We start from the raw sequence: 57,671 nt of genomic DNA, 5'->3' as shown, positions 1-57,671 counted from the left end.
GCATCCGTGCGGCATTTTTGGATCGGGCTCAATTCCGTTGCGAAATTCAGGAGGCCGACAGGCAAACCTGTAGAGTCCGTTAGATCGTGAACACCGCGTATACGCACGACTACCGGAGGATGTGGGGAGGCCGGGCAGTTGTTCAGGCAGGTGACCAGCGAGGGCCATCGCGACCGCTGCGATACGCCTGTCATCACAGCATGACGCGACTGCTGCAATGCCGAAGTGGCCGGCGTTGTTCAGGCAACTTCTTCACGTGCGGCAGCCAGATATCAGCCTCTATGCTGCGCCGATCCGCTGCAACTTCGCGTGCAGGGTCTGCTGATCGAAGGGCTTGATCACGTATTCATCGGCGCCGGCCTCAATGCCTTTTCGAATGTCAGCCGTGTCCGAATTCGTGGTGCAGAACATGATCTTGGGCCTGCGGTCACCTTGCATGCAGCGCAGCGATGTCACAAATTCCATTCCGCCCATGACCGGCATGTTCCAATCGACGATAATAAGGTCCGGCATGGCGGCCCGGCATTTGGCGAGGGCTTCTTCGCCGTTCTCGGCTTCGGTCACGGTATAGCCCAGGCCTTCCAGAATGCGGCGGGCCAGCTTGCGGATGACGCGCGAGTCATCGATAAGGAGGCAGCGACGGTCGTGCAGGGGTTCCGGCAACGCTGCAGGTATTTCGGCCGCGCTGCCGTCATTCCGGCCCTGCGCGCGAGAACGTTTGATCAGGCCCTCAAGCACGGCGCGTCTCCTCTCTTTCAGGAATTTTCATGATCGCTCAGGATGCGAGCGATCGTCTTGGTCTGATCTATCACGTCCTGATGGTCGTCGAGGCACGCGACGGGGGTCGCCTCGGGCTTTTCCGCCCGTTCCGACGGCGTCATGCGGACATGGATGTACGGCACCCAGATGTCCCCGAATTCGGCCTTCTGGTACCAGAGATCTATGATGTCGTATGAGGTCCAGAAGCCATCCGGTTCAAGCAGCCTGAGCCCTTCGCCGATGCGCGGCAGGGCAGAAAACCGGATGCACTGCTGGTTCTGGTGCGTCTCGTTCTGAACTTCAACTTCGATCAATGTGAAACGCCCCCCTCTCCGGCTTGCGTCAAGCTAGGGTGAAATACTTGCTGAAATGGAAACGCCGTTCACCAACGCCGATTCACCTTTCCGGCCATGGCCTTACAATCTTCGGACACTTCTAACGCTTGGTTAAAACATTCGCCTTCATAAGCCTGCCGATCCGGGGGGCATGGATGGACGACCTGTTTGCCGATTTTCTGGCGGAAACGCGCGAAATGCTCGAAGCGCTGGGCGGAGAGCTGGTTGCCTGGGAGGACGATCCCGGCGACCGCGCCAGGCTGGATGCAATCTTCCGCTTTTTCCACACGGTGAAGGGCAACTGCGGCTTTTTTGATTTCCCGCGCCTGGAATCCCTGAGCCACGCTGTCGAGGACGTGCTGGCGGATGTGCGCGCCGATCGGCGCAAACCCGACTTCGCCCTTGTGAGCGCAGTGCTGGCGATCGTCGACCGGATCGGAGACATGGTCGACACGATCGAAGGTGGCGGCGAGCTTCCTGATGGTGGCGATGACGCCCTTATCGTTGCGCTCAAACCACAGGCCGAATTGCCGGTCCAGACGCTCCAGTCCCTTCAGGCGGCAGACGGCACGGAGCCGCGCGATGCGTCGCAGGGGCGGCGTTCGATCCGGCTTCCGGTCGAACTGCTCGACCGGGTGATGAGCAGCGTCTCGGACATGGTTCTGGCGCGCAACGATCTGGCCCGCAGGCTGCGCGAAAGCTCTGCCGAAGCGGTCCTGCACGAACCATTCGAGCGCCTCTCGTCGATTATCGCCGATGTCCGCGACGCGATGACGCAGACGCGCATGCAGCCGCTCGAAGGTCTGTTTTCTATGCTACCCCGGCTTGCCCGCGACCTGTCCGCGGAACTCGGTAAGCAAGTGAAGATCGAGGTCGACGGCAGCGAGGTCGAACTCGACCGCGAAATGATCGAGATCATTCGCAACCCGCTGACCCACATCATCCGCAATGCGGTCGATCACGGCATCGAGAAGCCGGAGGACCGGCGGGCAAGCGGCAAGCGCGAAACCGGCCTGCTTTCGATATCGGCGCGCCAGTCGGGCAACCAGATCCTGATCGACATCGTGGACGACGGACGAGGCATCGACGATGGCCGGCTGGTGGAAAAGGCCATCGCCAACGGCGTGATCGATGCTGCTGCGGCGGCGGGCCTTTCCCGCGGCGAGCGGGTCGCCCTGATCTTCGAGCCGGGCATTTCCACGGCAGAGGCGGTTACCGCCATTTCCGGACGCGGCGTGGGCATGGACGTCGTGCGCGCGAACATCGAACGGGTGGGCGGGGCGCTGGAGGTAATGAGCGCACCGGGTCAGGGCACCCGGTTGTCGCTGCGCGTGCCTTTGACCCTGACGATCATTCCCGTACTGACCGTGAGCAGCGGTGGCCAGCGTTTCGCCATTCCGCGATCCTCGGTCGAGGAGATCGTGGAAATCGGCAGCCGTGCCGTGGAAGTCACGCGCCATGGCGGCGCAATGCTGGCGAAGATCCGGAACCGCCGTTTGCCCGGCCTGGAACTGTCAGACCTGCTCGATCTGGAAAGCGCCGTCGATAGCGACGAGCGGACGCTTGTCGTGCTGCGGCTCACCGACGGAAAGCTCTTCACGCTGGCCGTCGATCGCCTGCACAACCATGAGGAACTGGTGGTAAAGCCCGCGGCGCCCGCCATCATCGCAACGGGGCTCTATGCCGGCACCACCCTGACCGACGATGGCCATCCGACTCTCCTCCTCGAAGTGGCAGGTCTGGCGAAGGCCGGCGGTCTGAAACTGGATGCGCTGGAGCACAGCGACAGGCTGGCCGATACGGATGAGGCTGCCGCACCCGTACGCGAGACGCCCGTGCTGTTGTTCATTGGCCTAGACGGCAAGCGAAAGGCCATCCCGATGGCTGTCGTCGACCGTCTCGAGGAAGTCGGAATTGCAGCCCTGGAAATCCAAGACGACCTAACGCTGGTGGTCATTGGAGACCGGGTCCTGCCTCTGGCGGGAACGGCTGGGGGCTTGCTTCCGGACCATGCGCTGCGGCTGTTCCTGCTCACGGACGGGCAACGCGAAATCGGATATGGGATCCGAGAAGCTCTTGGGGTCCGGCATGTCGATGCGGCTCTTGTCGCAGCCAATGCCGCCAGCGAGACGGAGGGAGTTCTTCTGGTCGACGCAGAGGCAACGACGCTCATTTCTCCCTACAAGCTTTTTGCCCGCCACGCGTCCGCACCGGCAAGAGACAGGCGGCCAGCCTGTCATCTGGCCTCAGACGATCCCTGGCTGCAGAACTTCGTGAGGCCGATCGTTGAGGCGGCAGGGTATCGCATTGCCGGGGCCGGTGAAGCGGACATGGATCTCGCGATCCTCTCCATGCCGGATGCACTTCATCCTGCCGGTGCACGGCAGGTCATCCGGCTCCGTGCGACACCTGGCGAGCCACCGGACGAGCCTGGCAGCATCTATCGCTACGATCACGCCGGGCTGCTGTCAGCGCTGCGCGTTTCCACCGGTGGGAGCGGGCAATGAATCCGTTGCTTCTCATCGTGGAAATTGCCGGCGAGAAAGTGGCCTTGCGCGTCGACGATATCGAGTCGGTGGCCGAACTCGAATTGCTGACCCCGGTGCCGCGCAGCCCCGCCCACGTGGCGGGCCTTTCCACCCTGCGCAGCCGTGTTCTGACCGTGATCGACTGCCAATGTGCGCTGGGCCTGGGACATTCGGGCCAGCGGCAGGCCGGAGCTTCGGCCGCCATTGCCGTTCACGATGGGCACGCGTACGCGCTGCTGCTCGATAACGTCGAGGATGTTGCGCAGGCCCTGTCCGATCCCACTCCCGCAGGCGCACGGCATGGCGGTAACTGGGAAGGGATGTCGCACGGGATCGTCGAAACGAAAGAGGGGCCACTGCTGCTGCTGGATGTCGCCGCATTGATCGAAGGCATTCCTGAAACGCGCGCGGCTTAAGCGGTTGGTTACGTCTGCAGGCCTAGGCCATGAATTCTGGCATCCTGAGGAAGGGGGCGCACCGATGAAGACGTGTCTGATCGTCGACGATTCGCGAATGATCCGGAATTTTCTGCGCAGTTCGCTCGAATCCCTGGACTTCGATGTGCGAGAAGCTGCGAATGGCCGGGAAGCCATTGATCGCTGCGAAGAGGCGATGCCCGATCTCATCCTCCTCGACTGGAACATGCCGATCATGGACGGTCTCGAATTCATCAAGCTGCTGCGGCAGGGAGGCCATACCAGCCAGCCCAAGGTGGTTTTCTGCACGACCGAGAACGACAGTGAGCATATCCGAACCGCCATCGAGGCCGGGGCCGACGAATACGTGATGAAGCCTTTCGATCACGAAACGCTGCACATGAAGCTCCAGCTTGTCGGCGCTGCCTGAGTTCCTTGGCGATGGTGCGGGCGGCGGCCGGAAAAGTCTCTGGAAAAATACCGCCGGTCCTGCCGGTCAGGCTGATGATCGTCGACGACTCGCTGGTCGCCCGCACGGCGCTCAGGCGCATGGTGGAAAGTGCCGATGGGCTTGAAGTGGCCGCAGCCGCCAGCACGGCCGAAAATGCCCTCGAAATGCTGCGTGACTGCAGTGTCGATGTCATTCTGCTCGATCTCGACATGCCGGGCATGGGAGGGCTGGAGGCCCTGCCCCAAATTATCGAACGGGCCGGCGGCGCGCGCATTCTGGTGGTCTCGTCGTTTACAGTGGACGGCGCCGAACAAACTCTGGCGGCGCTTTCGTTGGGGGCTGCGGATACGCTGCCCAAGCCCGATGCCCGCAGTTCGCGCGACAGCTACCGCAGGATCCTGATTCAAAAGATTCGCGACCTGGGACCGGTAAGAAACGTCCGGCATGATCTGCCGCCGCCGGTCGGTGCGATACCCAGGACCCGCCCTGCCCTCAGACAGCCTGTCGGCGCCCTTGCGATCGGTGCATCTACAGGAGGCATTCATGCGCTGACGAGTCTGTTCAGGGCCCTGCCACGGCGACTGGGTATTCCCATTCTGGTCACGCAACATCTGCCTTCCGCTTTCATGCCGGCTTTTGTCCGGCAACTTGCCAGTGCATCGGGATGCGAGACACTGCTGGGCGGGGAAGGCATGGCAGTCGAACCTGATCGGATCATCATTGCACCGGGTGATGCGCATCTGGGGTTCCGAAGCAACGCCGGGCGGCTCGTCGTGCGCCTCGATCGCACGCCATCGCAAAGTGGATGCACACCGTCGCTGGATCCCATGTTCACATCGCTGGCAGAAGAAATCGGCCGCAGGGCACTTGGCGTCGTGCTGTCAGGCATGGGGCGCGACGGCGTGCACGGGGCCGCGCGGATCGTCGCCGCAGGCGGCGCGATGCTGGCGCAGGACGAAGAAAGCTCGGCGGTCTGGGGAATGCCGGGTGCCGTGGCAGAAGCCGGGCTGGCCTCGGCCATCCTACCGCCCGATGGCATTGCCAGTCGTATTGCTGCCAGCATCGGGTTGACCGCGTGCAAGTAAGCGAAGCATCCAAACGCATTCTCGCGGACTTGCTGAGGGCGGAGACTGGCCAGGATTTTCCCGCCAGCCGCCGTTGGCGTATCAGAACTGCCCTCTCCGGGCTTTCCCGAGAATTCGGCATTCCCGACCTTGATCACCTGATCGCCATGCTGGCTTCCTCACACCGGTCGCCACAGGCACACAGGCTGGTGGAAGCCCTTCTGAACAACGAGACTTACTTCTTTCGCGACCGTGCGATGTTCGATTTGCTGGCGGACCATGTCCTTCCCGAACTGTCCCGCACACGCGCCTCGACGCGCACTCTTGCGGTCTGGTCAGTGGGCTGTTCGACCGGGCAGGAGGCACTGTCGCTGGCGATGCTCTTCGCCGAGCAGGAGGCACGTTGGTCAGGCTGGACGATCAACATTCTCGGGACTGATGTGTCCGAACCCGTGATCGCCAATGCCCGCGCCGCCTGCTACACGCCCTTCCAGATTCAGCGCGGCCTTGCCGTGGGGCAGATGGTCAAGTGGTTCGATGAAACGCCGCAAGGCTGGCGTGCTCGCGAAAAGTTGCGGCGGATGGTGCGCTTCGAAAAGCACAACCTGCTCGACCCGCTGCCAAACCCATGTAGTTTTGACATCGTGCTGTGCAGGAATGTCCTGCTCTATTTCGATGATGCTACCCGCACGCGGGCCTTCGGCCGGGTGGCGTCGGCGCTGGCGCCGGATGGATGGCTGATGTTGGGAGCAGGCGAGACCACCATCGGGCAAACCGATCGCATCGCCCCTGATCGCACCTTGCGCGGTCTGTACCGGCACGCCTCGTTTGAACCCGCTGAGCAGCGCTCCTGCAGTAGTCGCAGAGCCGCCGGCTGACGCGTTCCGCACGGCAGCGAAAGGCGCCGCGGCGTTTAATTCTTGCTTAAGTGCCCGCGCATAAGGTGCCGGAAATAATTCGGACCAAAGGCGGTGGGTTGCCGGTCGGGGGATTCTTCAATGTCGGATATGATGCCTGCGCGAAAGCGCGATTGGTTCAGCCGCCAATCGATTGCCACGAAGATGCGCATCGTGATGTGCGTATTCCTCGGGCTCTCGGTGATAATTTCCATAGCCTGCTGGGCCGCTCTTTCGAAGATCGACAGCGCGACGCAGGCCTATACCGCACTGAACGGCGCAGCCCGTCTCGTGTCCCAGGCCGAAAGCGACATCGGTGCGGCCGCACAGCAGATCGAGCCCGCCCGAAGAAACGGCGATGCCGCGCAGTTCGGCTCTGTCCAGACCTTGCTGAACGGAGCGAACGACAAGCTGGATCAAGCTCGCCTTGGTGTGGGCGATGCCACCCCCGGCATCGCGTTGGCATTCAACCAACTCGACGAGGGACTGACAGAACTCTCCGCCAGAATGCATTCCGGCAGCCAGCCTTCGAGCAATGCAGAGCAAGCCGGCGAACTTTCGCGCAAGGCGGCCGAGCTTCGGAGCGTTCTCCTTTCTAATGCCGTAACCAGCCGGAAGAGCAGCCATGACATCGTCACTTGGGGCGAATGGGCTATGTTCGCTTTCGCCCTGACAGCGGCAGTCAACGGCGCACTTGCGCTCGGTCTGGCGCGTCGCGAGATTACCCGGCCGCTCCAGGATATCACCGCAGCCATGCTCAAGCTGGCCGATGGGGACAACGACATCGTGGTTCCCGGAACCGACGACACCAACGAGATCGGGGACATGGCGCGCTCGCTCGAGGTGTTCCGGCGCGGCTATCTTCGGCTTGAACGCATGCGTGCGGATACTGTTGAAGCGGCCAAGGCGGATGTCGAGCGGGAGAAGGAGGCACAGCGCGAGCGGCAGGAAATGCGGGAGCAGCAGAAAGCGTCCCTGCTCAAGCTAGCCGATCAGTTCGAACAGACCATCGGCGAGATCGTCAGCGGCGTCGCGGCGGCATCCACCCAGTTGCAGCTGACGGCCACCTCGATGGCATCTGCCGCCGAGCAATCGGCGATGCAGACCGGCGAAGTCTCGGCCGCGATGAACGAAGCCTCCACCGGGGTGACGGCCGCCGCTGCGGCGAGCGACGAATTTGCCATGTCGATCAACGAGATCAGCCGTCAGGCTGCGACCTCTGCGGAACTGGCCCGCAAGGCGACCCTGACCGCCGGCGACGCCGACGAGACGATTCTGGCGCTGTCGCTTTCCACCGAGCAGGCCGGCGAAATCGTGAAACTCATCTCGACCATCGCGCACAGGACCAACCTGCTGGCACTCAATGCGTCCATTGAAGCCGCCCGTGGTGGGGAAGCCGGGCGTGGGTTCGCCGTCGTCGCATCCGAGGTCAAGGAACTCGCCGACCGGACCAGCAAAGCCACCGAGGAAGTTGCACAGCAGATCCGCGACATTCAGGAATCGACAGCTTGCAGTGTCGCGGCCCTGCACGCGATCGGCAAGGACATCGAAGAACTGGAAGCGACATCGGTTTCGATCGCGGCTGCCGTAGACCAGCAATCGGTGGCAGGACAGGATCTCGCACGCAGCATTGACCTAGCCGCCCGCAGCGCCGACGACGTGACATCCAATATCGCGCATGTCCGCGAGACGTCATTGACGACCGGAGCGGCCGCATCGCAGGTTCTGACTTCCTCGACCGAACTCGAACAACAAGCCATCATTCTGCAAACGCAGGTTGACCAATTCCTTCGGCATGTGAGATCTTCTGATCTCGAAGGGGTACCGGGTTCCATCGATGTGGCCGTTCTGGAAAACATCTCTCCGACCATTGGCAGAATGGCAGGCTCGACCAGCACCGCAATCCCCAAGGTGGCGTGACCGCGCCGGACAAAACGAACGGAAAAGTGCCTAGATGTGGCCGCCAGGGACTCGTCCAGAGTGTCTGGCAAAGCTGGCCGCAGTTCTTGCGACGATGAGCGCTCGTCCTCGCCGCCCAGCCCTTATCGTTGTCCTGCGGGGCGGGCCATCAAGACTGAAGTCTGGAAGCCTGCAATTTTCAGACGACACCATTGCGCCACAAAAGACGGAATTCAATGGTTTGCTGCGATGGACTTCTGACGGCTGCAGTTTGCCTCTGAGCTGTGCGTATCCGTGTCTGTCAGTGGCACGGAAGTGCCAGCTGATGGCCCGACAGCTGGCACAACAAGATCGCGCCGCACCGGAAGCAACCTGACACTACCAGTCAACATGGACCACCAGGTAGCGGGAGCCATGCACGCACGACTGCTCAATAACGGCGCGGTTGCAGTAACTAGGTTGGATCTAACCGCCATAAATTGCTGTCGGCATGCCGGTGACGCCGCTCTCCACCTCGAACAATGCACCATCGAATTCGGACTCCGGCAAACCTATGGCGGCCGAGGTGACAAACATGCGATCCAGCGCCTCACCGGCGAAAGTGATGTTGGTAATACGGCGTGCCGGCAAGTCTATGGCGCGATCCAGTTCGCCGTCCGGATCGTAGCGGCTGATACGTCCGCCGTCCCAGTGCGCAACCCAGAGATAGCCTTCGCGATCGACGGTCATGCCGTCGGGGAAGCCATCGTCCTCGCCGAACTGGATGAAGGACTCCTTCCGCGCAATCCCTTTATCCGTGATCGCGAAACGGTAGACGGTGCGCTTTGCCGTATCCGAGTGATAGAGCCAGCGCCCACAGGCGGAGAACGCGGGGCCGTTGGGGACCATGTAGTCGCGGTCCATCACCTGCCAGGTACCATCCGGATCGAGCCGGTAGAGCGAACCACGGGCTTCTTCCTCGGCCATGTCCATCGTGCCGCACCAGATTGCGCCGTGGCGGTCCGCCTTTCCGTCGTTCATGCGGTTGCCCGGAAAATGCGGCTCCAGGACAGCGATGTGATGGACGGCGCAGCGATCAGCGGAAATCCGCCCAAAACCGCTCTGAAAACCACCGATCAGATCTCCAGCTGCATTTTCCACGACCCACCCGATCGGTTCGGGCATGTCCCACCGCTCCACGCTGCCATCGGCCAGTGACAGCCGGTTGAGCGCGGGGGCCAGGATGTCGACCCAATAGACCGCATTGTCCCGCGCGCTCCAGAGCGTGCCTTCGCCCAGCATGTCGCGCACGTCGCGCTCGATCTTGCGCCATTCGGCCACGACGCTCTCTCCCTTCAGTGCCCTGTCCGGCTCAGTGATTGTCGCGCGGCAGGCCCATGGTCTGGGCGATACGCTGATACTTCTCGGCGCCTTCGAGAATGGCACCCGTGTCCATCTGCCCAACAACCGAACGCTGAATTTCCTGCCAGGGCGTCTGGGACGCAGGATAGGCGTAACCGCCCTTCGCTTCCAGCGCAGCCCGGCGTGCGGCCAGTTCCTCATCGGAAACGAGGACGTTCACGGTGCCCTTTTTCAGGTCCATGCGCACACGGTCCCCGGTTTCAAGCAGTGCCAGACCGCCCATTGCCGCGGCCTCGGGGCTCGCATTGAGGATCGAGGGGCTGCCCGAGGTGCCGGACTGGCGGCCATCGCCGATGCACGGCAGCGCCGTGACGCCTTCAGTGATGAGGTAGGCCGGTGGGCGCATGTTCACGACTTCTGCCGCACCGGGATAGCCGATCGGACCGGCACCGCGCATGAACATCAGCGTTTCGGGCGTGATCCCCAGCGCCGGATCGTCGATGCGGTGGTGGTAGTCCTCAGGACCGTCGAACACGACGGCCGGGCCCTCGAAGGCGTCCGGATCGTCAGGGTTTGAAAGATAGCGCTGGCGGAACTCGTCCGAGATCACGCTGGTCTTCATGATCGCTGCGTCGAACAAGTTGCCTGACAGCACAAGGAAGCCCGCTTCTTCGACCAGAGGCTGGTCGAACGTCTTGATGACGCGCTCGTCCTCGATGGTGGCGTCGCGGCAGTTGTCGCCCATGGTCTGGCCGTTGACGGTCATCGCACCCTCAACGATCAGCCCCTGCTTGATCAGTTGGGCCACCACCGCCGGCACGCCGCCAGCACGGTAGTAGTCCTCGCCGAGGTATTCGCCGGCAGGCTGCAGGTTCACCAGCAGCGGTATCCTGTGGCCGTAAGTTTCCCAATCCTTGAGCGGCAAGTCGACACCGATATGGCGTGCGATGGCGGCAAGGTGGATCGGCGCATTGGTCGACCCCCCGATCGCGGCGTTGACGACGATCGCATTGTGGAAGGCATCGAGTGTCAGGATATCCGAGGGCTTCAGATCCTCATGCACCATGTCCACGATGCGCTTGCCGGTGTGGTAGGCGCATTCCTGGCGGTCACGGTACGGCGCGGGGATCGCCGCCGAGCCCGGCAGCATCATGCCCAGCGCCTCGGCCAGCGAGTTCATCGTCGTCGCCGTGCCCATGGTGTTGCAGTAGCCGGTGGAGGGCGCCGACGAGGCCACGAGCTTGACGAAGCCGTCGGCGTCGAGTTCTCCCCTGGCCATCATCTCACGGCCCTTCCACACGATCGTCCCCGAACCGGTGCGCTCGCCCTTGTGCCAGCCATTGAGCATCGGGCCAACCGACAATGCGATCGCAGGGATGTTCACCGTCGCAGCAGCCATGATCATGGCTGGCGTGGTCTTGTCGCAGCCCGTGGTCAGGACCACGCCGTCGAGCGGATAGCCGTAGAGCGCCTCGACAAGGCCGAGGTACGAGAGGTTGCGGTCGAGCCCGGCGGTCGGACGCTTGCCGGTTTCCTGAATTGGATGGACCGGGAATTCGATGGCGATGCCGCCCGCCTCGCGAATGCCCTCACGGATTCGCTCGGCCAGCACGAGGTGGTGGCGGTTGCAGGGCGAAAGGTCGCTGCCCGACTGGGCAATGCCGATGATCGGCTTGCCCGAGCGCAGTTCCTCGAGACTGAGACCAAAATTGAGATACCGCTCCAGATAGAGCGAGGTCATGTCGATGTTGTTAGGATTGTCGAACCAGGCGCGCGAGCGCAGCTTGGGCTTTTGCGTATCAGTCATATCAGTGGTCGTCTCGATCAACGGTCAACGGACACGCGGTAGATCATGACATGCCGGTAGGGCTTGCCCGGATCGACGCGCGCCGAGACGAAATTGGAATGATTGGGAGAATCCGGGAATTTCTGGGGTTCGAGCGCAATGCCGTCGCCCATGCGGTAAAGATGGCCCTGCTTGCCGATATAGGTTCCGTCCAGGAAGTTGCCGGAATAGACCTGCACGCCCGGCTCGGTGGTTAGCACTTCAAGCACGCGGCCCGAGGCGGGGTCCTCCAGACGAGCAGCAAGTTCAGGCTTTTTGGTCACGCCCTTGTCGAGCGCGAAGTTGTGATCGAAGCCGCGGCCATAGACGATCTGCTGGTCATTGCCGTCACGCAGCCCGTCTTGCAGCGCCTTGCCCTTGCGGAAATCGAACACCGTGCCTTCGACCGGCCGCAGTTCGCCGGTCGGGATGAGCTTTGAATCGATCGGAGTGTAGTGGCTCGCCGGGATCGTCAGCACGTTCTGCATGGCACCCTGCGGCGCGCCCTCGCCCGCCATGTTGAAGATGGCATGATTGGTCATGTTGATGACCGTCGGCTTGTCGGTCGACGCATCGAACGCGATGCACAGCGAACCCGATTCATCGAGGGTGTAGGTGACCCTGGCCTTGACCGTCCCCGGATAGCCGGAGTCCCCATCGGGGCTGATCAGCGAGAAGACGACGCTGGCGACCGGACCAGACTTGATCGAATCAATCTTCCAGTTCTGGACGTCCCAGCCCTTGCCACCGCCATGCAGCGAGTTCTCGCCGTCGTTCTGCGGGAGCTGGTAGCTCTTGCCGTCGAGTGTGAACTTGCCCCCGGCGATGCGGTTGGCATAGCGGCCGATGGTCGCGCCCCAGTAGTTCGGACGCGCTTCATAGTCGGCCAGCTTGTCGTAGCCGAGGGTGATGTCGGCCAGCTGGCCGTCGCGATCGGGAGCCATGAACTTTTCGAGCGTGGCACCGAACGTCAGGATCGTGGCGGAAACGCCGTTGTCCGCCTTGAGCGTCACTGCCGTGACTTCGCTTCCGTCGGAGAGCTTGCCCGCCGGGACCTGAGTCGCTTCGGCAGCCAGAGCCTGTACACTCAGCGTGGCGGACAGCGCCAGAACCGCCGTACCAGCCATGTTCCTGGAGAGATTCCTCATTCCCAAAGTGCTCCCAATCGTGCTTGGAATTATGCTGCCCCATTGACGGGCCGTCGCATCGCATATAGTCCGACAAATATAAAGAGCGCAAGCAGCTTCGCAATCGACGCGGCCGCGCCCTGATCGAGAGGATAGACATGCCATCAGTGGTCTCTTCAGCAGGCACGCCCGCCGCAGCTTCCCAAGACGAGGGAGTCCGCTACGGCCCGGCTCTGACGCTGCTTGCGAGCCTTTTTTTCATGTGGGGCTTCATCACCGTCATCAACAATACGCTGCTGCCGCACCTGCGCAGCGTGTTCGAACTGACCTACTTTCAGGCAGCCCTGATCGAATCGGTATGGTTCATCGCCTATTTCTTCGCCTCGATTCCATCGGCGCTGCTGATTGAGCGGATCGGCTACAAGAAATCGCTGGTCACCGGCCTCCTGATCATGGCCGCCGGCGCGCTGGGCATGATGCTGGCAGCCAGCATTCCTTCCTATGGCGTGACGCTGGTGATGCTCTTCGTGATCGCGTCGGGCATCACCCTGCTGCAGGTGGCGGCGAACCCTTATGTGGCCGTCGTCGGCAAGCCGGAAACCGCCTCCTCACGGCTCAATCTGGTGCAGGCGATGAACTCGGCGGGCACGATGCTCGCCCCAGCCTTCGGCGCCTACCTGATCCTTGGCCGGTCAAAGAGCGGCACGGCAGCAGCAGGCACGGTCCTGACCGAAGCCGAACGCCTTGCCGATGCCCACGCGGTTATCCTGCCGTACGGGCTTGTCGCGGTGGTCCTCGTGGTGCTCGCCGCAGTCATCGCGCGCTTCCCGCTACCTGTGATGACGAGCGGCAGGAACGGCGAAAAGAGGAAGTCCCGGCTGCTCAATCCTGAACTGCTCAAGCACCGCAACCTGGTCTTCGGCGTGCCCGCCATCTTCATCTACCTGATCGCGGAAATCGGCGTCGCCAACCTCTTCATCAACTTCGTCAGCCGTCCCGACATCGGCAACATGACGCATGAAATGGCAGGCAACTATCTCTCGTTCCTGTGGGGCGGAATGATGGTCGGCCGCTTTGCCGGCTCGGCGATCATGCAGCGTTTCGATGTCGCCAAGGTCCTGGCCCTTTTTTCGATCGGCGCCTTCGTAGTGATGATGATCACTGTCTTCGCGCACGGCCCGGTGGCGATGTGGTCGCTGATCCTGGTGGGCCTGTTCCACTCGATCATGTTCCCGACCATCTTCACCCTCGGCATCAAGGGCCTTGGACCGCTCACCGAAGAAGCCTCGGGCCTGCTCGTCATGGCGATCGCCGGCGGCGCGCTGGTCGCGGTGCAGGGCTGGATGGCGGATACCTACGGCCTGCAGACTTCGTTCCTGCTGACCGCCGTCTGCGAACTCTACGTGCTGTTCTACGCTTTGTGGGGCAGCAAGCCGACCCATATCGAGCCCGATCTGGTCGCAGTCGAACCTGATTGATTCCCCCAGCAATCCCTCAAACTAAAGAGGCCCCGGCAGCGATGCCGGGGCCGTTTTTCTGTCAATGGCCACTGCTTGCCGCGATGGCGCCCTAGGCGCCTGCTGGTTGCTCCATGGCGCTGCGGGTATCGTCGAGAGCCAGATCAACCAGCACGTTCATCGCCTCAGCCGCCGCATCGGCATTCCCTGCCGCGATGGCATCGTAGACGCGCGCATGATCGGGTATCGGATTGCGCGGCAACGCGCGGGAGCGCTGCTTGAACTGCGTGGTCCAGTTCACTGCCGCACCGATGCTGGCGCTCAGAACCATGAGCGCATCATTGCGCGTGGCGTGAAGAATCGCATTGTGGAAATCGCGGTCGGCCGCCCGGCCGGCCTCCGTTGTCAGCGTATGCTGGCGCATGGCCGCCAGCGCATCCTTCATGATCTTGAGATCGGCCTTGTCGCGCCGCAAGGCTGCGAGCCGCGCGGCAGCAGGCTCGACAATGGCGCGAAGCTCAAACAGGCTGCGCACGAATTCGACATCAGGTTCTCCGGCGAAAGCCCATCCCAGCACTTCCGGATCCAGCAGGTTCCAGCGGTCGCGCGGCAGAACACGAGTGCCGGCCTTCGGACGGCTGGCCACCAGCCCTTTCGCAGTAAGCACCTGAATTGCTTCACGATAAGCACTGCGTGAAACTTTGAGCTCTTCAGCAAAAGCCACTTCGCCGGACAAGATATCGCCTGGCGCATATTTGCCCGACAAGATGTCCGTACCCAGCTTGTGGGCGATGGCACCGTGCAGGCGCCGTCCCGGCCCACGTGCGGCCTTCGCCGCCTTGGCCCCCTCAACTTCTTTTGCAATGCCAGCGTCTGTCACGATTTCTGCCACCTCCATTCCCAAGCCTAACAGCCCTCGCACCGGGAAGGAACGACAAACATTGCGTTTATCCTCGTCACGGAATATGTCGGAGTAAATAGGGAGATCCCAGATGACCGAATTCCGTTCCATGGCTGCCGAGACCGGCGAACCGCAAGGCGCCGCTTTCGAGGTTCACGGCCCCGCAGATGTGGCGGCTGCCTGCGGCGAAGCCGATGCTGCGTTCGATATTTACCGCGCCACCAGCCGCGAGGAGCGCGCAGCATTCCTCGAGCGAATCGCCGACGAGATCATGGCGGTCGGCGAGCCGCTGCTTGAGGCCTACCTTTCCGAAAGCGGGTTGCCCCGTGCGCGCTCTGAAGGCGAGCGCGGCCGCACCTGCGGCCAGCTGCGCATGTTCGCCGATGTCGTGCGCAAGGGACAGTGGTTGCAGCTGCGCATCGACCCGGCCCTGCCCGAGCGCGCTCTGCCGCGCCCCGACCTACGCCTGCGAATGATCCCGGTGGGCCCGGTCGCCGTCTTCGGCGCCTCGAACTTCCCGCTCGCCTTTTCCACCGCTGGCGGTGACACCGCCTCGGCGCTGGCGGCCGGTTGCCCGGTCGTGGTCAAGGGTCATCCAGCCCACCCGATCACCGGCGCGCTCGTGGCGCAGGCGATCAGCAAGGCGGTTGCCGCCTGCGGGCTTCCCGCCGGCGTATTCCAGCACCTCACGGGGCCGTCGAACGAGCTCGGCGCGGCGCTGGTGCAGGATCCCCGCATCATGGCCGTGGGCTTCACAGGCTCGCGCGCGGGCGGCCTTGCGCTGGCCAAGCTGGCGCAGGAACGTGACGTGCCGATTCCGGTCTACGCCGAGATGTCGAGCATCAACCCCGTCCTACTGCTGCCCGAAGCGCTGAAGGCACGCGGCGAAGCACTGGGCACAGCATTCGTCGGCTCGCTGACCATGGGCGCCGGACAGTTCTGCACCAATCCCGGCCTCGTGCTGGCTATCGAAGGCGAAGGCCTCGACGCCTTCATTGCCGCCGCGTCTAGCGGTGTGTCGGCGGCCAAGCCGCAGACCATGCTGACCACCGGCATTGCCGCTGCTTACGCCAAAGGCGTCGAAGCGCTGGCCGGAACGGCGGGCGTCGAAACGCTGGCCAAGGGCGACGAAGGCAGCCGCACCTGCGGTGGCACCTTCCTGTTCCAGACCTCCGCTGAAAAGTTCCTCGCCGACAAGGCCATCGGCCATGAAGTTTTCGGTGCCTCCTCGGTGATCGTGCGCTGCAAGGACGAAGCCGAACTCAAGGCCGTTCTCGAGGGCCTGGAAGGCCAGCTTACCGCGACGCTGCACATGGATGAGGCAGACGAAGCCGTGGCTTCACACCTGCTGCCCGTGCTCGAACGCAAGGTTGGCCGCATCCTCGCCAATGGCTGGCCTACCGGTGTCGAAGTCTGCCATGCGATGGTTCACGGCGGCCCGTTCCCCTCGACCTCGGACCCGCGCACGACCTCGGTTGGCAGCCTTGCCATTGACCGGTTCCTGCGTCCGGTCAGCTACCAGAACCTCGCCCAGCCCGTGCTTCCGCCCGAACTGCGCGACGAAGCTTATGGCGACGGTGCACCGCGCCTGATCGACGGCAAGCTCACGCTGTCCTGATACGTTAGACAACTTCCGCGGCGCGCTCCCCAGAAACGGCGCGCCGCGGCTGGGAGAGACCCATGACCTATCTTTGCCTGCTTCAGCATCGCGCGCCTGATGGCTCGCGCTCCGTTATCCTCGCCGAGGGTGACGCCGCCCACATTCTTGAAGGCGTCACGAACGTTCGCGAACTCGCGCTGCGCGCCATTGCCGCTGGCGTAACGCTGGCGCAGGCCGCCAAGGCCTGCCCGGCTGGCGCCGCCGTGGACATCGCTGCGGAATTTGCCGCAGGCCATCTGCTGGCCCCGATCGACCATGAAGACCCCGCGCACCTGCTGATGACCGGCACGGGCCTGACGCACCTCGGTTCCGCTGAAGGCCGCAACAAGATGCACCAGGCCGCGGCATCGGGCGAACATCAGACCGACTCGATGCGGATGTTCCTCGAGGGGCTGGAAGGTGGAAAGCCCGCCGCTGGCGAAGTGGGCCAGCAGCCCGAGTGGTTTTACAAGGGCGACGGCTCGCAGCTCGTCGGCCCGACCGATCCGCTGACCATGCCGTCCTTCGCCAAGGACGGCGGCGAAGAACCCGAAGTGGCGGGCGTCTACCTGATCGGGGAAGACGGCACGCCCTACCGCCTCGGCCTCGCGATCGCCAACGAGTTCAGCGACCATGTGACCGAGCGCCATAACTACCTGTGGCTCGCACACTCCAAGCTGCGGCAGGCTGCGCTGGGCCCCGAACTGCTGATCGGAACACCTCCTGACAGCATCGAGGGCACCAGCAGAATTCTGCGAGAGGGCAAGGTACTTTGGGAAAAGCCGTTCCTGTCGGGCGAGGCAAACATGTCGCACACGCTGGGCAATCTGGAACAGCACCACTTCAAGTACGATCTCTTCTGCCGCCCCGGCGACGTTCACGTCCACTTCTACGGCACTGCTACCCTGTCGTTCGCGGATGGCGTGACGACGCAGGAAGGTGACGTATTCGAGATCTCGGCCTCGCCGTTCACGCTCCCGCTAGCCAATCCGCTGAGCCGCGCCGAAACGCGCAGCGTAGCGGTGAAGGTGCTCTGAACCATGGACCCGATCCGCATTGCCGTTGTCGGCGTGGGCAAGATCGCCCGAGACCAGCACTTGCCAGCGATTGCCGGAACGCCCGCGTTCAGCCTGGCGGCCACCGTCAGTCCGCACGATCCCGGTCAGGAAGGCATTCCGCACCTCGCCAGCCTGGAAGAGCTGCTGGAAAAGGGCCCGGCGATCGATGCGGTCGCACTCTGCACTCCGCCTCAGGTCCGCTACGGCCTTGCCGTTCAGGCTTTGAAGCGCGGCATCCACGTCTTCCTCGAGAAGCCCCCCGGCGCCACCTTGTCCGAGGTGGTCGCGCTGCGCGACCGCGCGGACAAGGTTGGCGTTACCCTGTTCGCCTCGTGGCACTCGCGCTTTGCGGCCGGCGTTGCGCCTGCCCGCGCCTGGCTCGCCGAGCGTCGGATCGAGAAAGTTTCGATCGTCTGGCGCGAGGACGTGCGCGTCTGGCATCCCGGCCAAGCGTGGATCTGGGAACCGGGCGGACTCGGCGTGTTCGACCCGGGCATCAACGCCCTTTCGATCCTGACGCATATCCTGCCGCGTCCGGTCTTCCTCAAGGCAGCAACGCTGAGCATTCCCGTGAACCGCGCGGCACCGATCGCGGCCGATCTCAATATGTGCGATAGCGGCGGCGCCGAGATACACATGGACCTCGACTGGCGACAGACCGGCCCGCAAAGCTGGGACATCATCGTCGAGACCGATGCAGGCACGCTCAAGCTCTCGCAAGGCGGCGCCGTGCTGACGACGCCGACAGGCACCGAGCACAACGAAGACCTGGAGTATCCCGGCCTCTATTCGCGCTTTGCCAACCTCATCCGCGGCGGGCGCAGCGATGTCGACATCGATCCGTTCCGCCTCGTTGCCGACGCCTTCCTGCGCGGCCGCCGCGAACCTGTTGAAGCCTTTCACGACTGATCCTCCGGGAGGGGATACGAGACCATGATCAAGACCCTGCGACACACTGCCGCTGCCGCGCTGCTCGGCGCCACAGCGCTGGTTAGTATTGGTGCCGGTGCCGCGCACGCGGACACCAACGGCCAGCCGACAACCGCCGAGATCCACGCCGGCAAGCCCGGCCCCGTCTACGACAAGAGGATCTTCACCCAGTTCGCCGAGCACCTCGGTAACGGCATCTACGGCGGCCTTTGGGTTGGCAAGGACAGCCCGATCCCGAACACCAACGGCTTCCGCAACGACGTCGTGTCCGCCCTGCGCGAACTCTCGGTTCCCGTGATCCGCTGGCCCGGCGGCTGCTTCGCCGACGAATACCACTGGCGCGAGGGCATTGGCCCGCAGAACGAGCGTCCGGTGAAGGTCAACACCCACTGGGGCGGCGTGACCGAGCCCAATACTGTGGGCACGCACGAATACTTCGAACTGCTGCGGCAGGTCGGCGCCGAGGCCTATATCTCGGGCAATGTCGGCGACGGTTCCCCACGCGAGATGGCCGAGTGGGTCGAATACATGACCGCCCCGGCCGGAACCCTCGCCGACGAGCGTGCGAAAAACGGCCACAAGGAACCCTGGAAAGTCCCCGCCTTCGGCATCGGTAACGAGCTCTGGGGCTGCGGCGGCAACATGCGCCCCGAATATGCCGCCGACGTCACCCGCCGCTATGCCACGTTCGTCAAGGCACCGGCGGGCACCCACATCCTGAAGATCGCCAGCGGCGCCAATGTCGATGACTACAACTGGACCGAGACCTTGATGAAGGTCGCCGGCCCGCTGCTCGACGGTCTCTCGCTCCATTACTACACGCTGCCCGAAGGCGGCTGGCCGCCCAAGGCCGATCCCGTCAATTTCGACGAGACCGCATGGGCCGACACGCTCCACGAAGCCTGGCGGATGGACGAGCTAATCACAAAGCACTCCGCGATCATGGACAAGTACGATCCGGAAAAGCGGGTCTTCCTGGCGGTCGATGAATGGGGTGCCTGGTACGCTCAGGATCCCGGTACGCATCCGGGCTTTCTGCGCCAGCAGAACACCCTGCGCGACGCTCTGATCGCCGCCATCAACCTCGACATCTTCGCCAAGCACGCGGACCGTGTGAAGATGACCGCCATCGCCCAGATGGTGAACGTCCTTCAGGCGATGATCCTAACCGAAGGCGCCAAAATGGTGCTCACGCCCACCTACTATGTCTTCGACATGTACAAGCCCTGGCAGGATGCCACGGTGCTGCCGATCGACATCGCAACGCCGACCTATACCAAGGACAAGTACACGGTTCCGGCCGTTAGCGGCTCGGCGGTGAAGGCGAAGGACGGCAAGATCCACGTCGGCCTGTCCAACGCCGATCCTGAAAAGCCGAACACCGTGACCATCAACCTCGACGGTGTGAAGGCATCGGGCGTGACCGGCACGATCCTGACGGCACCGGCGATCAATTCGCACAACACCTTCGACAAGCCCGGCGTGGTCAAGCCCGCCGCGTTCACGGGGGCACGGATTAAGGGCGGCAAACTGGTCGTCACCCTGCCCGCGAAGTCGGTCGTGACGCTCAAACTGCGATGAGCGGGGACATCGTCCAGGTAAGAAGGGAGTGGCCGGTACTGCCGGGCCGCTCCCTGTGGCTCGGCGTCTTGCTGGCAGCCGCTGCTCTCCCCCCTGCCGCAGCGGCCTCCACGCAAGCCGAAACGGCGCAAACCGGCACGCTCAATTCCCGGCTTTCGGGCGACCTTACGGTGCATGACCCGGTCATCGCCCGCGAGGGAGATACCTATTACGTGTTCAGCACCGTCGGGCGCTACATCGGCATCAAGACCTCGAAGGATCTGCAGCACTGGACTGACGCCGGTTCGGTCTTCGCCGAGATCCCCGAATGGGCGAAAAAGGCCATTCCCGGCACCGAAGGCATCTGGGCGCCGGACATCTCCTATGTGAACGGCGAATACCGGCTCTACTACTCGGTCTCCACCTTCGGCTCGAACCGGTCGGCGATCGGCCTTGCCACCAATGCGACACTCGATCCCAAGGCGAAGAACTACCGCTGGAAGGATCAGGGCCTCGTCGTCATGTCCACGCGCGACGATGACTTCAACGCCATCGACCCGAACTTCATTGCCGATGCAGAAGGACGGCAGTGGCTGGCGCTCGGCAGCTTCTGGACCGGCATCAAGCTGTTCCCGCTCGACACGGCCACCGGCAAGCCAAGGCCCGGCACCGAGCCTTATTCCATCGCCCGCCGCCTTGTCCCGGCCGGTGCGCCCGATCCTATCGAGGCCCCGTTTATTTTCCAGCACGATGGCTGGTACTACCTGCTCACCTCCTTCGACTATTGCTGCAAGGGCGTGAACAGCACCTACTTCACCGTCGTCTCGCGCTCGCGGAAGATCACCGGCCCTTATCTCGGCAAAGACGGCAGCGAGGCCATGATGGGCGGCGGCACGATCTTCCTGCGGGCCGACCTGCAGGAACAGCAACGTTTCCGCGGCCCCGGCCATGCAGGGGTCTTCACCGATACCGACGGGACGACCTATGTCGCCTACCACGCCTACGACAAACAGGCTGAGGGCAAGCCGACATTGCGCATCGCACCCGTCCGCTGGGGCGCGGACGGCTGGCCGGTCGCCGAATACTGATCCACCTGCTGACACCCCGGCTCCCCCGGGCCGGGGTGTCCTTTTTTGAAGGCCGGTTCGAACGGCCCACCCGGAGAGGACGACATGCAATTCAACCTATCGCGACGCGCTTTCGCTGCCGGTGCGGCCATGATGCCGATCGCCTGCACGCAGGCCGGCAAGACCATGATGGCAAGCACGCCCGCGACCGGCGCGCCTTCCGCTTCGGGCATCGTCAACCCGCTGGTGAAGCAGCGAGCCGACGCGCAGATCTTCCGCCACGATGACGGCTATTACTACATGACCGGATCGGTGCCGGAATACGACCGGCTGGTCCTGCGGCGCTCGCGTACGCTGGCCGGGCTTACCGATGCCGAGGAGCGCGTCCTGTGGCGCCACGAGGCCAGCGGGCCGATGTCCGGATTCATCTGGGCCCCGGAACTGCATCTCGTCGACGGGCGCTGGGTGATGTACTTCGCGGCGGGCCCCAGCGGCGGCGGCGAGGACGTGTTCCGCATCCGCACTTACGCGGTCGTCTGCGATGGGTCGGATCCGATGCGCGGCAACTGGTCGGTACTTGGTCAGTTCCAGGCACCGTGGGACAGCTTCAACCTCGATTCCACCATGTTCATGCACCGGGGCACCCGCTATTTCGCCTGGGCCCAACGTGAACCGGGGATCGAGACCAATTCGAACCTCTATATCGCCCCCATGGCGTCCGCACTCACGCTCGCGGCCAAGCCTGCGCGCCTTACTGTGCCGACGCTCGATTGGGAAATCCTCGGCTTCAAGGTCAACGAGGCCCCCGCCGTGCTGGAAAAGAACGGGAAGCTGTTCATCAGCTACTCGGCCAGCGCGACCGATGCCCGCTATTGCCTCGGCCTGCTGACCGCCGATGCGGATGCAGACATCATGGACCTGCGCAATTGGACCAAATCCCCCAGGCCGGTGTTCACTACCTGCGAGGCGACGTCGGTTTACGGCCCCGGCCACAACAGCTTCACGGTGGATGAGGAAGGCCGGGATATACTGGTCTATCACGGTCGCGACTACGCGCAGATCGAGGGCGATCCACTGTTCAACCCGGACCGCCACACCCGCGTGCAGCGGCTCTATTTCGATGCCGACGGCAATCCCGATTTCGGCGTTCCAGTCGGCAATGGCCCCCTGCCCGATCGCTTCGAAGCCGCAACGACCCCCAATACCTGGCTAGCTCATGACGGCACGCGCCTCTTCGCCGGCGCTGCCCCGTTGCCGCAGACACAGTTCCGCATGCTTCCCGCGGAAGGCGGCACACTACGCCTCTCCCCGATCCTGTTGCGCGACCAATGTCTGAATGCAGCGCCTGACGGCACCGTCTCTTTAGTCCCGACAAACGGCACCGCTACGGCAAGCCTGTTCAGGCGAATCCCAGGTCGGACAAAGGACAGCGTCCGGTTCGAATCGGCGGCCTTTCCGGGCAGGGCCATCGCTCCGGGCGGCGATGGTCTCAAACTCGCTCCTGCCAGCAATTCCGCCACCCTTTGGCGCGCTTCCTGATTGCAAACAACTCGGACAAAAAATGCCCAAAAACGCACTTCTGCGGCGAGAACGACACACCAACGAAAGGTTTCTTGTCTGAAGTGCGTTTTTTCCTTGCGCTAAATAACTCCGACAAATAACAGGGCGCCAAGGTTTGAAGAGGCATGGTACCGGCCAGCCTCATTGGGAGGGTAGATCATGGCATTCAAGCCAATCACATTCTGCACAACGTCCGTTCTTGCACTCACCCTGGCGGGCGCTGCCCATGGGCAGGACGCTGCCAACAGCGGGGTTTCCGACACCGACGCGCAAGAGATCATCGTCACCGGCGTCAAGGCGTCGATCATCGGTGCCCTGAACGTGCGCAAGGAATCGACCCAGATCGTCGACTCGATCGTCGCCGAGGACGTGGGCAAATTGCCGGACAACAACGTCGTCGAAGCACTCCAGCGCGTGACGGGCGTGCAGGTCACCGACCGCGCCGGCGGCGAAGCGGCGACCATCACCATCCGCGGCCTTGCCGATCCGCTGACCACGCTCAATGGTCGCAACGTCTTCACTGCGGCTAACCAGTCGTTTGCATTGCAGGACATCTCCGCCAACCTCGTCAAGCAGATCGACATCTACAAGACGCGCGCGGCAGACCAGATCGAGACCGGTCTTGCCGGCCAGATCGACGTCAAGACCCGCCGCCCGTTCGACTTCGACGGTTTTGCCATCTCGGGCCTTGCACGTGGCATCTACAACGAACAGGCTGACACCTATAACCCGAACGTCGCCCTGCTGGTCAGCGACCGCTGGGAAACTGGCATCGGTGACATCGGCCTCCTCGCCAACGTCAGCTGGAGCAAGACCAAATACCGCAACATGTCGACCACGGCCGGCGCGTTCGTTCCCTTCGCGACCGAAAACCCGCCGGCCGGTTCGGGCCTCGGCCCGCTCGAGCGCATGTTCTCAGGCTGGCAGCCTGGCCTCGATTACGGCCTGCCGACCGAGCCGGGATCGACGATCAACTACAACGGCGTGGACGTCCCATACTACCTGTCGCGCGACGCGGTCTTCTCGTCCGACCTCTACGGCGAGCGTGAGCGCCCGTCGGCCAACATCGCGCTGCAGTGGGCTCCGAACTCCAGCTCGGTCTACACCGCCGAAGTGTTCTATGCAGGCTTCCGAGGCCACACATTCAACTCGCTGCAATTCAGCTTCGTTGACTGGTGGGGCAATCCGGGACCGGTCGAGCTCTACGACGGCACGAACATCGTCAAGTCACGCACGGTTGACGACGTCTACGGCTTCAACAGCGGTGACTATGCCACCAACCGCACCGACAGCTACGTCTACGCCCTGAACGGGCAGTGGGATCTTGGCGACCGCGGCAAGATCGTCGGTGACGTCGCGTACCAGACCAGCACCAACAAGACCTCGTTCCTCGCCATGCGCACCGATCGCGTGGCCAGTCAGATCACTGCCGATTTCAACGCCGGCGGCGGCATCCCGTCGTACCACTTTGCCGACGACTCCCTGCTCGCCGATCCGAGCGTCTGGAACATCGCCCAGTTCTACGACAACGCCAACAAGAACAAGGGCAGCGCCATCACGGCCACGCTCGATGGTTATTACACCTGGGACGAAGGCTTCATCCGCCGCGTCAAGGCGGGCTTGCGCTACGACGACCGCAAGGCTTCGAGCTATGTCCGCTCCCAGGATGGCTATCTCGGCGCCTCGCTTTCGACCCTGCCTGAAGAAGCGCTGTTCACCAACTCCGGCTTCATGAAGGGCATTGCCGACGTGCCGCGCAGCTGGGTTCTCCCTAGCGGCAGCTGGCTTGCCGGCAACGCCGACTACGTGCGCGGGCTTTACGGCCTGCCCACCTCGGACGCCCTGTCGCTGGCCAAGACGTTCGACATCGACGAAGTGACGATGACCGCCTATGTCATGGCCGATGCGGAAGTGTCGATCTTCGGCCGCCCGCTGCAGCTCGAAGGCGGTGTGCGCTACGTCGCGGTGACTACGGATTCGAACTTCTTCGACCGCTACAACGCCGGCGCCCAGACACGTTCGGGTAGCCAGTCGGAGAAGTTCCTGCCGAGCTTCACGGCGAAGTACGAGATCACGCCAAACCTGCGCCTGCGCTTCAATTACGGTGAAACGCTGCGTCGCCCGAACTTCGGCGACATCAACCCGAACTATTCGCTCACGGGCGATCTTACCAATGTCGGCTACGGCAGCGGTTCGGCAGGCACCGCCGACCTGAAGCCGACGCACTCGAAGAACTACGACCTCGCACTCGAGTGGTACTTCGAACGCAACAGCGCGATCTACGTGACTGGCTTCCGGCGCGAGATCCAGGGGCTAGTGGTGCCGCTGACCGTGATGGAATACATCCCGAACAACGGTATCGTCGCCGGTGCGACGGACTACTTCGCCATCACCCGTCCGGTGAACGCATCGAACGGCGTGCTCAAGGGCGTGGAAGTCGGGATGACCTACTTCCCGAACTACCTGCCCAGCATCCTGAACGGCCTTGGCTTCCAGGGCAGCCTGACCGTGCTGGACTCGAAGCAGAACATCCCGATGACGGACTCTGCCGGCAACATCACCGGCGAGACCACGTCGCAGTTCTTCAACGTCTCGAAGTTCTCGTATAACGCGACGCTGGCCTATGATCGGGGCCCGTTCAACGCCCGCGTTTCCTACGTCTGGCGTCAGGGGTTCCTGCACAACAACGAAGCACGCCTGTTCGCCAACCCGATCGGCGTGTGGTTCAAGCCGGAGGAAAGCCTCGACGTCCAGCTCACCTGGAACGTGACCGACCGCATCGGCCTGACCTTCGATGCAACCAACCTGACCAAGTCGAAGCAGCAGAACTACTACAAGTTCGGCGACGTGGGTAATGCGCAGCAGTTCAACCTCGGCACGCTACAGCTGGCCCGCACCTTTGCCGTAGGCGCACGCTTCACCTTCGACTGACGGCATGACCGGCCGGAACGCCACTGCCATTCGCGCGTTCCGGCCGGCCTAAAGCGGCTGCTTCCCGGGCTCCTCTCCCAACACTCCCCGGGAAGCGGCCGCTTTTCCATTTCTTCCGCAAGGATAATCGGGAGAAGGGCATCAATGCTTGCGACATTTCGCCCAATGCTTGCCGCTGCGGCGGTTCTCGCGACGGTCGCCAGCCCTTCTGTTTCCGCTCCGGCGACGCCAGTCCATGCCCAGGCCGCTCGGCCGATGCTGGACCATGCTGCGATTGCCCGCGTGCATTTCGGCAATGACGCCCCCTGGTACGTCGACCGCATTCCCTTCTTCGAAAGCGCCGATCGCCGGATCGATGCGGTCTATTACTACCGCTGGTCGCTATTCCGCGCGCACCAGCGCGATCTCGGCGCGCTCGGCTACATCACCACCGAATTTGCCGACGACGTGGCCTGGCAGCGCCAACCTTATGCCAGCCTCAACGACGCCACCGGTTTCCATATTGCCGAGGGGCGCTGGCTGAACGACCGCCGCTTTACAGACGACTACGTCAATTTCATGTACGAGGGTGGCAACGACCGCCACTTTAGCGACTACATGGCCGATTCCGTCTGGGGCCGTTACCTTGTCGATGGAGACCGCGCCGCCGTGATCCGCCATCTGGCGGTGATGCGCCACATCTACGGACTATGGGACGATCATTTTGATTTCACCAAGGGCCTCTACTTCATAGAGCCCCTGCTCGACGCGACCGAATACACCGTGTCCTCAATAGATGCCTCGGGCGGTGAGGACGGATTTCGTGGCGGCGACGCCTTCCGCCCAACGATCAACAGTTACATGACCGCCAATGCCCGCGCGATTGCGAAGATAGCGGAACTGGCCGGAGACAAGGTACTCGCGCGGTTCTTCACAGACCGTGCCGATGAACTGCGAACCCGCATGCTGGCCGACCTGTGGAACCCCGCACTCGTTCATTTTACCGACCGCTACAAGACCACCAACGAACATGTAAAATACTGGGAACCGATCCGAGCGCGCGAACTGGCAGGATACCTGCCCTGGATGTTCGATCTCGTGCCCGACGATCCGCGGTACGCACAGGCGTGGGCGCATCTGCTCGATCCGGAATCGCTGGCCGGGAAAGCCGGGATGCGCACCGTCGAGAAGAGTTATCCGTACTACATGCGCCAGTACCGCTATCTGGGCACAGCGCGCGAGTGCCAGTGGAACGGCCCGGTCTGGCCTTACCAGACAACGCAGGTCCTCACCGCCATGGCCAACCTTCTCGACCACTACGGCGACACCGGCCCGGTCACTCGCAGCGACTACATGCGCCTGCTCCGGCAATATACCGCCCTGCACTATCAGGGAAGCAAGCTGGATCTGGAGGAAGACTACGATCCGGCCACCGGAAAACCGATCGTCGGGCTGGACCGCAGTCACCACTATTTCCATTCGGGTTATATCGACCTGATCCTGTCGGGCCTCGTGGGCATCCGTCCGCGCGCGGACGACGTGCTGGAAGTCAATCCGCTGCTTCCTGCAGCGGGCGATCCTCAGACCCTCGCCTGGTTCCGTGCCGAGGATGTGCCCTACCACGGCCACAAGATCGCCGTGACATGGGATGCAGATGGAACGCATTATGGCAGAGGGCCGGGTTTATCCGTCGAAATCGATGGCAAGGAAGTGGCCCGGCGGGCCGACCTCGACCGCCTTACGATACCGGTAGTGCGGACCCCCAACCCACCGATTGTGCGGCCCATAAACCACGCAGTGCAGCTCGTACGCGGCCAGTTCCCCATGGCCAGCGCGTCGAGCAATGCGGACCCGGAAATGCTGCACGATGCGATCGACGGGAGGCTCTGGTTCTTTCCCGAACTCCCGAACGGCTGGACTTCCGCGCCTTCAAACGATTCGCAATGGTTTGAGGTAAACTTCGGCAAACCGGTCGATGCTGACACTGCCGAGCTCGCCTTTTTCGACGATGGCCATAGCATTTCTGCACCTGTGTCGGTGACCATTGAAGGCTTGAGCGCTGACCGTTGGCATCCACTCGCACAGGCCAGGCCGCTGGCCAACGGGATAACGCGCCTGAGATGGTCAAAGCGCGCCGTTTCGCGCCTAAAGGTGCGCATGGATCCCGTTCGCGCGAGGTCTATCCGTCTCGTCGAATTCAGGGCCAGTTCAAGCGCCAGTCCTGTCCGGACCGGCGACAGTGGGGCATAAAATACGCCATTGTCGGAGCATTTCAGGCTATCCCAGTGTCAAGTTGCCGTTCTTGTCGAAGCCCACGGTCAATCCCACGGCCCTGAGATCGTTGAGAGTTACAAGCTCGTCGGCATTCGGGGAACTGCGAAGCCTTGCGTATGTCACGGGATCCATGTCGGGACGCAAGGCGTCGAGCACGCTTGCAAGACTTATTCTGAATTCCTTGTGCACGACATCGGCATGGCCAGCCGTAGCGCCTGCTATCAGGAGGGTCACCGAGCCCGCGCGGGCACCGTGGACCCGCAATGGCAATGTGACTTCTACACCCGCGGAAGTCTGCTTGTACGATGCAGCAACCGGTGCAACATCAACCGGGTCATCCGCCTGTAAAACCTCGTCGGACGCGTCGGTGGTCCGCCGCTCCGATCTGGTTTTGCCGTCTTGATGGGCGGACCGGGCCAGCGCATCCTGCGAGATGACGACAAGTTGGGACAGGGCCTGCTCTCGCGGTGCAACCGTGGCCGGTCGTTCCCTCACAAGTTCTTCGGAAGGATCGAGGTTCGCGTTGTCATAGCCGGGAGTCGGCGCCGTTCTGGCGGCCTCAACCATGCCGCCAAGTGGTTCACCGCGCTTATCCATCGCCAGATTTTCGGCCAATGCAACGGGGTCGTGGGTGGTGTCAGGTCCAGCACCCACTTTAGCATCGCGTTCCGTCCGTTTCGCTATGCCTTCTTCCACTCTGGCCCTGACCGCCTGAAGAGAGGCCGCCGGATTGGAATCAGTATCACCGGTCAATGAGGTATCGTTGTCAGCCAGTCTGGCATCTGAAGGCTGGCGGTTGAAAATGCGATCATCGTCTTCGACCGTGCCGGAGATGATCCACTGCAGCGCATCCGCGCTCACGGCAGGCACCTGACCATTCGGCATTCGTACCGATGCCACAAGGGGACGCTGCGCTGCCGTCACGACATCGACAGGCAATGGAGCGGGCATCACTGCCGTCACTGCCTGTTCGGAAAGGCTCGGCCGTTCGATGGTCGCTGCAGCTGCAGATGTATTCCCTGTCGGCGGCACCTCCCCCCCCAGCCCCGTTTCAGGTGCGGCATCCGGAGTTGACACAGCCAAGGCTGACGACGTCAGGGCCGGTGTCGGTACGCTATCTTTCAGCTCCGGGGGAGCCGCCGGAACCACAGTCAGCTCAAGCTGGGCCGGCCCGGATGGCGAGGATTCCTGCCTTTGGCGAACTGGAGATATGCGTTGCGCCGACTGTACCTCCTGCGGAGTCCGCGCATCCTGCACGGCGGCGGCAGGAACCGGTGCGACGAAGGTTGAAGCCGGATGGGCGAGGCCATGCTTCGACGCTGGCGGGTTCGGAAGGCCGCCATTGGACGGCGATTTCGCAACTGTCCGTGCGGCTGCGTGGACGCCTACGTCCCGGGGGCTGGAATCCTGCACTTTGGTGCGAAGTGCAGAAGAAGGACTGATGGCCAAGACCATGCCAGCCACGGCCACAACAGTGACTGCCGCGATGGCAGGTTGAAGGTTAGCACCCTGCCGACCGACCAATTTGCCTTTGAGCACAAATGGCATGTCAACCGCCCTCAACGTCGGTTTGCTGATCTTTCAGCAAACCGACATGTGAGCGATCAATTAACCATGAGTTGAGGCAAAATTCTACCGTCTGCGATACTTACCCACATCCGGAGTGCAGACTTCATGCTGGCTCATCGATACATACAACCACTGCCCTTTCGGCGTCACGGGCAAGTTGTGTGGTCGCGCCGCACGTTTCCCAGAAACGGCAGGGATTGTGCTTCAGACCAACGCGCCGTGGCAGTGCTTGTACTTGTTGCCAGAGCCACAGGGACAAGGGGCGTTCCGGCTGATCGGCAGGTCCGCATAGGGGTTTTCGCCGCTCGCCCCCGGGCCAACCGCTGCCTGCGGACTGCCCGCCAGCGAACCGAACAGCGCCGCCTGTCCGCCCGAACCGTCGGCATCATCCGAATTGTCGAATCCGGTCAGCGGATCGATATGACCGGTCAGGAAGTCCGGCAGTTCGGGCAGGTCCTGCGGTTCGGGCATGCGCAACTCGCTCACCGACAGGATGCGCGTCACGTCTTCGCGGATGGTATCGAGCATGCGCTCGAACAGTCCGAAGGCCTCCTGCTTGTATTCGTTGATCGGCGTGCGCTGAGCGTAAGCACGCAGGAAGACCACCTGACGCAAGGCGTCGAGCGTGGCGAGGTGTTCCTTCCAGTAATGATCGAGACGATCCAGAAGGATCGATTTTTCGACCTGCCGCCAGATTGCGGGATCGTCCTGGGCCATCTTGGCCGCCATGTGGGCGTCGGCCAGTTCGGTGATCCGCTCCTCGACCACTTCCGGTTCGATGCCCGCCTCGTCGAGCCACGCCTCGATGGGAATGTCGATGGCGAGGTTTTCCTTCACCTTTTCCTTCAGCCCTTCGATGTTCCAGTGCTCAGGGTAAGACCCTTGCGGGCAGGTGTCGGCGACCAGCGCATTGATGGTGTCGTGGCGCATGTCGACGACGACATCGTCCACCGCCTCGGCGTCCATGATGTCGGCGCGCTGTTCGTAGATCACCTTGCGCTGATCGTTCATCACGTCGTCGTATTCGACGACCTGCTTACGAACCTCGTAGTTGCGTGCCTCGACCTTCTTCTGCGCGGTCTCGATGGCCTTAGAGAGCCACTTGGAGCCAATCGCCTCGCCGTCGGCCAGGTTGCTGTTCATCATCTTGGCAAACAGGGTATCGGGCCCAAAGATGCGCAGCAGGTCGTCCTCGAGGCAGAGATAGAACTTGGACAGGCCCGGGTCGCCCTGACGGCCCGAACGGCCGCGCAGCTGGTTGTCGATACGGCGGCTCTCGTGGCGTTCGGTGCCGATCACGCAGAGGCCGCCCGCGTCGAGCACCTTCTGCTTTTCCTCGGCCACTTCCATCTTGATGCGGGCGATCGCCGCTTCGCGCTCGGGCCCCTCTGCCATGTCCTTTAGCTCGTCCTCGACGCGGAAATCGACATTGCCGCCAAGCTGGATGTCGGTGCCGCGGCCCGCCATGTTGGTGGCGACGGTCACGCCGCCAAGACGCCCCGCCTGCGCCACGATATGCGCTTCCATCTCGTGGAAGCGGGCGTTGAGGACCGAGTGTTTGACGCCTTCCTTGTTGAGGAAGTCCGAGAGCAGTTCCGACTTCTCGATCGAGACGGTGCCGACGAGGACCGGCTGCCCCTTTTCGTGCTTCTCACGGATCAGCTTTGCAATGGCACCGAACTTATCGAGCGTGTTCTTGTAGAACTCGTCTTCCTCGTCGACGCGCATGATCGGCAGGTTGGTCGGGATCGTGACCACGTTCATCTTGTAGATGTCGTAGAATTCCGCCGCTTCGGTTGCCGCCGTGCCGGTCATGCCCGAAAGCTTGGGGTACATGCGGAAGTAGTTCTGGAAGGTAATCGAGGCGAGCGTCTGGTTCTCGGGCTCGATCTTCACGCCTTCCTTGGCCTCGACTGCCTGATGCAGGCCGTTCGACCAGCGGCGCCCGTCCATCATGCGGCCGGTGAACTCGTCGATGATGACGACCTTGCCGTCCTTCACGACATAGTCGGTGTCGCGCTTGAACATGACCACCGCCTTGAGCGCCTGGTCGAGGTGATGGACGACCTGTGTGTTCTCGACGTCGTAAAGGTTGGAGCCGACAAGCAACCCGGCGTTCTCGAGGATACGCTCGGCCTTTTCCACGCCGTCCTCGGTCAGCGTGATGTTCTTGGTCTTCTCGTCTTTCTCGTAGTCCTCGTCGGCCAGCTGCTTCACGATCGCATCGACCGCGATGTAGAGCTCGGACTTGTCGTCCGTCGGGCCCGAAATGATCAGTGGCGTGCGCGCCTCGTCGATCAGGATCGAATCGACCTCGTCGACGATCGCGAAATTAAAGGGACGTTGCACCATCTGGCTGCGCTCGTGCTTCATGTTGTCGCGCAGGTAGTCGAAGCCGAACTCGTTGTTGGTGCCATAGGTGATGTCGGCGCCATAGGCCTCGCGGCGTTCGTACTCGTTGAGGTTCGGCACGATCACGCCGATCGTCAGGCCGAGGAAGTTGTGCAGCCTCCCCATGTGCTCGGCGTCGCGGCGGGCAAGGTAGTCGTTCACGGTGACGACGTGCACGCCCTTGCCCTCCAGCGCGTTGAGATAGGTCGCGGTGGTGGCGACGAGCGTCTTGCCCTCACCCGTGCGCATCTCGGCGATTTCGCCGCGATGAAGCACGATGCCGCCGATCATCTGCACGTCGAAGTGGCGCATGCCGAACACGCGCTTCGAGGCTTCGCGCACCGTTGCGAAAGCTTCGGGCATGATCTGATCGAGGGTGGAGCCGCCTGCCAGAAGTTCACGGAACTTGACCGTCTGGGCGCCCAGTTCCTCGTCGCTCATCGCTTCCAGTGAGGATTCGAAGGCATTGATCTGCTGGACAATCTTGTCGAGCGACTTGACGTAGCGGTCGTTGGACGAGCCGAAGATGGATTTGACGATGGCGCCGAGCATGGGCGGAATCCCTGTTCTTTAATGATTGTGTATGGGTTCGGTTGCGCGCCTGCCGAGAGCATGGGCGCGCCGAAAAACTCGCGAGAAACGCGAAAGCCGGTGTGCATGCAGCCGCTATTCGCGGGCGCGGTCTATTCCGGTAAAAACTGCCGCAACGGCACGGGCCACGGGCAATTGCGTGAGCGCAGGGGCATGACGCCGGGTGTTAAGGCGGCCCGGTTCGGGCAGACGGGCCAGCGCAACAGGTGCGCGCGGCGCCTTGGCCTGGGCAGTCTCTCCCAGCACCGCGACCTGCATGCTGGAAACCCGCGACGCACACGCCTCGGCCGGGCCGATTTGCGCGGCAAGGCCCGTCAGCAGGGCAAGCAGGGTCAGAAGCAGGCGGTTGGCCATGGGCGTCAGATAAGAGGGACAAGCTGAATAGTCCACTACCGACCGCAATTTGCGCACGATTGATCATCGCTTGACGTGCCACGGTCATGCGCTACGCGCTTGCGCCATGGCTTATCCTGTCTCTCCGCTCGCCACACCCTTCCCCGCCCTGCCGCAGATCGCGGGCGTCAACCCGCACGTGGTGCGCGCGGGATACAAGGACTGGGGACGCTGTGACCTTACCTATGTCACGCTTGAGGAAGGTACCTCTGTCGCCGGCGTGTTCACGAAGAACCTGTGTTGTTCGAGCGAAGTAGAGCTTGGCCGCGAGAACGTGAAACAGGGCCTGGCCCGGGCGCTCGTGGTGAACGCGGGCAATTCCAACGCCTTCACCGGCTATCGCGGGCGCGAAGCGGTGAAACAGATCATGGATCAGGTTGCCGGCCACCTTGGCTGTCCCAAGGAGCAAGTCTTCGTGTCCTCCACTGGAGTGATCGGCGTGCCGCTACCCAAGGACAAGGCGCGCGAGGGCGTCGCGAAGGCGCTGACCGCCGAGCCCTGCTCATGGGAAGAGGCGGCCAACACCATCGCCACCACCGACACGTTCGCCAAGGGCGCGACGGCCACGGCCATGGTGAGCGATACCAAGGTGACGATCAGCGCCATCATCAAGGGCTCGGGCATGATCGCGCCAGATATGGCGACGATGCTCGGCTACCTGTTCACCGATGCTGCCGTCGATCCGGCATTCCTGCAGGAATGCCTCTCGGCCGCTAACCTTGCCACCTTCTCATGCATCACGGTCGATTCTGACACCTCGACGAGCGACACCGTCCTCGCCTTCGCCACCGGCAAGGCCGGCAACGCGCCGCTCACCTCGTTCGAAAGCCCGGGCGCAGACGCCTTCTACGCCGCTATTCATGATGTATGCCGCCAACTTGCCCACCTCGTCGTGCGTGACGGTGAAGGCGCGCAGAAATTTATCGCCGTGACCGTCAGTGGCGCGGTCTCGGACGAGAGCGCGCGCAAGGTCGGCCTTGCCATCGCCAACTCGCCGCTGGTGAAGACTGCCATAGCGGGCGAGGATGCCAACTGGGGCCGCGTGGTCATGGCTGTCGGCAAGGCAGGCGAACCCGCCGACCGCGACAAGCTCTCGATCGGCTTCGGCGGCACCTGGGCCGCGCTCGAGGGCCTGCCGCTCGCCGATTACGACGAAGCGCCCGTCGCGGAACATCTCAAGGGTCACGACGTGACGATCGAAGTCGATCTCGGCCTTGGCGACGGCCTTGCCACCGTCTGGACCTGCGACCTCACGCACGGTTACATCTCGATCAACGCGGATTACCGCAGCTGATGCCCGCGCCCTTCTTTACCCTCTGGGGCCGGCTGAACTCGCACAACGTCAAGAAAGTGGCGTGGTTCGCGGAGGAACTCGGGCTGGCTTACGAACGCCGCGATATCGGCGGCCAGTTCGGCTATACCGACGACTACCTCGCCAAGAACCCCAACCGCCTGATCCCCATGATCGAGGACGGCAAGGTCGTACTGTGGGAATCGAACACCATCCTGCGCTACATGGCCGCCGAATATGGCGGTGAGCGCTGGTTCCCCGCCGATCCCATCGACCGCGCAATGGGCGACCGCTGGATGGACTGGCAGATAACCTATGCCGATGCCCAGCGCGTGCCGTTCCTGAGCTTTGCACGCACACCGCAGGATCAGTGGGACATGGCCGCCATCGAGCAAGGCGTGGCCGCCTGTGCGAAACATCTCGCGGTCATGGAGCGCTACCTCAGCGAAAAGCCCTGGCTGTCCGGCAGCACATTCGGCATCGGCGATATCCCGATGGGCGTCTATGCCTATACCTGGTTCAGCCTGCCGTTCGACAAGCCTGAATTTCCGGCTATTTCCGACTGGTACGGGCGCATCAGGACACGCCCCGGTTTCGCGCAGCAGGTGATGATCCCGCTCACATGATCACCCCCGCCCTTACGAAGGCCGTCGAGGCAATCATGCGCGAGGCGAGCGAACGCGCGATCCTGCCGCGCTACCAGTCACTCTCCAGCGCGGAGATCGACGCCAAGGCGCCCGACGACGTGGTGACGATCGGGGACAAGGAAAGCGAAGCCCTGCTGACAGCGCGGCTCTCCGCGCTGCTGCCCGAGGCTGCCGTGGTCGGCGAGGAAGCCACCTTTGCCGATGCCAGCGTGATGGACCGGCTCAAGGACCGGCTGTGCTGGATTGTCGATCCACTCGATGGCACCAACAACTTCGCTGCCGGAAATCCCCCGTTCGGTGTGCTCGTCGCACTGGCGGACAAGGGCGATACGCTGGGCGGCTGGATCCTCGACTGCCTGACCGGACGCTTCTGCCATGCGGGCAAGGGCACCGGCGCATGGATCGACGGCGAACGCGTTTCAGCCACGACCAGCGGCGAAACGCCCCCCGTTGCCGCGATTTCGATGGTGTTCCTCGAACAGGCACGCCGAGAACAGATCCGCGAACACATTGCCCCGCACTACCGCCTTGTCGACATTCCGCGCTGTGCCGCCGAACAGTACCCGCGGCTGGTGCTGGGCACCAACGACCTGTCAGTCTTCGAGCGCACCCTGCCCTGGGATCACGCTGCCGGCGCGCTGTTCCTCAACGAAGCGGGCGGTTTCTGCGCGCGGCCGGACGGCTCGCCCTACCGGGTAGATGAATTCGAACGTCGCGGAATGATCGGGGCTTCGTCGAAAGCACTGTTCGACGATCTGGCGGAGCGGCTCGCTGCGCTGGGTTGATAGAACCCGCAAACAAAAACCCCTCCCGCCATGTGGCGGGAGGGGCTCTTAACGGCCGGGATGGCCGCATGAATTCAGGCTGTCAGAGCGAACCTTCGATCCAGCCCTTGAGGGCGTTCTTGGGAGCCGCTCCGAGCTTGTCGGCCACCTTCTCGCCGTTCTTGAACAGCACGAGGTAGGGGATCGACTTCACGCCGAACTGCATCGGCGTGTCACTGTTGGCCATGATATCCATCTTGGCGATGGTCACCTGCTCGGCCAGTTCCTCGGAGATTTCCTCCAGAGCCGGGCCGATCATCTTGCACGGGCCGCACCAGTCCGCCCAGAAATCGACGAGCACGGGCTTGTCGGACTTGAGAACTTCCTCCTCGAAGTTGGCATCGGTGACGGCAATGGTGGGCATTGAGAGACTCCTGAGGATATCGCGTTGGTTGCAATCTAGAGACGAAACCGCCCGGCGCAACGGCTGAGCGCGAAAGCTTTACTCACCGGGGGCCAAATCCGGCTTGTGTGCGGCCAGCACATCTGCCGGAACCGTGATCAGGCGTGGCGCGGTAGTGTAGAGGAGCGCCACTTCCACCGTGCGCGCCGGAAAGGTGGTTTCGAGGGCAGCGGCATAGGCTCCCATCTGCCGCAGCACCCCGCGCGGTACCTGATCGAGCGTTTCGGGAGGACGGCGGGCGGTCTTGTAGTCGATCAGCCGCACACGGCCGGGCTCTACGACAAGCCGGTCGATCGTTCCCGCCACGACCTGACCGCCGACGACGGCGGCTACCGGCACTTCGGCGAGGCTTCCCGGCTCGAACAGATCAGCCCAGTCGGGATTGGTCAGCACGTCCATCGCCGTTTCCAGCAGCGCCTCGCGCGCGGCTTCGGCCAGATCTGCGGCATTGCGCGCCAGCCATGCCTTGCCGCTCTCGGCACGGCTGTCCGCAGGGACTTCGGGAAGACGTTCCAGCAGCTTGTGCACCAGCGTGCCGCGCCGGGCCGCTTCCCGGCCTGCACCGGGCGGGAATGGCGGATCGGGCGCATCGTCCTCACCCAGCGCTGATGGCGCCAGCGGACGCGGCGGGCGCGGTTCGGCGGGCGGACCACGCCGAAGCCACGAAGGCAGCGGCTCACCAAGCGGCAATTCGGGCGCGCCGGTCTCGGCCGCGACGGAAGCAGGCAGCGAACCATGTTCGCAGCGCGTGCCCCAGATGGCATCCTCGATCTCCGCTTCGGGCGGGAACAGTTCGCGCAGGCGCGCGTACCAGCTCTTGGGCGGCGGTCCGTCCTTGTCGCGGCGGCTAAGCGCACCGCCCACGAACAGCGCTTCCTCGGCGCGGGTCATGGCGACATAGAGCAGGCGCCAGTGCTCTTCCTCGTCGCCCTGACGGTTTGCTTCTATCTGTTCGGCAATCCGCCCCTGCTTTTCCTCCTTCGAGAGCGGCGGCAGCGGGATCGCGCGGGTCTCGTTGGCCGGATCGGGCAGGTCGAGCCCGCGCTCACGCGCGCTTTCGGGATTGCCCGTGGCATCGGCCAGGATGACGATCGGCGCCTGCAGGCCCTTGGAGCCGTGCACCGTCATCACCCGGACGAGCCCTGCGGCATTGTCGGCCTCGCGCTTCAGTTCGCCGTCGCCCGCATCGAACCAGGCGAGGAACCCGGCAAGGCTGGGCGTATCGGTGGCGACATAGGCCTTGGCGGCATTGATCAGTTCGTCGATCGGATCGTTCGCCTCGGTGCCGAGCCGGGCGACCAGCCTGCGCCGTCCCTGCCACGGCCCCACCAGCAGCCAGTGCAGCAATTCCTGCGGCGGCTCGTAGTCGGCCAGCGCCAGCAGGTCGCCCAGTTGCTGCATCGCGGCCGCCACATCGCCCTCGCGCGAGCGGCGCAAGTGATCCCACAAGCGGGTGTGTTTCGGGCGGTAGCCATGCTGCAGCAACTGCTCCTGGCTCCACCCGATCAGCGGCGAGACCAGCAGGCTGGCAAGATTGAGATCGTCGAGCGGCTGCACCGCAAAGCGCAGCGCGGCCACCAGATCCTTCACCGCCAAGGGCGCGCCCAGACGCAGGCGGTCGACGCCCGCCACCGGCACGCCCGCCGCATGAAGCCGCGCCACGATCAGCCCGGCCAGTTCCTTGCGCTGGCGCACCAGTACCATGACGTCGCCCGCCGTGGCCCGGCGCGGCTTGCCTTTGACCAGCGTAAATCCCGGCCCGAGCGGATCGAGCCAGGCCCTGACCTGCCGCGCGATATTGTCCGCCATGCGCCGGTCGGGACGCGAGAGCCAGGTCTGGGCCGTGCCCTCTTCCTGATCCTCGTCCTCTTCGGCGTCCTGCGCGGTTTCGCTGACCGGTTGCCAAAGGCCGACATAACCGGGACGATCCTGTCCCTCGTGCCGCTCGGGCGCATGGTCGAGGCCAAAGCTGGCCGGACCAATCCCGGCAATCGCGCGGTCAACGAAATCGAGCACGTGCTGCGCGGTGCGGAAGCTGCGGTCCAGCCCCAGCTCGATCAGCTTGCCCGCGCGATCGTTGCTGCGCAGCATTTCGGCATTCTCCGCCGCCATGAGCATTTCGCGGCGCACCCGGTCGGCGGCGCGGCGGAAGTTTTCCGGGCTGGTGCCCTGAAAGCGGAAGATCGCCTGCTTGTAATCGCCAACCACGAAGAGCGTGCGCATCACATCGCCGCGCTGGCCGAGGCCTGCCCAGAACTCCTCCGCCATGGCGAAGATGATGTCCCACTGCGCCGCGTTGGTGTCCTGCGCCTCGTCGACCAGGATATGGTCGAAACGGCGGTCCAGCTTGTAGCGGATCCAGTCGGCCTGATCCTTCCTGCCAAGCAGATCGGCGGCGCGGCGGATCTGGTCGTCGAAATCGATCAGCCCCTCGCGTTGCTTGGCTTCGTCCCACGCGAGGGCAAAGGCCCGGCCCAGACGCAGTGCCGGAACCAGACGCTCAGCCAGCGCCAGCAGCGCGGCGGCGGCCCGCACACGGGCGATGCATTCGACGACGCGGGCAGCATAGTCGGGATAGGCGGGATCGAGCTTGGTCTGCGAAGTACTGGCTTTCGGTTCTCCCTTTTGCGTCAGGAACACGCTCGCCAGCGCGGCGATGCCTTCCAGACGCTGCACCGGATCACCCAGCAGCCATTCGCTGATGGCATCGACCGCGCCAAGCCCGGTCTTGGTGCCCCATTCATGGTTCACTTCCATGCAGCGGCGCAGCGAGCGGGTATCGAACGCCTCATCCCCGCACATCGCCGCGAGCCAGTCCGCGCCGGCATCGCTGGGCAGACCCAGCAGGCGCAGCACGTTGAGGCGCATGTCGCTCGCCTGCCAGCTTCCGGGCCCGATCCATGCCTCGCGCGCCGAGGCGCAGCGCAGCAGGTAGCCTTCCACCGCATCAGGGCCATGCCGCAGCGACAGATCCTCCACGGCACGCAGCAATTGCGGATCGCCCAGCGGATCGCTTTCCGCATGGACCAGCAGGTCCGCCAGCACCTGCCGCGCCAGCAGCACGCGTTCGCGGTCTTCCATCGGGCGGCTGCCGGGGATCAGGTCCGCTTCCTGCGGGAATGTTGCCAGCAGCCATTGCGAGAAGGCGTGGATGGTATCGATCCGAAGCCCGCCGCCAGGGCAATCGAGCACGGCGGCAAACAGCGTGCGCGCATGGGCCAGTGTACCGGGATCGGCGGGGGCACCGATGGCTTCAAGCCGCACGAACAAGTCCGTATCGCTCAGCCGCACCCATTCGGCCAGCGTGCCGTTGATGCGCGCGGCCATTTCGGTGGCACCCGCCTTGGTAAAGGTGAGGCACAGGATCTGCGAGGGCTCCACCCCCGGCTGCAGCAGAAGGCGCAGCACGCGCGAGGAGAGCACCTGCGTCTTGCCGGTGCCCGCCGAGGCCGAGAGCCACACTGTCTCGCGCGGATCGACGGCAAGACGCTGGTTCCCATGCAGCGGGTGGACAGTGGCCGCGCCGCTCATGCCGTGTCCTCCGCGCCGGTGTCGCCCAGAGTCGTCAACCACTCATCAAGGCGCATGAGCTGGTCGTAGTCGGCATAGCTGCCGAGTTCGGGATTCAGCCGCGCGGTGAAGGGCTCGGTGCCCAGAATCCACCGGTCCAGCGCATCGTTCAGGAAGAATTCGCTCGCCGGAAGGAATTCGTCGCGCGGAAGGCCGGATTTCTTGCGGCCTTCCTGCACCGGCTCGAACTGATAGCCCATCGTGCCGTCCTTGGCCTTGGCCATGGACCAGTATTCAAAGCCGGTGACGTCTCCCTCGATACCCTTGAAGCCATTCGCCTCGGCGATCAGGCCGATCAGCCCCAGTTGCAGCGCGAAACCTTCCTCCACGCGCTTGCCGGAGGGCGGCTGGCCAGTCTTGTAGTCGACCACCGCCAGCGTGCCGTCGGCCTTGCGGTCGAGGCGGTCGGCGCGGCCATGGATGCGCACGTCGCGGTAGCGCATGTCGCCCCATTGCTCCACGCCGAGCACTTCGCGTCCTTCGGCCTTGGCACCCAGGATCATGCGCTCGAAGGTCTCCAGCGCAGCGGCGAGGCGCGGCCACCACAGCACGCGCATCAGCGGGTGGGCGTTCGCTTCGGTCAGAACCTGCTGCGCGATGGCGTGGAGGCCGCCCGGCGGCTCGCCCGCCTCATGCCAGCGCTGCATGATGAGGTGGGCGACTTCGCCCTTCCACGCCGCGCTGGGCTCAGCATCGAGCGGGTCGAGGCTGCGCAGGCCAAGAATGGCGCTGGCATAGAACTGGTAGGGATCGCCGCGCAGCCGGTCGAGCCCGGTGGCGGAGACATCCACCTTGCGCTCTTCTGCAGACGGCATCGGCTGGGGGCGTGGATGCGGCGGAATGCGCGCAGCATCGTCGAGCAGCCGGGCCAGCCGAAGCGCTTCCTTTTCGTCATGACGCCCGGCCTGATCGCCCAGCATTGCCTGCACACGCAGCACGAAGCGCGAGGGGATAACCGGTCCGCCCTCGTCGCGCTGCGCCCAGCTCAGCACCACTTCGGGCGCGCCCAGTGCGGCGGCAAGGTCATGCGCGGCAAGGCCGATCCGAAAATCGGCGCCGGGCACGCCGAGCGCGCGCAGCACGGCGGGCGGCAGCAGCGAATCCTGTGCAGGCGAGGCCGGCCAGACGCCTTCGGCCAGCCCCCCGCAGATCACGAGGTCGGCGCGGCTCATCCGCGCTTCAAGCAGGCCGTAGATCGCCACGCGCGGATGCCCGCCCCATGGCGGGCGCACCGATACGCGGTCCATCGCATCGCGCAGGACCGCATGCAGTTCGCGCGGATCGAGCAGGGTTCCGGCGGCATCCGCCGCTTCGCGCAACTCCTCGACAAAAGCGCCCAGCGCGCGGCCATCGGGCCCGGCCCAGACCGCCTCGCCGCACAGGGCCTCCGCCGCATCGGCCAGCGCGCCAAGCAGGCGGGTGAAAGGCTCGCTTTCTCCGAACGCAAACAGGGGCGACAGGACCGCCTCCACCGTGCACCACCATTCGCCGAGCTTGTGCTCTGCGGCGATCCCAGCAAGCGGCTCCAGACCGGCCGCCGGGCGCGGGCCGCGCAAGGCGAGGTCCAGCTTGCGCGCATTCTCCAGCCACCGCGCACGCCCTTCCCCGCCGCCTGCCAGCGGATGGGCCAGCAGCGCGATCAGCGGCACTGGCGCGGCCTGATCCGCCAGCACTTCGGCCAGCAGCAAAAGCACGCGCCCGGCGGCCATCTGCGGCAGAGGGCGGCCCGCCGTGTCGTCCGCTTCGATGCCCCAGCGCCGCAGGTGCGCCACCACCCGCGCGGCCAGTCCCCGGTCGGGCGAGATCAGCGCGACGCGCCGTTCCGGCACTTCCAGCGCCTCGCGGATCAGCACGGCAATCGCCTGCGCCTCCTCGCCCGGATGGGTGCTTTCCATCAGCCGCACCCCCGGCAGGCGGCGGTGCTCGGGCTTCAGGTCCGCCCACGCGGCCGAGGCGCGCGGCGGCAGGAACAGGTTGGAAATCACCTTGCTGCGCACCGGCGGCGCGGCGGAGAGGCCCGAGCGGTGCCAGGGCTGCACTTCCGCGCGGGCGATGCCCATGCGGTTGAGCAGCAGCTTGATGTGATATTGCGGATGCGTCACTGCATCGTGGCGGCCGAACGGCGGATCGTCCTTTTCGGCGGGCGCCCCGGCTGTGCCGAGTTCTTCCCAAACCTCGGGCGCCAGGGCCAGATCGAGATCGGGCAGGATCACGCTGCCGCGGTCCAGCTCGCTCACCACGCGCAGCAATTTCGCCAGCGCGGGCGAGGCGCTGGTGACTCCCGCTGCGACGACCGGGTGCGGCGGCGGCTCCTCGCGCCAGCGCCGCGCGGCGTGTTCGAACAAACGGTTGCGGCGCTCCGGCGCATCGATCTGGTCGCGTTCGGCGAGTTCCGCAATCCAGTATTGCTGCACCATCAGGAACGTGCGGGTGTTGTCGCTCCAGTGACCGGCGAGATCACCGACCAGGCCGATCACCTTTTCCGACATCAGATCGATCGGCGCGATGCCCTCGACCAGCAACCGGTCCATGGTGCGCCCGATTTCCCACGCGCGGCGCAACAGGGCCGCGCCCTTCCCGGCCTTGTCGCCTTCCACTTCGCGCAGATAGTGCGCAAGGCGCAGCCAGCGGCGTGTGGAATCGGCGGCAGGTGGAATATCAGCCGCGCCCAGCGGATCAAGCAGCGGCCCCAGTGTCTCGTCCAGATCGAGATCGCCGACAACGGCCATGCGCGGCAGCAGCAGGCCCTGACCGGAATGCCGCACGAAAGCCTCGGTAACAGTGCGCACCGTACGGCGGCTTGGCAGCAGAAGGGTCAGCCGGGCCAGTCCCAGATCGGGTTCGGCGTAGCGCGGGACGAGCCCTGCCACCAGGGCATCGGCAAAACCACGATGAGCAGCGATGGAATAAACCTTGGGCCCCGCCCTCTCAGGCACGGGTCATCCATTCTTCGGTCGGCTTGATTGCGCCGGGCGTGCCGACTTCGAACCACAAGCCCATATGCGAAACGCCGTAAAGGCGGCCTTCCTCGATCGCGCGGTTCCACAGGACGTTCGTTGAGAACGGCCCTTCCGGTGCATCGCGCAGCAGGCGGTGCGACACGATCTGGATACCTGTAAAGATGAACGGTGCGACGTATCCGCGCTTGCGCCGCGCCACGCGGCCTTGGGGATCGAGGTGGAAATCCCCCTCTCCCCGGTAGTTCATCGCCCGCGGGTGCGGAACGAGAAGCAGCAGCGCATCCATCCGCTCCGGGTCCCAGGCCTGTGACAGCTCCTTGAACACATCGTTCGGCCCATCCAGCCAGATGTTGTCGCTGTTGAGGCAGAAAAACGGATCGGGCAGCATCGGTGCGGCCTTGACCATACCGCCGCCGGTTTCGAGCAATTGGTCACGCTCGTCCGAAATCCGGATGTCAGGCAAACGGCTGCGAACCGTGCAATGGCCTTCCAGCGCATCGGCCAGATAATGGACGTTCACCACCGCGTGAGCAACGCCCGCGCTTTCCAGCTTGTCCAGCGCGTGGTCTATCATCGACTTGCCGGCCACGCGCACCAGCGGCTTGGGCTGGGCCGCGGTGAGCGGGCGCATACGCTTGCCCAGGCCTGCGGCAAGGATCATCGCGGTATCACTGGCGAGGGGCTTTCCGGTCATTGCTCGAATGCCCCTCCATTAACCGCGCGCAATTCCGCAGGAATGTTGGCATCGAACCACGCCGCCACCGGCGCGAGCGCCGGATGCGTCAGATCCCTCTCCAGCAGCGCCCAGACGCGCGGGATCAGTTCCAGATAGCGAGGCTTGCCGTCCCGGCGCCACAACCTCACGAAGATACCGATGATCTTGGTGTTCCGCTGTGCGCCGAGCCGCGCATAGTCAGCGGAGAACAGCTCCGGTTCCGCCAGCGACGCGCGCACATAGTGCTCTATCATGCGCTCTTCGAGCTCGGGAGACACATCGCGCCGTGCGTCCTGTAGCAGCGACACCAGATCGTAGGCCGGGTGCCCCACCAACGCATCCTGGAAATCGAGCAGCCCTTGCGTCTCCAGCGCGCCCAGCAGCATGATATTCTCTGCGTGGTAATCGCGCAGCACTGTGACGCCGGGGCGCTGGCGCGGAAGCAGGTCGCGCAGCACCGCTTCCCAAGCCGCCGTAAAGCCGTTCACATCGACATAGAGATTTTGCGCAGTGCAATACCAGTCAATGAACAGGCGCGCCTCGCGCTGGTACTCGCTCATCGAGTAATCCAGGAATGGACCGGGCGGCAAGTCGTGTAACTGCACGAGCGCGTTCACCGCACCTTTGTAGATCACCTCTTCATCGTCCGGCCACTGGTCAAGATAGTCGCGCATTCGCGCGGTGCCGAAGTCTTCCAGCAGCACCAATCCGCGTGCCGCGTCCTCGGCGAAGATGCGGGGTGCTCGCATGCCGTTGGCGTCCAGCCAGTGTGCCGCGCGCAGGAACGGTCCGGGGTCCTCGTTGGGCGGCGGTGCGTCCATCAGCATGGCGGTTTCGCCGGTTGGCCTGCGAATACGAAAATAGCGGCGGAAGGACGCATCGCCGGGCAGTGCCTCCACCACAGCACCTTCCCAGCCCGCATGGGCAAGGAAAGCATCGAGATCGGCGGGAAGGTTGGATGGAATCGTTGTCATTGCGGCATTCGCCCTAGCCAATCGTCCCCACCCTCGACAATGGCCATGCGACCGTCATCCAGAACTTCCAGTGAGATCGAAAGGCATCCAGGCTCATGCGCGAAGCCGCCCGCATGATCGGGCCACTCGGCGATCAGCGCTGCCCCTTCGCGATAATCGTCGAGACCGATCTCCTCGGCCTCCTCGGGCCGGGACAGGCGGTAGAAATCGGCATGAACCAGCGGCAGCCGAACTGACGGCGGTTCGTAGAGCTCGACGATCGCGAAGCTCGGCGAAGGCACTTCGCCCTGATGACCGAGCCCGGCGATGATGGCGCGCGCGATCGTCGTCTTGCCCGCGCCAAGCCCCCCGGTCAGTGCAACGACATCACCGGGCCTGAGCGCTTCGGCGATCTCACGCCCGAAACGCTTCATCGCGGCAAGATCTGGAAGCGAAACCTTCACGGCAGTTCAACGGTCACGCTGGTGCCCTGTCCGGGTTCGGAGACGAGCTTCAGCGTCCCCCCGTGCGCCTCGACCAGCTGACGGGCAAGCGGCAGACCGAGTCCCTGCCGTCGTTCCACGCGTTTTCCGTCCGGGCTTACCTTCATGCCTTCCAGCGCACGGGCAAGGCTGCGGCTGTCCATGCCCTGGCCTTTGTCCTGCACGAGGATCTGCACCAAGTCCTCGTTACCCGCCTTGCGGCGCGAGGCTTGCAGGACGATGCGGCCACCACGCGGACTGGCTGTAATGGCATTGTCGAGCAGATGGCCAATCGCACGCGCCAGACGGCGCCGGTCGGCCGACAGCGGACGCATCAGCCCGCTGGCACGCAAATCGAGGACCAGCCCTTCCTTTTCGAGCCGCGCCGCGCGTTCCTCGGCGATCCCGCGCAGGAACGGCATGACCTCGATGTCCTCGCGCTTGAGCGGCAGCATTCCCGCCTCGCTCTGCGAAAGGTCGAGCAGGCTGTCTATGTGCTCGCCCAGTTGCCCGGAAGCCTGCAGGATCGAAGCGACATAGTCCTTGCCGGGCTCAGTCAGTTCGCCGCCCAGACCATGTTCGAGCATTTCCGCGAAGCCACCGATCGAATTCAGCGGATTGCGCAGTTCATAGCTCATGTGCGCCAGGAACCTGGTCTTGATCGCGTCGGCCTCGATCAGCGCGGCGTTGCTTTCGCGCAGTGCATCCTCAACCTTTTGCGAGTCGGTGATGTCGAGGACGGCCAGCAGCCCGTTGCCGTCGGGCAGTGGCACCCCGGCGAACTCCAGCATCCGCCCGTCGGCCAGCGCGATACGGCCGCCCTTCTGGGTGCGGTCGAGCGTGGCGGCGCGCACCACCGTCCCCACCGTTTCGGCTTCTACCGGTCGCTTCAGCCTCGAGGCGATCTTCTTGAGCAGAGCCTCCATGTGCGGGTGGGTGTCGAGGAAATCGCTGTCGAGCCCCCAGTCGGCGGCAAAACGGCGATTCCAGAGCTGCATTCGTCCGTCGGGCGCGAAAACGGCGATCGATTCGAACAGGCTGTCGAACGTCGCCGTGCGCGTACGGAGCAGCGTGTCGCGGACAGCGGATAGCCGCAACTGCTCGGTCCGGTCCTCGACGATCATCAGCAGGCTGCCGTCTGGCATCGGCTGAGCAACGATGCGCAGATGCGTACCGTCGGCCAGCGACCAGGCTTCCTCATGCGTATCGCCTGCTGCAAACCAGGCTGCGCGTTCACGGCGCCAGGCGGGGAAGTCGCGCACTTCAGGCACACGGCCTGCCACGCGCGCCGCATCAAGGAACCGTTCGAACGCAGGAGGATCCTGCATCGACCGCGCCGACAGGCTGAAAAGCCTCTGGAAAGGCTGGTTCGCAAAGGTGAGACGGCGCTTCGCATCGAATTGCGCCACCCCGGCAGACAACTGGTCGAGCATGGCTCGCTGTGCTTCACGGAAAGCCCGGAACGAGCGGGACATTTCCTCCATGTCCTCGATGTCCACTGCGTAGCCGGCAATGCCGTCCTCACCCAGCGGTAAATCGCTGACACGAAGCGCGCGGCGCTGTCCGCCGATGGTCGTGTGGACAACACGCTCGACCGGGGCTCCGTTTTCCACCGCCTGCTGCGCGACCTGGGCTGGAGTCACGCCATCAACCGTTTCGATCAATTCCACACCGCCCGCGACAACCGCCTCGGCGCTCGCCGCGCCAACGGCAGCGACATAGGCCGAATTGACCAGCTGGATTTCCCCATCAGGTCTGCGGAACCACATGGGCATCGGCGCAGCCTCGATCAGCGATACCAGCGCATGGAAGTCTCCCTGCGCCCGCGCCGCCTCTTCACGCAGGCGCGCGAGTTCGCTTTCGCTATCGCTGAAATCGAAAATCCACACCAGTGCCGCTCCGCCGGGAGAAACCTGCGGGTCGGCCAGATGGCCGCGCAATGCGAGGCTGCGCGTCGATCCCTCGGGCGTCATGACCATGCGGAACGGAGCCGCAGTCTTCTGGCAGCGGCGCACCGCCTCGGTCAGTTCATCGAGCTTTTCCCGCGGCAGCCCGCGCCCGCCGCCATCCAGCTCGGAAAGATAATGCGGCATGGCGTCGAGCCCCAGCCACTGCGCCAGACGCGGGCTTGCCTCGATGCGCCCATCGGAGCGCACCAGAAGCGGCAAGGCTGGCGATTCCTCGACCATTCGGGCGAGACGCCGCGCCGAGCGGAGCTGGCCTTCGGTGCGCTTTTCGCGCGCTCGGGACGCCAGCACCGCCCATGCAGCGACCAGCGTCCAGGCGCCGAGTAGCAATCCGATCAACAAAGGCAGGAAACGTTCGAGGTCCATTGAATCCGGCTATGGTGCCGACAGCGCGCCATGACAATGGGCGGTCGACATGAACTTCGCGCAATCCACCGTGCCATACGGCCGGCCTGGACAAATATTGCGGAACCTGTCTGCAAAAAAGCCCGGAGCAAGCCGATGCTGCTCCGGGCCTTTTTCACAACAGGCTCATGGGCATGAGCCGTAACGGACGCGATCAATAGCGGTAGTGATCCGGCTTGAACGGGCCTTCCTGCGGCACTCCGATATAGGCAGCCTGCTTATCGGAAAGCTTGGACAGCTTCACGCCGAGCTTTTCGAGGTGCAGCGCCGCCACCTTCTCGTCGAGGTGCTTGGGCAGCACGTAGACGCGGTTCTCGTATTCGCCGTTCTTGGTGAACAGCTCGATCTGCGCCAGCGTCTGGTTGGTGAAGCTGGCGGACATCACGAAGCTCGGGTGGCCGGTAGCACAGCCCAGATTGACCAGACGGCCCTTGGCGAGCACGATGATCTGCTTGCCGTCCGGGAAGGTGACGAGGTCGGTGCCCGGCTTGATTTCCTTCCACACGTAGTTGTCGAGCGCGGAAATCTGGATCTCGGAATCGAAGTGGCCGATATTGCAGACGATGGCCTTGTCCTTCATCTGCGCCATGTGGTCGCCGCTGATCACCGCTTCGTTGCCAGTGGCGGTCACGAAAATGTCGCAACGCTTCACGGCTTCGTCCATGGTGACGACTTCGTAGCCTTCCATCGCCGCTTGCAGTGCGCAGATCGGATCGATCTCGGTCACCATCACGCGGGCGCCGCCATTGCGCAGCGAAGCCGCCGAACCCTTGCCTACGTCACCGAAGCCAGCGACGCAGGCCACCTTGCCGGCCAGCATCACGTCGGTGGCGCGACGGATGGCGTCGACCAACGATTCCTTGCAGCCATAGAGATTGTCGAACTTCGACTTGGTGACAGAGTCGTTCACGTTGATCGCGGGGAACGGCAGCTTGCCGTCCTTGGCGATCTGGTAAAGACGGTGCACGCCGGTCGTCGTTTCTTCCGAAACGCCCTTGATGTGCGCGACCGACATCGTGAGGTAACCGGGCTTGCGCTTCAGGAATTCCTTGAGCGCGCGGCAGAATTCAATTTCCTCGGCGTTCGAGGGCTCGAACAGTGCCTCGCCCGCTTCCACGCGCGCGCCCCACAGCGCGAACATGGTAGCGTCACCGCCGTCATCGAGGATCATGTTGGCAGTCTGGTTATCGCCCCAGTCGAAGATGTTGCCGACATAGTCCCAGTACTCGGCCAGGCTTTCGCCCTTCACCGCGAAGACGGGAATACCCTGCGCAGCGATGGCTGCGGCGGCATGGTCCTGCGTCGAGAAGATGTTGCAAGTGGCCCAGCGCACTTCGGCGCCCAGAGCGACCAGCGTCTCGATCAGCACGGCGGTCTGGATCGTCATGTGGAGCGAGCCGGTGATGCGCGCGCCCTTGAGCGGCTGCGCCGCGCCGAATTCCTCGCGCAGGGCCATCAGGCCAGGCATTTCGGTTTCGGCAATGGCGATCTCGTCCCGGCCAAATTCGGCAAGCGAGATATCGGCTATGGCGTAATCGTGTGCAGCGGTCTTGGCGTGGGCCACGGGCGCGAACTCCTGGGTCAATTTAAGAACGGTGCCACGTTTCCCGCGGACAAGGCAAAACGGAGCACCGGCAATGAAAGCTCCCTATCCATAACGGCCGCGCGAAGCAAATATAAAGATATCTTTATATGATGACGAGAAGGTGCCGCTGCCCTACTGCTGCCAAATCGGCCCCGACGGTCCCGTTTCGGCAATGGCGTTGTACCACAGCCCCGCAGCGCATGTGCCAGAGCTGGCCGGAAGCCTGTCGCCAACATGGCCGCACACTTTGTCTCCGAGGTGGAGACAGCACCGGCTGTCGTGTCTACTGCTGGTTTCAAGACTTGCTGTAAGGCGCCATCGTTACGGTGCAGCGCAAAACGGAATTCAACATGACGGGGCGTTGCCGTAATCCGTCCACGCCCTATATCTGCGCGCGTTGCGATTCACTTGCAGGAAAGGATGCATCCCATGACCATCGCCGTTGGAGACAAGCTGCCCGACGTCAAGCTGATGAAGGCTGGCGAAAGCGGCCCCGAGCCGGTTCAGACCGCCGACTACTTCGCCGGCAAGACGGTCGCCCTGTTCTCGGTGCCCGGAGCGTTCACCCCGACCTGCTCGGCCAAGCATCTTCCGGGTTTCGTTGAGAAAGCCAGTGAACTGAAGGCGAAGGGCATTGATGAGATCGTCTGCACTGCCGTCAATGACGCTTTCGTGATGGGCGCGTGGGGCAAGGCCGCCGGCTCTTCCGACGTCACCATGCTGGCGGACGGCAACGGCGATTTCGCCAAGGCGGTAGACCTCGTCATGGACGGTTCGGGCTTCGGCATGGGCAGCCGCGGTCAGCGTTTCTCGATGGTGGTAAAAGACGGCGTTGTCGAAAAACTGAACGTCGAAGCGCCGGGTACTTTTGAAGTTAGTGCTGCAGAATACATGCTCGGCCAGCTCTGAGCGAACCGACCTGTTTGCGGAAAGGGCGGCCCCCCCTTGCGGAGGGCCGCCCTTTCTTTTTTCACACAACATCGGCGGGGCGTTGGCATCGGCCGTTCGCTTGCCCCTGCGATCCCTCACCGTTAGCTTTGCCTCAAAGCGAGGAGTTCTCATGGCACGTACGGTTATCGTCACCGGTGGATTCGGTGTTCTTGGGCAGGCAGTAGCGAGCCATTTCGCTGCCGCTGGTGACAAAGTTACGCGTCTCGATTTTGCGCCGGAAGCGAAGACTACGCTGGCTGGCGCGCTCGATATCGGCGGTGTCGACCTGGCCGATGCGGATGCTACCGCAGCCGCACTCGACAAAGTCGTGGCTGCGCACGGCGGGATCGACATTCTGGTCAATGTCGCCGGCGGCTTCATGTGGGAAACGCTGGAAGGCGGATCGATCGCGACATGGACGAAGATGCAGGCCATGAACCTGTTGACCGCGGCAACGATCACCCAGCTCGCCCTGCCTGAACTGAAGAAATCCCCGGCTGGCCGTATCGTCAACATGGGTGCCGGCGGCGCCGTCAAGGCCGGGATGGGCATGGGTGCCTACGCGGCCTCGAAGGCAGGCGTGCACCGCATGACCGAGGCTCTGGCCGAGGAGCTTGCCGGATCGAGTGTCACCGTAAACGCCATTCTTCCCAGCATCATCGACACGCCGACCAACCGCGCTGACATGCCTGACGCCGATTTCTCGACCTGGGTTCAGCCCGCCGCGATCGCCGAGGTCATCGGCTTCCTCGCTTCGGACAGCGGGCGTTCGGTAACCGGCGCCCTGATACCGGTCACGCGCGGGGCCTGAGTCCTCTGCGTACGTAAACGACTATCCCCTCGCGGTCATAGATGCGCCGCCACTTGCGGTTGCGGGTCAGCTCGTTTGCGAGCGGGGCATTATGTCGAGCGTTGAGGACGAAGGCTACCGGACGCCACTTGCGCACTACGTCAACGAGCGGGACGAAGCCGTTCTCGATCCCGCCGTTGTATTTCCACTCTTCGCTGGAATAACGGTAGTAGCGTCCGTCATAAGCCACGCGCCATGCCGGGTACCCCACATCGATGATGGCCCCGCCGAACGGAAAATCGCCGTAGATCGTGCCGCGCACACGTTCCTGTTTTAGACTGGCGAGAGCCTCCAGCGGAATGCCGGGCATGAATCGGGTTGGCAGAACCACTGGCGCCAGAACCGCAACCAGCAATACATGGCCTGCAATTACGCCCCGTGGCAGACCGTTGCACTCGGGCCGGGCCTGTGGTGCCGAAACTGTCCGGGCAATCACCGGAACCATCGCTGCTGCCCAGAACAGCACGAAGCGATAGGCTGTGACGGTAAGTATCAGCACGGCAAGCGCGACCGCCAGTTCTCCGGCATCGGTTCGTTCGCGGTGACGCCACACCAGCAGAAAAGCCGTCGCAGCCACAGTCACGACCGGGATCGCAGTCATGCGGTTGGCGGGTATCCACAAAGGCAGCCACTCGCTGGCACCGATCGCAATGCTGGCTTCCGCATTGCGTGCAGAGATATCCAGAATCCCGAACCCGTCAGGGGTGGTGAACATTGCCGCGCAGCCGATCAGGGCCAGCAGCGTCGGCGCCCATGGCACGGCATGTTTCGGGTCTCGCAGCCAGCCCAGCCACCCAGGCACGGACGACGCCCCCATGGCCAGCACGCCCACGCTCACCGAGGGATGCAGGTTTTGCCAGAGCACAAGCAGCGGCGTGCCCAGCAAGACTGTATTGAGCACACCGGGATCGAGCCGCCGCAGTGCCAGCAGCAGGCCGAAACAAAGAACGGCGAAACTCTGTGGCCGAATGCTGGCGATATGAAAGGAAGTGAAGAACGCCAGCAGCAGCGCCAGCATCACCGCATCCAGCCGAGCCCCCCGCACGCGGCAGGCGGCTGCCGGAGCCCAGAGGCCACCCAGCCAGCACAGGGCATCGAAGACCCTGAGCAGGCCCCAACCACCAAGAAGCCGGACTTGCGCCATTATCGCCTGCCCCAGCCAGCATACCGTTGTCAGCGGCTCGCCCAGATGCAGCGCGGAAAATGGCTCGGTATCGATCGGGCCATGGTGTGCGAGAATGAGTTCGCCCAGCTTGAGCTGCCAGAAGATGTCGACATCCCAGACCCGTCGCGACAACAGGGCGAGGAGCATGGCGGCGGGGACCAGCGCCAGCAACCATGAAGACAATCCGCGGCCAAGTCTGGATCGCGTTGCGCCGGCGTCCTGCACGAAGGGTCCCTGCACTCAACGGCTCCGGATGCTGCGGGCACTACCCACAGCCCAAGCCGGGGCGCCACGAACGAGCAGACTTATACAAAGGTTCCGGCCAAAGTCCGCAGGCTTTAATAGCCCATCAGGCTGAGCACTTCCTTGCGTGAGCGCTCGTCCTCGAGGAACGTGCCCATCATCCGGCTCGTGATCATGCCGACGCCGGGCGTGCGCACGCCGCGCGCCGTCATGCAGGCATGGCTCGCCTCGATTACCACCGCGACGCCATGTGGCCTGAGGTTGTCCCAGATGCATTGCGCGACTTCGGCAGTCAGGCGCTCCTGGATCTGCAGGCGACGGGCATAGCCGTGGAGCACGCGAGCGAGCTTGGAAATACCCACCACGTGATCGCGTGGCAGATAGGCGATCGCGGCCTTGCCGATGATCGGCGCCATGTGGTGTTCGCAGTGCGACTGGAAGGGAATGTCCTTGAGCAGCACAACCTCGTTGTAGCCGCCCACTTCCTCGAAGATGCGGCTGAGGTGGATCGCCGGTTCTTCCTGATAGCCCTGGCAATATTCCAGCCAGGCCCGCGCCACGCGCTTGGGCGTATCGATCAGGCCTTCGCGCGTCGGATCATCACCTGCCCAGCGAATCAGCGTGCGGATCGCATCCTGCACATCTTCCGGTACGGGCGGCTTGCCCAGCGGGTTGTCTTCATCGGGGCCAACCAGGCTGCTCATCCCCTCGTACTCCTCTTTAATCTCTGCATCAGGCGCATACGCATGAGTTGCCCCTTCCTGCGGAACAACCCGCGCCTTTCGATTGGCTCGAACATTTCGCCGGGGCGTTCCGGATCGAGCAAACCGCTTGTGCCAAGCGCTCTTTCAGCTTCCGACAGATGTTTCAAGGGTAAGGGTTCCAGATGTTTGCCGGAAACAGACAGGGAATTGATCATACCGGCCATCGAACCGTAACGGTCAATTCCGCGGTGCACGGTCTCCTCACTGGTGCCGCAATGCTCGGCCAGAAGTTTCAGGCGCAGCCGGGAAATGGCCGGGCCGGCATGGGCATTGGCAGGCCGCGCCGTGTCGATGAACACGTCGCATTCGCTGTCGAGCCCCATTGACCGGTTATTCATGTTCGCCGATCCCACACGCAGTATCTCGTCGTCGATGATCATCAGCTTCGCGTGGACGTAGATCGGTGAGCCGTCGCTGGTTACGGGATGGTAGATACTGAAGCGCTTATTTCCATCGGCATGACGCAGCGTTTCGAGCAGTTCCACGCGCGCCGTATCCATTGCCACCTGCTCCAGCCAGCCTTGTGCTGAAAGCGGATTGATCACCAGAATCTCCGGCGGATCGGTCTCAAGCAGGCGTTCGCAGATCACTTCCGCGATTGCGCGCGATGCGAAATACTGGGTCTCAATGTAAACAAAGTGCCGGGCCCTGCGGATCTGCTCGACGAACAGTTGTTCGATCTCGCAGATTTGCGGCGATGCCCCGTATTTGGCGCTGGTTCGCGCGATCCCAATCTCTACATTCTCGAATTCCGGCTCAAGATCGTCCGGCCACGGGCTGGCTTCCTGGGGTGCGCAAGGTTGAATCACGTGACCGCCGGCGGCGCGCCAGCGATCGCGACCGAGTTGCCCGAGCGCAATCGCAACATCGCCATCCATGACCATCGTAATGTCGTGCCAGGGGCCGTAGTTTCTGCCCGAAGGGCGACGCCGGCGGGGATCGTGCGGTAGGTGTTCCGGCGTATCCCAGCGTTCCGAGGTCATGTCGATGCCGCCGCAGGCCGCGAACACGTCATCGATCACCACGATCTTCTGATGATGACTGCATCCTACCGGGTGCGCCGAATCGAACTTGAAATCGATCCGATTGCGGAGGAACCACCGCACCAGATCGAACAGCATGGTTCCCCGGAACAGGTACTTCACCAAAGCGAAGTTCCACTTGAGCAGCAGCACTTCGAGAGCCTGGTTCCGCTTGACCAGCCACAGGATGTAGGATCCCAGCCTGGCGGGAAAGCGCTTCTTCCGGCCACGCTGCCACCAGCGCCGCCCGGAGGGCAGCAGGATGCGAGAATCGAAATCCCACCCGATCAGGAAAATGCGCTGCTCCGCCCGATCCATCGCTTCGCGAATGATGCCGAAGTACTCTGCCGCGTCGATCGCAAGATATGCCCGCCGCGCCATGGCATAGCGCCAGACCGGCTCTCCGGCCCGGTTCCCCTGCCCGGCATCCTCGCTTTGGTCGACTTCCATCGTTTGCCTTGCTGGATCAGTCACTTCGCATGATCAAGCCCCGATGCCGCCTGATGTTCCCCCGCTAAACGTCATATCGCGAGGCACTCCCGTTTGCCTCCAGGTGCGCGAACGCCCTCGCGCGGTTGCGCCCGCCGGTTTCATCGCCGAGCCTTCGCCCGAACTAGAACCACACGAGGGAGATACCTGATGACCACCAAGGTGACTCGGATCATTGAGGAACTGGCCGACCGCGAAGCGATCCGCGAATGCCTCTACCGCTATTCGCGCGGGGTTGACCGGCTCGATGCCGACATGGTGCGCTCCGCCTACTGGCCCGACTGCATCGACGAGCACATGGGATTTGTCGGCAATGCCGAAGAGTTCATCTCCTGGTCGTTTCCGATCATGGGATCGATGGACCAGACCATGCACATGATCAGCAATGTGCTAATCACGCTCGACGGCGACACCGCCGATGCCGAAAGCTATTTCTACGGCATCCACCGCGTGAACCTCCCGGATGGTGAAAAGTCCGATGTCATCGGCGCCGGGCGCTATCTCGACCGCTTGGAAAAGCGCGATGACGAATGGCGCATCGCCCGCCGCCTCGTCGTCACCGACTGGTTCCGCCAATATCCGGATTCGGCGGACTGGTCGCAGGGCATGCTCGGGATCATGGTCGATCCGGGCGGCCGCTACCCTGATGACGAGAGCTACCGGCGCGTTCGCATCCGCTAATTTTTGCCGCATTGCACAAAAAAATAGCGAATCGGCGCGGAAAACTGTCATTTCATCGTTGATCTGGCTCCGTTCAGCAGCCATTCGGTTACGGGCGCGTAATCGTCGCACCAGCCTGTTCGCAATCCAGCGTGTGGATCACGCCTGCGAACGCCCCTCGGTCCACTGGGCCGGGTCGCCGTCCGGACCCTTTGTTCCGGGCCACCTTTCGAGTCCTCCCGCATCACAGGGAGGCATGTTCCGGGATCTCGCCCAGATCCCGTACCGAAGAGGAGTACAACATGAAAACATCCCTCATCGCCGCCGCGATTGCAGCTGCGAGCCTGGCCCCTGTCGCCGCATCGGCACAGGACGCAGCCGCAGCCGTCGCCCCGACGGTGGGTGCCAAGGTCTACGGCCCCGAAGGTAACGAGGTAGGCACGGTCGAATCCGTGCAGAACGGTGTGATAACCGTGAACACCGGTGCCGCTCGTGCTGGCCTGCCCGCCAGCTCTTTCGCCATGCGCGAGAAGGGCCTGACCATCGGCATGACCAAGGCTCAACTCGAAACCGCGGTGAACGGCGCCAAGGCCGAGACCAATGCTGCCAAGGACGCCGCCATGGTCGTCGACGCGCCGATCAAGAGCAGCGACGGCGTTGTGCTCGGCACGATCTCCAAGATCGAGGGCGATGATGTGACCGTGCTGCTCAGCAGCGGCACGTCGGTCATTCTCAAGAAATCCTATCTCGGCCTCGTCAACGACTCGCTGACGCTCGGCATGACCGCTGCCGCGTTCGCCGAGCAGACCGGCGCCAGCGCTGCTGCGCAGGCCAGCAACGATGCGGCAGCGTCCGCCTCTGGCGAGGCCGCTGCTACGGACGCCCCGAGCGAGTAAGTCCACCGCTCAACGTCCGGTACGCATGATCTTAGGGCCGGAACGACAGCCGTCGTTCCGGCCCTTACGCGTTGAAAGACTTCCTCAGACTGCCCTGCCTGAGCGGGCACTTCGCGTGCGCTGAGATTTTTCAGGGAAAAACCTTGCTCTTCGCGGCAGGGTTGACGCAATAGGGCGGCAGCACTGGCCTTGCGCGTTCCCGCGCGCATCACCCCCAAAATGCAGCGAGCGGACACACCTTGACCTCCCGGGAGCGAATCCAAGCCGTCTTCCAAGCCATTCCCGGCTTTGACATTGCCCTGGCGCGTCGCCGCGCCGCAACGGCCATTGGAGCGATTTCGCTTGGCCTGATCGCGATCGTGTTCGCCTGGATGGGTGACAAGGCGCAAGGGATCTTCAACGAATTCCAATCGCAGAACCGGTATGCTCCTCTGGTGCTGACCCCTGCGGTATTCGTGGCGGTGGTATGGATTACCAAACGCTGGTCGCCGGATGCGCGCGGTTCCGGCATTCCCCAGGTCATGGCGGCCGGGAAGGACCTGGACCTTGCCTACACCAAACTGCTTTCAATGCCGACGGCAATTGCGAAGCTGCTGCTAACGGTCGTCATGCTGCTTGCGGGCGGATCGGTGGGGCGCGAAGGTCCTACCGTCCAGGTAGCCGCAGCGATCATGATCGTGTGCCACCGCCTGTTCCGCGTACCGATGACCGCCGGTGTGCTCATTGCGGGTGGCGCAGCGGGCGTCGCGGCCGCTTTCAATACACCGCTTGCCGGTGTCGCCTTTGCCATTGAGGAACTCGCGGCGGCTTTCGAACAGCGCGTCGCGGTCCTCGTCATGGGTGCAGTCGTGATCTCGGGCCTCGTCAGCCTCGGTCTTTCGGGCGATTACATCTATTTCGGCGTAATGCGCGATACCTTGAACGTCAGTTCAGTCGTGATCATTGCCCCTGTTGCAGGCGTGTTCGGCGGCGTGCTCGGCGGACTGTTTTCGCGCACGCTGCTGGCCTTCGCGCGCAGCGGGCACAGCTGGTTCTCCGGTTTCCGCAAGCGGCCTATCCTGCTGGCGCTGATTTGCGGGATGATTGTCGCCGTCGTCGGTGTCATGAGCGGCGGTTCGACCTGGGGCACCGGCTACGAAGTGACCAAGCAGATGGTCGAAGGCCACCAAAGTACCCCGGCGTGGTTTGGCCCGGCCAAATTGCTGGTAACGGCTGCCACTGCCGTTTCCGGCGCCCCAGGCGGCATTTTCGCACCTTCGCTGTCAGTCGGAGCGGGCGTGGGCCAACTGCTGACGTACTGCTTCCCGGACGATCCCATGGGGGCGGTGATCCTGCTGGGCATGACGGGCTATTTCGTTGGCGTGGTACGTGCCCCCCTTACGGCCGTTATTATTCTCATGGAAACCACCGCCAGCAGGGGCATGATCCTACCGCTGTTCGCCACTGCCATTATCGCCGATGCCGTCAGCAAGCTGGTCTGCCGGGAGAAGCTGTATCACGGCCTTTCACACGGCTTTAGCGTTCACGGAGAGCCCCGCGCCAACCAAGCCTGAAGTACCCGCGCTGGCGGCCTGAACAAAAAAGCCCCGCCAGCATTGGCGGGGCTTTTTTGTTCAGGGAGATGTGGCGCGCCCGGAACGATTCGAACGTCCGACCCTCAGATTCGTAGTCTGATGCTCTATCCAGCTGAGCTACGGGCGCGCATGTGCCCATCTCCACCTCGTCACAGCCTGCAAAAGACTGCTCGGAAGTTGTTGGCGCGCCCGGAACGATTCGAACGTCCGACCCTCAGATTCGTAGTCTGATGCTCTATCCAGCTGAGCTACGGGCGCGCATGTGCCCATCTCCACCTCGTCACAGCCTGCAAAAGACTGCTCGGAAGTTGTTGGCGCGCCCGGAACGATTCGAA

44 protein-coding genes and 2 tRNA genes are annotated in these 57,671 nt (G+C 63.5%); 23 read left to right on the top strand and 23 right to left on the bottom strand.

What is annotated here, in order from left to right:
* Positions 1-279: 279 nt before the first annotated feature.
* On the bottom strand, positions 280-663 hold the full coding sequence (locus MTR64_RS13970; protein ID WP_243994705.1) for a response regulator: 384 nt from the start codon (positions 661-663) through the stop codon (positions 280-282).
* Between the two features lie 92 nt (positions 664-755).
* The gene (locus MTR64_RS13965) at positions 756-1,073 is read right to left on the bottom strand and encodes a hypothetical protein (protein ID WP_243994697.1); all 318 of its coding nucleotides are present in this window, start codon (positions 1,071-1,073) and stop codon (positions 756-758) included.
* Between the two features lie 176 nt (positions 1,074-1,249).
* Here MTR64_RS13965 and MTR64_RS13960 point away from each other — a divergent pair, with 176 nt between their 5' ends.
* The 5 genes from MTR64_RS13960 (at position 1,250) to MTR64_RS13940 (ending at position 6,431) form a co-directional block, all read left to right on the top strand.
* Positions 1,250-3,601: a chemotaxis protein CheA gene (locus tag MTR64_RS13960; protein WP_243994696.1), complete on the top strand. Its 2,352-nt coding sequence runs from the start codon at positions 1,250-1,252 to the stop codon at positions 3,599-3,601.
* On the top strand, positions 3,598-4,038 hold the full coding sequence (locus MTR64_RS13955; RefSeq protein WP_243994695.1) for a chemotaxis protein CheW: 441 nt from the start codon (positions 3,598-3,600) through the stop codon (positions 4,036-4,038). The genes MTR64_RS13960 and MTR64_RS13955 overlap by 4 nt, the downstream gene beginning before the upstream one ends.
* Before the next feature lie 64 nt (positions 4,039-4,102).
* A complete protein-coding gene (locus MTR64_RS13950; protein ID WP_243994694.1) occupies positions 4,103-4,468 on the top strand; it encodes a response regulator in 366 nt (121 codons plus the stop codon).
* A 74-nt stretch (positions 4,469-4,542) separates the two neighbouring features.
* Positions 4,543-5,574, top strand: coding sequence for a chemotaxis-specific protein-glutamate methyltransferase CheB (gene cheB / locus MTR64_RS13945; RefSeq protein ID WP_243994693.1), 1,032 nt, complete (start codon positions 4,543-4,545; stop codon positions 5,572-5,574).
* A complete protein-coding gene (locus tag MTR64_RS13940) occupies positions 5,565-6,431 on the top strand; it encodes a CheR family methyltransferase (protein WP_243994692.1) in 867 nt (288 codons plus the stop codon). Before cheB ends, MTR64_RS13940 begins: the two co-directional genes overlap by 10 nt.
* A gap of 117 nt (positions 6,432-6,548) precedes the next feature.
* Here the strand turns inward: MTR64_RS13940 and MTR64_RS13935 are convergent, their stop codons facing one another.
* Positions 6,549-6,869, bottom strand: coding sequence for a hypothetical protein (locus MTR64_RS13935; RefSeq protein ID WP_243994691.1), 321 nt, complete (start codon positions 6,867-6,869; stop codon positions 6,549-6,551).
* Positions 6,870-6,881: 12 nt separating this feature from the next.
* On the opposite strand from MTR64_RS13935, the gene MTR64_RS13930 reads away from it, so the two are divergent.
* The gene (locus MTR64_RS13930) at positions 6,882-8,369 is read left to right on the top strand and encodes a methyl-accepting chemotaxis protein (protein ID WP_243994690.1); all 1,488 of its coding nucleotides are present in this window, start codon (positions 6,882-6,884) and stop codon (positions 8,367-8,369) included.
* 444 nt (positions 8,370-8,813) lie between these two features.
* Here MTR64_RS13930 and MTR64_RS13925 read toward each other — a convergent pair whose 3' ends face one another.
* The 3 genes from MTR64_RS13925 to MTR64_RS13915 are packed head-to-tail and all read right to left on the bottom strand — an operon-like array spanning position 8,814 to position 12,641.
* Positions 8,814-9,668, bottom strand: a complete 855-nt coding sequence (locus MTR64_RS13925) for an SMP-30/gluconolactonase/LRE family protein (RefSeq protein ID WP_243994689.1) — start codon at positions 9,666-9,668, stop codon at positions 8,814-8,816.
* Between the two features lie 31 nt (positions 9,669-9,699).
* On the bottom strand, positions 9,700-11,496 hold the full coding sequence (locus MTR64_RS13920) for an IlvD/Edd family dehydratase (RefSeq protein WP_243994688.1): 1,797 nt from the start codon (positions 11,494-11,496) through the stop codon (positions 9,700-9,702).
* A gap of 17 nt (positions 11,497-11,513) precedes the next feature.
* Positions 11,514-12,641 carry an aldose epimerase family protein gene (locus MTR64_RS13915; protein ID WP_243994687.1) on the bottom strand — a complete coding sequence of 376 codons (1,128 nt, stop codon included), beginning with the start codon at positions 12,639-12,641 and terminating at the stop codon, positions 11,514-11,516.
* 158 nt (positions 12,642-12,799) lie between these two features.
* Between MTR64_RS13915 and MTR64_RS13910 the strand changes: the two genes are divergently transcribed.
* Positions 12,800-14,119 (top strand): sugar MFS transporter, encoded by a 1,320-nt coding sequence (locus tag MTR64_RS13910; RefSeq protein ID WP_243994686.1) that lies wholly within the window; start codon positions 12,800-12,802, stop codon positions 14,117-14,119.
* Between the two features lie 91 nt (positions 14,120-14,210).
* Here MTR64_RS13910 and MTR64_RS13905 read toward each other — a convergent pair whose 3' ends face one another.
* Positions 14,211-14,996 carry a FadR/GntR family transcriptional regulator gene (locus MTR64_RS13905; RefSeq protein WP_243994704.1) on the bottom strand — a complete coding sequence of 262 codons (786 nt, stop codon included), beginning with the start codon at positions 14,994-14,996 and terminating at the stop codon, positions 14,211-14,213.
* 94 nt (positions 14,997-15,090) lie between these two features.
* On the opposite strand from MTR64_RS13905, the gene MTR64_RS13900 reads away from it, so the two are divergent.
* The 8 genes from MTR64_RS13900 to MTR64_RS13865 all read left to right on the top strand — a co-directional run bounded on the left by MTR64_RS13900 (position 15,091) and on the right by MTR64_RS13865 (position 27,973).
* On the top strand, positions 15,091-16,617 hold the full coding sequence (locus MTR64_RS13900) for an aldehyde dehydrogenase (NADP(+)) (protein WP_243994685.1): 1,527 nt from the start codon (positions 15,091-15,093) through the stop codon (positions 16,615-16,617).
* A 62-nt stretch (positions 16,618-16,679) separates the two neighbouring features.
* Positions 16,680-17,675, top strand: a complete 996-nt coding sequence (gene araD1 / locus MTR64_RS13895; protein ID WP_243994684.1) for an AraD1 family protein — start codon at positions 16,680-16,682, stop codon at positions 17,673-17,675.
* A gap of 3 nt (positions 17,676-17,678) precedes the next feature.
* Positions 17,679-18,605: a Gfo/Idh/MocA family protein gene (locus MTR64_RS13890; protein ID WP_243994683.1), complete on the top strand. Its 927-nt coding sequence runs from the start codon at positions 17,679-17,681 to the stop codon at positions 18,603-18,605.
* Positions 18,606-18,629: 24 nt separating this feature from the next.
* On the top strand, positions 18,630-20,207 hold the full coding sequence (locus MTR64_RS13885; RefSeq protein WP_243994682.1) for an alpha-N-arabinofuranosidase: 1,578 nt from the start codon (positions 18,630-18,632) through the stop codon (positions 20,205-20,207).
* Positions 20,204-21,274 carry an arabinan endo-1,5-alpha-L-arabinosidase gene (locus tag MTR64_RS13880; protein ID WP_243994681.1) on the top strand — a complete coding sequence of 357 codons (1,071 nt, stop codon included), beginning with the start codon at positions 20,204-20,206 and terminating at the stop codon, positions 21,272-21,274. The genes MTR64_RS13885 and MTR64_RS13880 overlap by 4 nt, the downstream gene beginning before the upstream one ends.
* 84 nt (positions 21,275-21,358) lie before the next feature.
* Positions 21,359-22,792, top strand: a complete 1,434-nt coding sequence (locus MTR64_RS13875) for a glycoside hydrolase family 43 protein (RefSeq protein ID WP_243994680.1) — start codon at positions 21,359-21,361, stop codon at positions 22,790-22,792.
* A gap of 180 nt (positions 22,793-22,972) precedes the next feature.
* A complete protein-coding gene (locus tag MTR64_RS13870) occupies positions 22,973-25,744 on the top strand; it encodes a TonB-dependent receptor (RefSeq protein WP_243994679.1) in 2,772 nt (923 codons plus the stop codon).
* Positions 25,745-25,888: 144 nt separating this feature from the next.
* A complete protein-coding gene (locus tag MTR64_RS13865) occupies positions 25,889-27,973 on the top strand; it encodes an MGH1-like glycoside hydrolase domain-containing protein (protein WP_243994678.1) in 2,085 nt (694 codons plus the stop codon).
* Positions 27,974-28,000: 27 nt separating this feature from the next.
* Here MTR64_RS13865 and MTR64_RS13860 read toward each other — a convergent pair whose 3' ends face one another.
* The 3 genes from MTR64_RS13860 to MTR64_RS13850 form a co-directional block, all read right to left on the bottom strand.
* Positions 28,001-29,545 (bottom strand): hypothetical protein, encoded by a 1,545-nt coding sequence (locus tag MTR64_RS13860; protein WP_243994677.1) that lies wholly within the window; start codon positions 29,543-29,545, stop codon positions 28,001-28,003.
* Between the two features lie 225 nt (positions 29,546-29,770).
* Positions 29,771-32,509 carry a preprotein translocase subunit SecA gene (gene secA / locus MTR64_RS13855; protein WP_243994676.1) on the bottom strand — a complete coding sequence of 913 codons (2,739 nt, stop codon included), beginning with the start codon at positions 32,507-32,509 and terminating at the stop codon, positions 29,771-29,773.
* 114 nt (positions 32,510-32,623) lie between these two features.
* Entirely contained in the window at positions 32,624-32,902 is a 279-nt protein-coding gene (locus MTR64_RS13850; protein WP_243994675.1) for a hypothetical protein, read from the bottom strand.
* A gap of 106 nt (positions 32,903-33,008) precedes the next feature.
* Between MTR64_RS13850 and argJ the strand changes: the two genes are divergently transcribed.
* Genes argJ through MTR64_RS13835 form a run of 3 tightly spaced genes read left to right on the top strand, consistent with a single transcriptional unit; the run spans position 33,009 to position 35,664 of the window.
* Positions 33,009-34,235: a bifunctional glutamate N-acetyltransferase/amino-acid acetyltransferase ArgJ gene (argJ, locus tag MTR64_RS13845; RefSeq protein ID WP_243994674.1), complete on the top strand. Its 1,227-nt coding sequence runs from the start codon at positions 33,009-33,011 to the stop codon at positions 34,233-34,235.
* Entirely contained in the window at positions 34,235-34,858 is a 624-nt protein-coding gene (locus MTR64_RS13840; protein WP_243994673.1) for a glutathione S-transferase family protein, read from the top strand. Before argJ ends, MTR64_RS13840 begins: the two co-directional genes overlap by 1 nt.
* Positions 34,855-35,664: an inositol monophosphatase family protein gene (locus MTR64_RS13835; RefSeq protein ID WP_243994672.1), complete on the top strand. Its 810-nt coding sequence runs from the start codon at positions 34,855-34,857 to the stop codon at positions 35,662-35,664. The genes MTR64_RS13840 and MTR64_RS13835 overlap by 4 nt, the downstream gene beginning before the upstream one ends.
* A gap of 82 nt (positions 35,665-35,746) precedes the next feature.
* Here the strand turns inward: MTR64_RS13835 and trxA are convergent, their stop codons facing one another.
* The 8 genes from trxA to ahcY all read right to left on the bottom strand — a co-directional run bounded on the left by trxA (position 35,747) and on the right by ahcY (position 48,743).
* Positions 35,747-36,067, bottom strand: a complete 321-nt coding sequence (trxA, locus tag MTR64_RS13830) for a thioredoxin (RefSeq protein ID WP_243994671.1) — start codon at positions 36,065-36,067, stop codon at positions 35,747-35,749.
* Between the two features lie 78 nt (positions 36,068-36,145).
* Complete coding sequence (gene addA, locus MTR64_RS13825; RefSeq protein WP_243994670.1) at positions 36,146-39,637, bottom strand: double-strand break repair helicase AddA; 3,492 nt, start codon at positions 39,635-39,637, stop codon at positions 36,146-36,148.
* Complete coding sequence (locus MTR64_RS13820) at positions 39,634-42,612, bottom strand: PD-(D/E)XK nuclease family protein (RefSeq protein WP_243994669.1); 2,979 nt, start codon at positions 42,610-42,612, stop codon at positions 39,634-39,636. Before MTR64_RS13820 ends, addA begins: the two co-directional genes overlap by 4 nt.
* Positions 42,605-43,330 (bottom strand): nucleotidyltransferase family protein, encoded by a 726-nt coding sequence (locus tag MTR64_RS13815; RefSeq protein ID WP_243994668.1) that lies wholly within the window; start codon positions 43,328-43,330, stop codon positions 42,605-42,607. Before MTR64_RS13815 ends, MTR64_RS13820 begins: the two co-directional genes overlap by 8 nt.
* Complete coding sequence (locus tag MTR64_RS13810) at positions 43,327-44,325, bottom strand: aminoglycoside phosphotransferase family protein (protein ID WP_243994667.1); 999 nt, start codon at positions 44,323-44,325, stop codon at positions 43,327-43,329. Before MTR64_RS13810 ends, MTR64_RS13815 begins: the two co-directional genes overlap by 4 nt.
* Complete coding sequence (gene tsaE, locus MTR64_RS13805; protein WP_243994666.1) at positions 44,322-44,768, bottom strand: tRNA (adenosine(37)-N6)-threonylcarbamoyltransferase complex ATPase subunit type 1 TsaE; 447 nt, start codon at positions 44,766-44,768, stop codon at positions 44,322-44,324. The genes MTR64_RS13810 and tsaE overlap by 4 nt, the downstream gene beginning before the upstream one ends.
* Entirely contained in the window at positions 44,765-47,119 is a 2,355-nt protein-coding gene (locus tag MTR64_RS13800) for a sensor histidine kinase (RefSeq protein WP_243994665.1), read from the bottom strand. Before MTR64_RS13800 ends, tsaE begins: the two co-directional genes overlap by 4 nt.
* Before the next feature lie 193 nt (positions 47,120-47,312).
* A complete protein-coding gene (gene ahcY, locus MTR64_RS13795) occupies positions 47,313-48,743 on the bottom strand; it encodes an adenosylhomocysteinase (protein WP_243994664.1) in 1,431 nt (476 codons plus the stop codon).
* A gap of 429 nt (positions 48,744-49,172) precedes the next feature.
* Between ahcY and MTR64_RS13790 the strand changes: the two genes are divergently transcribed.
* Together MTR64_RS13790 and MTR64_RS13785 are read left to right on the top strand one after the other, a co-directional pair.
* Positions 49,173-49,652 (top strand): peroxiredoxin, encoded by a 480-nt coding sequence (locus tag MTR64_RS13790; RefSeq protein ID WP_243994663.1) that lies wholly within the window; start codon positions 49,173-49,175, stop codon positions 49,650-49,652.
* A gap of 151 nt (positions 49,653-49,803) precedes the next feature.
* The gene (locus MTR64_RS13785; protein WP_243994662.1) at positions 49,804-50,484 is read left to right on the top strand and encodes an SDR family NAD(P)-dependent oxidoreductase; all 681 of its coding nucleotides are present in this window, start codon (positions 49,804-49,806) and stop codon (positions 50,482-50,484) included.
* Here MTR64_RS13785 and MTR64_RS13780 read toward each other — a convergent pair.
* From MTR64_RS13780 to MTR64_RS13770, 3 genes are all read right to left on the bottom strand, one after another.
* Complete coding sequence (locus tag MTR64_RS13780; protein WP_243994661.1) at positions 50,468-51,928, bottom strand: hypothetical protein; 1,461 nt, start codon at positions 51,926-51,928, stop codon at positions 50,468-50,470. The genes MTR64_RS13785 and MTR64_RS13780 overlap by 17 nt on opposite strands.
* 98 nt (positions 51,929-52,026) lie before the next feature.
* Positions 52,027-52,635 carry a GTP cyclohydrolase I FolE gene (gene folE / locus MTR64_RS13775; RefSeq protein WP_243994660.1) on the bottom strand — a complete coding sequence of 203 codons (609 nt, stop codon included), beginning with the start codon at positions 52,633-52,635 and terminating at the stop codon, positions 52,027-52,029.
* Positions 52,632-54,167 (bottom strand): phospholipase D-like domain-containing protein, encoded by a 1,536-nt coding sequence (locus MTR64_RS13770; RefSeq protein WP_243994659.1) that lies wholly within the window; start codon positions 54,165-54,167, stop codon positions 52,632-52,634. The genes folE and MTR64_RS13770 overlap by 4 nt, the downstream gene beginning before the upstream one ends.
* A gap of 189 nt (positions 54,168-54,356) precedes the next feature.
* Here MTR64_RS13770 and MTR64_RS13765 point away from each other — a divergent pair, with 189 nt between their 5' ends.
* The 3 genes from MTR64_RS13765 (at position 54,357) to MTR64_RS13755 (ending at position 57,315) form a co-directional block, all read left to right on the top strand.
* Entirely contained in the window at positions 54,357-54,887 is a 531-nt protein-coding gene (locus MTR64_RS13765; RefSeq protein ID WP_243994658.1) for a nuclear transport factor 2 family protein, read from the top strand.
* A gap of 281 nt (positions 54,888-55,168) precedes the next feature.
* Positions 55,169-55,762, top strand: a complete 594-nt coding sequence (locus MTR64_RS13760; protein ID WP_243994657.1) for a hypothetical protein — start codon at positions 55,169-55,171, stop codon at positions 55,760-55,762.
* 239 nt (positions 55,763-56,001) lie between these two features.
* Positions 56,002-57,315 carry a chloride channel protein gene (locus MTR64_RS13755; RefSeq protein WP_243994656.1) on the top strand — a complete coding sequence of 438 codons (1,314 nt, stop codon included), beginning with the start codon at positions 56,002-56,004 and terminating at the stop codon, positions 57,313-57,315.
* A 71-nt stretch (positions 57,316-57,386) separates the two neighbouring features.
* On the opposite strand, the gene MTR64_RS13750 is transcribed toward MTR64_RS13755, so the two are convergent.
* Together MTR64_RS13750 and MTR64_RS13745 are read right to left on the bottom strand one after the other, a co-directional pair.
* Positions 57,387-57,463 (bottom strand) — tRNA-Arg (locus MTR64_RS13750).
* A 54-nt stretch (positions 57,464-57,517) separates the two neighbouring features.
* Positions 57,518-57,594: transfer RNA gene (locus MTR64_RS13745), tRNA-Arg, on the bottom strand.
* Positions 57,595-57,671 lie beyond the last annotated feature (77 nt).

The organism is Novosphingobium album (ex Hu et al. 2023) (assembly GCF_022832385.1).
Classification (GTDB): Bacteria; Pseudomonadota; Alphaproteobacteria; order Sphingomonadales; family Sphingomonadaceae; genus Novosphingobium; species Novosphingobium album.
Note: the sequence above shows the minus strand (reverse complement) of the source record. Positions and strands in the feature narration are given on the sequence as shown.

What these genes read in the sequence shown, in the direction of transcription:
- MTR64_RS13960 (WP_243994696.1), top strand. Translation starts at nt 1,250, where the DNA reads ATGGACGACCTGTTTGCCGATTTTCTGGCGGAAACGCGCGAAATGCTC.
- MTR64_RS13955 (WP_243994695.1), top strand. Translation starts at nt 3,598, where the DNA reads ATGAATCCGTTGCTTCTCATCGTGGAAATTGCCGGCGAGAAAGTGGCC.
- MTR64_RS13950 (WP_243994694.1), top strand. Translation starts at nt 4,103, where the DNA reads ATGAAGACGTGTCTGATCGTCGACGATTCGCGAATGATCCGGAATTTT.
- cheB (WP_243994693.1), top strand. Translation starts at nt 4,543, where the DNA reads ATGATCGTCGACGACTCGCTGGTCGCCCGCACGGCGCTCAGGCGCATG.
- MTR64_RS13920 (WP_243994688.1), bottom strand. Translation starts at nt 11,496, where the DNA reads ATGACTGATACGCAAAAGCCCAAGCTGCGCTCGCGCGCCTGGTTCGAC.
- MTR64_RS13915 (WP_243994687.1), bottom strand. Translation starts at nt 12,641, where the DNA reads ATGGCTGGTACGGCGGTTCTGGCGCTGTCCGCCACGCTGAGTGTACAG.
- MTR64_RS13910 (WP_243994686.1), top strand. Translation starts at nt 12,800, where the DNA reads ATGCCATCAGTGGTCTCTTCAGCAGGCACGCCCGCCGCAGCTTCCCAA.
- MTR64_RS13905 (WP_243994704.1), bottom strand. Translation starts at nt 14,996, where the DNA reads ATGGAGGTGGCAGAAATCGTGACAGACGCTGGCATTGCAAAAGAAGTT.
- MTR64_RS13900 (WP_243994685.1), top strand. Translation starts at nt 15,091, where the DNA reads ATGACCGAATTCCGTTCCATGGCTGCCGAGACCGGCGAACCGCAAGGC.
- araD1 (WP_243994684.1), top strand. Translation starts at nt 16,680, where the DNA reads ATGACCTATCTTTGCCTGCTTCAGCATCGCGCGCCTGATGGCTCGCGC.
- MTR64_RS13890 (WP_243994683.1), top strand. Translation starts at nt 17,679, where the DNA reads ATGGACCCGATCCGCATTGCCGTTGTCGGCGTGGGCAAGATCGCCCGA.
- MTR64_RS13885 (WP_243994682.1), top strand. Translation starts at nt 18,630, where the DNA reads ATGATCAAGACCCTGCGACACACTGCCGCTGCCGCGCTGCTCGGCGCC.
- MTR64_RS13880 (WP_243994681.1), top strand. Translation starts at nt 20,204, where the DNA reads ATGAGCGGGGACATCGTCCAGGTAAGAAGGGAGTGGCCGGTACTGCCG.
- MTR64_RS13875 (WP_243994680.1), top strand. Translation starts at nt 21,359, where the DNA reads ATGCAATTCAACCTATCGCGACGCGCTTTCGCTGCCGGTGCGGCCATG.
- MTR64_RS13870 (WP_243994679.1), top strand. Translation starts at nt 22,973, where the DNA reads ATGGCATTCAAGCCAATCACATTCTGCACAACGTCCGTTCTTGCACTC.
- MTR64_RS13865 (WP_243994678.1), top strand. Translation starts at nt 25,889, where the DNA reads ATGCTTGCGACATTTCGCCCAATGCTTGCCGCTGCGGCGGTTCTCGCG.
- MTR64_RS13860 (WP_243994677.1), bottom strand. Translation starts at nt 29,545, where the DNA reads ATGCCATTTGTGCTCAAAGGCAAATTGGTCGGTCGGCAGGGTGCTAAC.
- secA (WP_243994676.1), bottom strand. Translation starts at nt 32,509, where the DNA reads ATGCTCGGCGCCATCGTCAAATCCATCTTCGGCTCGTCCAACGACCGC.
- MTR64_RS13850 (WP_243994675.1), bottom strand. Translation starts at nt 32,902, where the DNA reads ATGGCCAACCGCCTGCTTCTGACCCTGCTTGCCCTGCTGACGGGCCTT.
- argJ (WP_243994674.1), top strand. Translation starts at nt 33,009, where the DNA reads ATGGCTTATCCTGTCTCTCCGCTCGCCACACCCTTCCCCGCCCTGCCG.
- MTR64_RS13840 (WP_243994673.1), top strand. Translation starts at nt 34,235, where the DNA reads ATGCCCGCGCCCTTCTTTACCCTCTGGGGCCGGCTGAACTCGCACAAC.
- MTR64_RS13835 (WP_243994672.1), top strand. Translation starts at nt 34,855, where the DNA reads ATGATCACCCCCGCCCTTACGAAGGCCGTCGAGGCAATCATGCGCGAG.
- trxA (WP_243994671.1), bottom strand. Translation starts at nt 36,067, where the DNA reads ATGCCCACCATTGCCGTCACCGATGCCAACTTCGAGGAGGAAGTTCTC.
- addA (WP_243994670.1), bottom strand. Translation starts at nt 39,637, where the DNA reads ATGAGCGGCGCGGCCACTGTCCACCCGCTGCATGGGAACCAGCGTCTT.
- MTR64_RS13815 (WP_243994668.1), bottom strand. Translation starts at nt 43,330, where the DNA reads ATGACCGGAAAGCCCCTCGCCAGTGATACCGCGATGATCCTTGCCGCA.
- MTR64_RS13810 (WP_243994667.1), bottom strand. Translation starts at nt 44,325, where the DNA reads ATGACAACGATTCCATCCAACCTTCCCGCCGATCTCGATGCTTTCCTT.
- MTR64_RS13800 (WP_243994665.1), bottom strand. Translation starts at nt 47,119, where the DNA reads ATGGACCTCGAACGTTTCCTGCCTTTGTTGATCGGATTGCTACTCGGC.
- MTR64_RS13790 (WP_243994663.1), top strand. Translation starts at nt 49,173, where the DNA reads ATGACCATCGCCGTTGGAGACAAGCTGCCCGACGTCAAGCTGATGAAG.
- MTR64_RS13785 (WP_243994662.1), top strand. Translation starts at nt 49,804, where the DNA reads ATGGCACGTACGGTTATCGTCACCGGTGGATTCGGTGTTCTTGGGCAG.
- folE (WP_243994660.1), bottom strand. Translation starts at nt 52,635, where the DNA reads ATGAGCAGCCTGGTTGGCCCCGATGAAGACAACCCGCTGGGCAAGCCG.
- MTR64_RS13770 (WP_243994659.1), bottom strand. Translation starts at nt 54,167, where the DNA reads ATGGAAGTCGACCAAAGCGAGGATGCCGGGCAGGGGAACCGGGCCGGA.
- MTR64_RS13765 (WP_243994658.1), top strand. Translation starts at nt 54,357, where the DNA reads ATGACCACCAAGGTGACTCGGATCATTGAGGAACTGGCCGACCGCGAA.
- MTR64_RS13760 (WP_243994657.1), top strand. Translation starts at nt 55,169, where the DNA reads ATGAAAACATCCCTCATCGCCGCCGCGATTGCAGCTGCGAGCCTGGCC.